The sequence below is a fragment of the Microbacterium sp. H1-D42 genome (genome assembly GCF_022637555.1).
Classification (GTDB): Bacteria; Actinomycetota; Actinomycetes; order Actinomycetales; family Microbacteriaceae; genus Microbacterium.
Map to the genome: position 1 here is coordinate 511,530 of NZ_CP093342.1, position 57,671 is coordinate 569,200.

Annotated in this window: 48 protein-coding genes (2 of these 48 cut by a window edge); 30 read left to right on the forward strand and 18 right to left on the reverse strand. The window is 69.1% G+C overall.

Annotated elements, in window-relative coordinates; all coding sequences use genetic code 11:
* On the forward strand, positions 1-86 hold the 3' end of the coding sequence (locus MNR00_RS02370; protein WP_241927579.1) for a YhgE/Pip domain-containing protein. 2,101 nt of this gene lie to the left of the window's left edge; only the last 86 of its 2,187 coding nucleotides appear in the window; its start codon lies off the left edge, out of view; the stop codon is at positions 84-86.
* Between the two features lie 9 nt (positions 87-95).
* On the opposite strand, the gene MNR00_RS02375 is transcribed toward MNR00_RS02370, so the two are convergent.
* The gene (locus MNR00_RS02375) at positions 96-785 is read right to left on the reverse strand and encodes a hypothetical protein (protein WP_241927580.1); all 690 of its coding nucleotides are present in this window, start codon (positions 783-785) and stop codon (positions 96-98) included.
* A 198-nt stretch (positions 786-983) separates the two neighbouring features.
* Here MNR00_RS02375 and MNR00_RS02380 point away from each other — a divergent pair, with 198 nt between their 5' ends.
* On the forward strand, positions 984-2,378 hold the full coding sequence (locus MNR00_RS02380) for a hypothetical protein (protein WP_241927581.1): 1,395 nt from the start codon (positions 984-986) through the stop codon (positions 2,376-2,378).
* Here the strand turns inward: MNR00_RS02380 and MNR00_RS02385 are convergent.
* From MNR00_RS02385 to MNR00_RS02395, 3 genes are read right to left on the reverse strand one after another with little or no spacing between them, the layout of a single operon-like run.
* Entirely contained in the window at positions 2,267-2,887 is a 621-nt protein-coding gene (locus MNR00_RS02385; RefSeq protein ID WP_241927582.1) for a tetratricopeptide repeat protein, read from the reverse strand. The two genes, MNR00_RS02380 and MNR00_RS02385, sit on opposite strands and share 112 nt — an antisense overlap.
* The gene (locus tag MNR00_RS02390) at positions 2,887-3,474 is read right to left on the reverse strand and encodes a DUF4352 domain-containing protein (protein WP_241927583.1); all 588 of its coding nucleotides are present in this window, start codon (positions 3,472-3,474) and stop codon (positions 2,887-2,889) included. The genes MNR00_RS02385 and MNR00_RS02390 overlap by 1 nt, the downstream gene beginning before the upstream one ends.
* Entirely contained in the window at positions 3,471-4,124 is a 654-nt protein-coding gene (locus tag MNR00_RS02395) for a hypothetical protein (protein ID WP_241927584.1), read from the reverse strand. Before MNR00_RS02395 ends, MNR00_RS02390 begins: the two co-directional genes overlap by 4 nt.
* Before the next feature lie 104 nt (positions 4,125-4,228).
* On the opposite strand from MNR00_RS02395, the gene MNR00_RS02400 reads away from it, so the two are divergent.
* The 7 genes from MNR00_RS02400 (at position 4,229) to rocD (ending at position 13,870) form a co-directional block, all read left to right on the forward strand.
* Complete coding sequence (locus tag MNR00_RS02400) at positions 4,229-7,924, forward strand: bifunctional proline dehydrogenase/L-glutamate gamma-semialdehyde dehydrogenase (protein ID WP_241927585.1); 3,696 nt, start codon at positions 4,229-4,231, stop codon at positions 7,922-7,924.
* Positions 7,925-8,236: 312 nt separating this feature from the next.
* Complete coding sequence (locus tag MNR00_RS02405) at positions 8,237-9,646, forward strand: HNH endonuclease signature motif containing protein (protein ID WP_241928741.1); 1,410 nt, start codon at positions 8,237-8,239, stop codon at positions 9,644-9,646.
* 121 nt (positions 9,647-9,767) lie between these two features.
* A complete protein-coding gene (locus tag MNR00_RS02410; protein WP_241927586.1) occupies positions 9,768-10,190 on the forward strand; it encodes a hypothetical protein in 423 nt (140 codons plus the stop codon).
* The gene (locus MNR00_RS02415) at positions 10,190-10,435 is read left to right on the forward strand and encodes a helix-turn-helix transcriptional regulator (protein ID WP_241927587.1); all 246 of its coding nucleotides are present in this window, start codon (positions 10,190-10,192) and stop codon (positions 10,433-10,435) included. Before MNR00_RS02410 ends, MNR00_RS02415 begins: the two co-directional genes overlap by 1 nt.
* A 1-nt stretch (position 10,436) precedes the next feature.
* Positions 10,437-11,447 carry an NAD(P)-dependent alcohol dehydrogenase gene (locus MNR00_RS02420; RefSeq protein WP_241927588.1) on the forward strand — a complete coding sequence of 337 codons (1,011 nt, stop codon included), beginning with the start codon at positions 10,437-10,439 and terminating at the stop codon, positions 11,445-11,447.
* Positions 11,448-11,766: 319 nt separating this feature from the next.
* Positions 11,767-12,651, forward strand: a complete 885-nt coding sequence (ddaH, locus tag MNR00_RS02425; RefSeq protein ID WP_241928742.1) for a dimethylargininase — start codon at positions 11,767-11,769, stop codon at positions 12,649-12,651.
* A gap of 1 nt (position 12,652) precedes the next feature.
* Positions 12,653-13,870: an ornithine--oxo-acid transaminase gene (gene rocD / locus MNR00_RS02430; RefSeq protein WP_241927589.1), complete on the forward strand. Its 1,218-nt coding sequence runs from the start codon at positions 12,653-12,655 to the stop codon at positions 13,868-13,870.
* A gap of 107 nt (positions 13,871-13,977) precedes the next feature.
* On the opposite strand, the gene MNR00_RS02435 is transcribed toward rocD, so the two are convergent.
* The 8 genes from MNR00_RS02435 to MNR00_RS02470 form a co-directional block, all read right to left on the reverse strand.
* The gene (locus MNR00_RS02435; protein ID WP_241927590.1) at positions 13,978-15,831 is read right to left on the reverse strand and encodes a BCCT family transporter; all 1,854 of its coding nucleotides are present in this window, start codon (positions 15,829-15,831) and stop codon (positions 13,978-13,980) included.
* 59 nt (positions 15,832-15,890) lie between these two features.
* On the reverse strand, positions 15,891-16,187 hold the full coding sequence (locus MNR00_RS02440; RefSeq protein WP_241927591.1) for a hypothetical protein: 297 nt from the start codon (positions 16,185-16,187) through the stop codon (positions 15,891-15,893).
* Between the two features lie 64 nt (positions 16,188-16,251).
* A complete protein-coding gene (locus MNR00_RS02445; RefSeq protein ID WP_241927592.1) occupies positions 16,252-16,761 on the reverse strand; it encodes a helix-turn-helix domain-containing protein in 510 nt (169 codons plus the stop codon).
* A 12-nt stretch (positions 16,762-16,773) separates the two neighbouring features.
* Positions 16,774-18,417, reverse strand: a complete 1,644-nt coding sequence (locus tag MNR00_RS02450; protein ID WP_241927593.1) for an ABC transporter permease — start codon at positions 18,415-18,417, stop codon at positions 16,774-16,776.
* Positions 18,414-19,415, reverse strand: a complete 1,002-nt coding sequence (locus MNR00_RS02455) for an ABC transporter ATP-binding protein (RefSeq protein ID WP_241927594.1) — start codon at positions 19,413-19,415, stop codon at positions 18,414-18,416. The genes MNR00_RS02450 and MNR00_RS02455 overlap by 4 nt, the downstream gene beginning before the upstream one ends.
* A 42-nt stretch (positions 19,416-19,457) precedes the next feature.
* On the reverse strand, positions 19,458-21,125 hold the full coding sequence (locus MNR00_RS02460; protein WP_241927595.1) for a molybdopterin-dependent oxidoreductase: 1,668 nt from the start codon (positions 21,123-21,125) through the stop codon (positions 19,458-19,460).
* Positions 21,126-21,265: 140 nt separating this feature from the next.
* Positions 21,266-22,600: an MFS transporter gene (locus MNR00_RS02465; protein WP_241928743.1), complete on the reverse strand. Its 1,335-nt coding sequence runs from the start codon at positions 22,598-22,600 to the stop codon at positions 21,266-21,268.
* Between the two features lie 5 nt (positions 22,601-22,605).
* Positions 22,606-23,037 carry a MarR family transcriptional regulator gene (locus MNR00_RS02470; RefSeq protein ID WP_241927596.1) on the reverse strand — a complete coding sequence of 144 codons (432 nt, stop codon included), beginning with the start codon at positions 23,035-23,037 and terminating at the stop codon, positions 22,606-22,608.
* Positions 23,038-23,136: 99 nt separating this feature from the next.
* Here MNR00_RS02470 and MNR00_RS02475 point away from each other — a divergent pair, with 99 nt between their 5' ends.
* The 10 genes from MNR00_RS02475 to MNR00_RS02520 all read left to right on the forward strand — a co-directional run bounded on the left by MNR00_RS02475 (position 23,137) and on the right by MNR00_RS02520 (position 34,232).
* Complete coding sequence (locus MNR00_RS02475; RefSeq protein WP_241927597.1) at positions 23,137-23,877, forward strand: copper homeostasis protein CutC; 741 nt, start codon at positions 23,137-23,139, stop codon at positions 23,875-23,877.
* 40 nt (positions 23,878-23,917) lie between these two features.
* The gene (locus MNR00_RS02480; protein WP_241927598.1) at positions 23,918-24,793 is read left to right on the forward strand and encodes an alpha/beta hydrolase; all 876 of its coding nucleotides are present in this window, start codon (positions 23,918-23,920) and stop codon (positions 24,791-24,793) included.
* A 22-nt stretch (positions 24,794-24,815) separates the two neighbouring features.
* Positions 24,816-25,865, forward strand: coding sequence for a lipoate--protein ligase family protein (locus tag MNR00_RS02485; RefSeq protein ID WP_241927599.1), 1,050 nt, complete (start codon positions 24,816-24,818; stop codon positions 25,863-25,865).
* A gap of 46 nt (positions 25,866-25,911) precedes the next feature.
* On the forward strand, positions 25,912-26,832 hold the full coding sequence (locus MNR00_RS02490) for a site-specific DNA-methyltransferase (RefSeq protein ID WP_241928744.1): 921 nt from the start codon (positions 25,912-25,914) through the stop codon (positions 26,830-26,832).
* Between the two features lie 49 nt (positions 26,833-26,881).
* Positions 26,882-27,775: a LysR family transcriptional regulator gene (locus tag MNR00_RS02495; protein ID WP_241927600.1), complete on the forward strand. Its 894-nt coding sequence runs from the start codon at positions 26,882-26,884 to the stop codon at positions 27,773-27,775.
* A 185-nt stretch (positions 27,776-27,960) separates the two neighbouring features.
* Positions 27,961-28,959 carry an LLM class flavin-dependent oxidoreductase gene (locus MNR00_RS02500; protein ID WP_241927601.1) on the forward strand — a complete coding sequence of 333 codons (999 nt, stop codon included), beginning with the start codon at positions 27,961-27,963 and terminating at the stop codon, positions 28,957-28,959.
* Positions 28,960-28,962: 3 nt separating this feature from the next.
* On the forward strand, positions 28,963-29,760 hold the full coding sequence (gene cofE, locus MNR00_RS02505) for a coenzyme F420-0:L-glutamate ligase (protein WP_241927602.1): 798 nt from the start codon (positions 28,963-28,965) through the stop codon (positions 29,758-29,760).
* Entirely contained in the window at positions 29,760-30,788 is a 1,029-nt protein-coding gene (gene fgd, locus MNR00_RS02510) for a glucose-6-phosphate dehydrogenase (coenzyme-F420) (RefSeq protein ID WP_241927603.1), read from the forward strand. The genes cofE and fgd overlap by 1 nt, the downstream gene beginning before the upstream one ends.
* Positions 30,789-31,055: 267 nt before the next feature.
* Positions 31,056-32,540 carry an HNH endonuclease signature motif containing protein gene (locus MNR00_RS02515; protein ID WP_241927604.1) on the forward strand — a complete coding sequence of 495 codons (1,485 nt, stop codon included), beginning with the start codon at positions 31,056-31,058 and terminating at the stop codon, positions 32,538-32,540.
* Between the two features lie 177 nt (positions 32,541-32,717).
* Positions 32,718-34,232: a cellulase family glycosylhydrolase gene (locus tag MNR00_RS02520; protein WP_241927605.1), complete on the forward strand. Its 1,515-nt coding sequence runs from the start codon at positions 32,718-32,720 to the stop codon at positions 34,230-34,232.
* Between the two features lie 88 nt (positions 34,233-34,320).
* Here MNR00_RS02520 and MNR00_RS02525 read toward each other — a convergent pair whose 3' ends face one another.
* Positions 34,321-36,621, reverse strand: a complete 2,301-nt coding sequence (locus MNR00_RS02525; protein ID WP_241927606.1) for an LLM class flavin-dependent oxidoreductase — start codon at positions 36,619-36,621, stop codon at positions 34,321-34,323.
* A gap of 8 nt (positions 36,622-36,629) precedes the next feature.
* Positions 36,630-37,526 carry an LLM class flavin-dependent oxidoreductase gene (locus tag MNR00_RS02530; RefSeq protein WP_241927607.1) on the reverse strand — a complete coding sequence of 299 codons (897 nt, stop codon included), beginning with the start codon at positions 37,524-37,526 and terminating at the stop codon, positions 36,630-36,632.
* A gap of 144 nt (positions 37,527-37,670) precedes the next feature.
* Here MNR00_RS02530 and MNR00_RS02535 point away from each other — a divergent pair, with 144 nt between their 5' ends.
* The 4 genes from MNR00_RS02535 to MNR00_RS02550 all read left to right on the forward strand — a co-directional run bounded on the left by MNR00_RS02535 (position 37,671) and on the right by MNR00_RS02550 (position 44,641).
* A complete protein-coding gene (locus tag MNR00_RS02535; protein WP_241927608.1) occupies positions 37,671-41,111 on the forward strand; it encodes a bifunctional proline dehydrogenase/L-glutamate gamma-semialdehyde dehydrogenase in 3,441 nt (1,146 codons plus the stop codon).
* A 113-nt stretch (positions 41,112-41,224) separates the two neighbouring features.
* On the forward strand, positions 41,225-42,361 hold the full coding sequence (locus MNR00_RS02540; protein ID WP_241927609.1) for an ROK family transcriptional regulator: 1,137 nt from the start codon (positions 41,225-41,227) through the stop codon (positions 42,359-42,361).
* 1 nt (position 42,362) lies between these two features.
* On the forward strand, positions 42,363-43,319 hold the full coding sequence (locus tag MNR00_RS02545) for a polysaccharide deacetylase family protein (protein ID WP_241927610.1): 957 nt from the start codon (positions 42,363-42,365) through the stop codon (positions 43,317-43,319).
* Positions 43,316-44,641 carry an MFS transporter gene (locus MNR00_RS02550; RefSeq protein WP_241927611.1) on the forward strand — a complete coding sequence of 442 codons (1,326 nt, stop codon included), beginning with the start codon at positions 43,316-43,318 and terminating at the stop codon, positions 44,639-44,641. The genes MNR00_RS02545 and MNR00_RS02550 overlap by 4 nt, the downstream gene beginning before the upstream one ends.
* 16 nt (positions 44,642-44,657) lie before the next feature.
* On the opposite strand, the gene MNR00_RS02555 is transcribed toward MNR00_RS02550, so the two are convergent.
* Positions 44,658-45,224: a TetR/AcrR family transcriptional regulator gene (locus MNR00_RS02555; protein WP_241927612.1), complete on the reverse strand. Its 567-nt coding sequence runs from the start codon at positions 45,222-45,224 to the stop codon at positions 44,658-44,660.
* Positions 45,225-45,364: 140 nt separating this feature from the next.
* Here MNR00_RS02555 and MNR00_RS02560 point away from each other — a divergent pair, with 140 nt between their 5' ends.
* From MNR00_RS02560 to MNR00_RS02575, 4 genes are read left to right on the forward strand one after another with little or no spacing between them, the layout of a single operon-like run.
* Positions 45,365-46,672, forward strand: a complete 1,308-nt coding sequence (locus MNR00_RS02560; protein WP_241927613.1) for an MFS transporter — start codon at positions 45,365-45,367, stop codon at positions 46,670-46,672.
* Positions 46,673-46,724: 52 nt separating this feature from the next.
* Positions 46,725-48,212, forward strand: a complete 1,488-nt coding sequence (locus MNR00_RS02565; RefSeq protein ID WP_241927614.1) for a carboxylesterase family protein — start codon at positions 46,725-46,727, stop codon at positions 48,210-48,212.
* Entirely contained in the window at positions 48,209-48,946 is a 738-nt protein-coding gene (locus MNR00_RS02570; RefSeq protein WP_241927615.1) for a phosphatase PAP2 family protein, read from the forward strand. The genes MNR00_RS02565 and MNR00_RS02570 overlap by 4 nt, the downstream gene beginning before the upstream one ends.
* A 54-nt stretch (positions 48,947-49,000) precedes the next feature.
* The gene (locus MNR00_RS02575) at positions 49,001-51,244 is read left to right on the forward strand and encodes a glycoside hydrolase family 3 C-terminal domain-containing protein (protein ID WP_241927616.1); all 2,244 of its coding nucleotides are present in this window, start codon (positions 49,001-49,003) and stop codon (positions 51,242-51,244) included.
* 172 nt (positions 51,245-51,416) lie between these two features.
* Here the strand turns inward: MNR00_RS02575 and MNR00_RS02580 are convergent, their stop codons facing one another.
* From MNR00_RS02580 to MNR00_RS02590, 3 genes are read right to left on the reverse strand one after another with little or no spacing between them, the layout of a single operon-like run.
* A complete protein-coding gene (locus MNR00_RS02580; RefSeq protein ID WP_241927617.1) occupies positions 51,417-51,890 on the reverse strand; it encodes a DUF3237 domain-containing protein in 474 nt (157 codons plus the stop codon).
* On the reverse strand, positions 51,887-53,182 hold the full coding sequence (locus MNR00_RS02585; protein WP_241927618.1) for a flavin-dependent oxidoreductase: 1,296 nt from the start codon (positions 53,180-53,182) through the stop codon (positions 51,887-51,889). The genes MNR00_RS02580 and MNR00_RS02585 overlap by 4 nt, the downstream gene beginning before the upstream one ends.
* A 29-nt stretch (positions 53,183-53,211) precedes the next feature.
* Complete coding sequence (locus MNR00_RS02590; RefSeq protein WP_241927619.1) at positions 53,212-53,883, reverse strand: TetR family transcriptional regulator; 672 nt, start codon at positions 53,881-53,883, stop codon at positions 53,212-53,214.
* Positions 53,884-54,036: 153 nt separating this feature from the next.
* On the opposite strand from MNR00_RS02590, the gene MNR00_RS02595 reads away from it, so the two are divergent.
* The 3 genes from MNR00_RS02595 to MNR00_RS02605 form a co-directional block, all read left to right on the forward strand.
* Positions 54,037-55,740, forward strand: coding sequence for an amidohydrolase (locus tag MNR00_RS02595; RefSeq protein WP_241927620.1), 1,704 nt, complete (start codon positions 54,037-54,039; stop codon positions 55,738-55,740).
* Positions 55,740-57,395, forward strand: coding sequence for an ABC transporter substrate-binding protein (locus tag MNR00_RS02600; RefSeq protein WP_241927621.1), 1,656 nt, complete (start codon positions 55,740-55,742; stop codon positions 57,393-57,395). The genes MNR00_RS02595 and MNR00_RS02600 overlap by 1 nt, the downstream gene beginning before the upstream one ends.
* Before the next feature lie 83 nt (positions 57,396-57,478).
* Positions 57,479-57,671 carry the 5' end (the start) of an ABC transporter permease gene (locus MNR00_RS02605; protein WP_241927622.1) on the forward strand. Its footprint extends 764 nt past the window's final position, so only the first 193 of its 957 coding nucleotides appear in the window; its start codon is at positions 57,479-57,481; the stop codon falls past the right edge of the window.

Consider the following 57,671-nt stretch of genomic DNA (forward strand, 5'->3'; position numbering starts at 1 on the left):
TGCTGATCGGCCTCGTGCTGCGCCTGCCGGTGCTCAAGATCAACAACGACCTGACCAGGGCGCTCGAGTCGACCAAACTGATGTGACGTCGGGTCTCACGCCAGCCGAAGCGCGGCGAGCGCGATCAGAACGAGGCCCGCACCTGCGCACAGCACGGCGAGGATCCCCCGATAGTCGTAGCGGAGGGCGCGGGTGTAGACGGCCGATATCCGGCCGGCGACGACAGGGTTGCGCGTCCACAGCCAGGCCAGGACCACGAAGGGGGCGACCAGTGCGATCAGGAAGACCAGGAACATCCCGCCCCGTATCGCGGCATGCTCGCTCGCCGCGGTGACGGTGCGAGTGACCAGGTACATCAGCGGCCAGGTGGTGAGTCCGACGACGGCGCAGCTGATGCCGATCCCGAAATAGCTGTACGCGGCGGCGCTGAGGTTCGGCCGCTTGTGCGGCTTGGGCTCGAGGACCGGACTGGCCAGGCGCCACCAGAGCACCAGCGCGGCGATCACGAGGAGTGCGATCCCGGAGTACAGGTCGACCCAGCGGTTGAGCGCTGCGTGATCGAGGTCGCCGCGCAGCGTGTCGATGTACGTCGTGGGATTCACGATGTGCAGAAGCGCGAACATCGCTGTCGCCCCGAATGCGAGACCGCCGAGCAGACAGGCGAGGCGCGCTGCGAATCTGCCCCCGCCCGCGAGCATGGCCGTGGTCGCGCCGTAGAGCATCGGATGCAGGCCCATCGCGAGCGCGGAGCCGACGATCGAGGTGAACACGACTGCCCACTTCATGACTTCCTGCACGGATCTCCCCGCAGCTGTGCCGCACGGCGATCGTCCCGGCGTTGTGCGCCGAGTCTAGCCGGTACGGCGCGCCGAGCCGACGACCATCCGAGCACAGCCGCCGCCGCCCTCCCGCCCACCAAGGCGCCGGCGCCGAGCACCTGGAACTGATCAGGCCGGCGGTGCCGATCACGGTACGTTAGTCGCGTGCGGGCGATCCTGATCTCGACCGGCCGGAGCCTGCTGAGGCACTGGCCGGTTCTTCTGGCGTGGTACCTCGGCGGACTGCTGGTGCACGCGCTGGTGATCGAGGTCGCGGGCTTCGTCGGTGCCTACTCCGCCACCCTCGGCTTCCTCGTCCTGCCCATCGCCGTGCTCGCGCGACTGGTCAGCATGGTCGCCATGTTCGTCGTGCTGCGCGAGAGCCTTGCAGAGCTCGGCGCGATCGCCCCGCTGCCGGACTCGCCACGCGAGCGGCGCCGCAGCTTCCTCTCGGCGCTGCTGGCCAGCATCCTCCCCTTCGTCGCCATCTACTGGGCGCAGGGGATGCTGCGCGAGGATGTCAACGCCTACCTCGCCCGCGCGATGCAGGAGTTCACCGATCGGGTCTGGCTGTCGCTGGATGACGCGCCGATCGACAACATCGACACCGGCATCAACGTGCCCATCTCGATCTGGACGATCGCCATCATCGTCGTCGCCTTCGCCGCCCGCTGGGTGTGGGCACGCTGGTCGTCGAGGCTGCCAGGGTGGCTTGCGTCGCTGGCGGTGTACTTCGAGATCGTCTGGGTGTTCTTCTCGGTGCTCGTCATCGGCGACATCACCGACAAGGTGCAGGGCTGGATCGACACGCGCACCGCCGTTGTCGCCTTCGAGCAGATGCGCACCGATCTGCTGGACGCCATCGCGCCGCTGGCGTGGTTGTGGGACGGCGTGCTGTGGCTCGTCGGACTGGCCGGCCCCATCCTGCTGGCGCCACTGGCCTGGCTGACCGTCGCCGGCGTCGTCTACGGGCAGGCGATCGTCGCCGAGCGGCTGACCGTCGAGATCGCGTTCGTCGAGCGGCTGCGCAAGCAGACCGAGGTCGTCCCCGCCGGCACCATGCGCCGCATGAAGGATCTCAGCGGCCAAGTCACCGGCCGCTTCGCACCGATCGGACGGGCGTTCGCGCTGATGTGGCGCGCCGGCCCCGTGCTGATCGCCTCATACGCGTTTCTCTACATCGGGGTGAAGACGCTCGAGACCTACCTGCAGTTCGGCATCACCCGACTCATCGGCCCGCACGACGTCGTGTTCTGGAGCATCGCGCTGCCGCTCGTGTCGATGCTGCCGCTGCTGATCATCGAGCCGTTGCGTATCGCTGTGGTCGCCGGCGCGTACGACGCGACGCTCGGGCAGCTGCGCAGGCAGCACGAGAAGGCGTCGGGTGCCAGTGAGGTGGGTGCCAGTGAGGTGGATGCCGAAGTGGATGCCAGTGGGCTGGCCGCCGGTCAGGACTCGACCGAGAACCTGATGAATCTGCCGTCGCCCGCTGGGTCGACGTCGAGCCAGAACGGACCCTCGACGTCGTCAGGCACGACGAACCCGACCACCAGCTTGTAGGGGCCCTCCGCCTGACTGTTGCAGGTCTCGGGCTCATCGCTGGAGTACGGCACGCCCACCTCGGCGCGCAGCGGCGTCCACTGCCGCCCGGTGCTCTGCTGCACCAGCACCGGGGCCGTGCAGCTGACGAAGCGGACGTCTGCGGGGTCGGTGCCCTCAGGGGTGATCGGCTCCTGCGGATCGACATCCACGATCGCGATGTGGAACGTCGTGCCATCCGGCAGGTTCATGCCAGAGGTGTCCTTCGCGATGCCGGTCTGGATCGGCCCGAAAGTCGTGCCGCTCATCCGCACTGTGCCGCCGGCATCGGCCGCGATCGCCGCGACAGGGCGCGCCCCATGGCCGTAGAACGCGTTCCAGCCGTCCCACCACAGGAACCCCGCCAGTGCAGGTGCCACGACCGCGATCACGGCGAGGGCGATGCCGTTGCGGCGCCACCAGCCGCGGGGGCGCGGAGTCTGCAATGCTGCGTCTTCGGCCGGGGCGGACGGCGGAGTGGGAATCGTCATCACTGCGTCGCCTCCGGACCCTTCGTCCAGTCCGTCGCACGCAGCGTGACCTGCGTCTCGATCGGCACCGCGTCGAGGTCGACCGGGATCTCGATCATCCCGTCGAGGTTCGGGAAGGCGACCGGTGAGAAGCGCAGCACGGCATCGCCCGCCAGCGCATCGGGTGGCAGCTCGAAGGCGAGGCTGCCGCTGCGCGGCACACCCGGCACCAGCTTCGCCTCTGAGAACGTCTGTCCGCGCTCGGTCGCACGGAACGTGCGCTCTCCGATCACGAGGTCGGCGAGACCGAGACGTGCGCCGACCTGCGTGTCGATCGCCTGGGCACTGATGTCCACGATCAGCCAGGTTCCCTCGGCTGTCCAGCCGTCAGCATCCGCCACCGATCGCGCCGCACGCACATCATCGACCGTGACGACGAGGTTGCGGGTCGAGGTCGGCGCACCGGCCTCGCCCGCCACGACGATGCCCGTCTGCGGGGCATTCTCGGGCAGTGCCACGGCGTTCAGAACCCACGCCCCGGCCAGCAGCGCTGCGGTGGTGCCCCATGTCACCACGTGCGTGCGCACTGCGCGCTTCGAGATCGTCATGGCACCTCCACCTCGTCGACCTCGGCGGTGACGTACGCGCCGATGACGGGGTCGCTCCAGTAGTCGCCCATCGTGATCGCCTGCCCGACACCGTGGGTCGAGTCTGGAAGGGTGATCCGCACCTCGTCGCCGTCCTGCACGTCTTCTGCTCCGACGACCCACGACGCCACGATGCGCACCGGAACATCGGGCTGCAGGTGGATGCCGTACGTGCCGTCGTCCGCGCGCGCGAGGCCGGGCGGCGTCGTCGTCACCCCTTCGATCGTGATGCCGTCGACGACGGGGGAGTCCGCGCCGCCCGACGCGGCCGTGCGCGGCGCGGTGAATTCGTTCGTGACGTCGAGGATGACCGTCAGGACGCGCTCACCCTTCTCCGCATCGGGATACACGCCGCTGCCGGCGCGCTCATCGCTGAGCTCCACGCCGATGACGGTCATCAGCAGGTCGGACCCGCTGAACGACTCGCCGACCGTCAGCTCGGGGATCTGCGGCTCGGACACGCCGTTCAACCCGCCGAAGGCGGCCGTGAGCGCAAGAGCGGCGCCGGTGCCTCCGGTGATCAGCCACGGGGTGGGGACGCGATCCAGCATCCGACGGCTCCACCCGAACGCACGGCGGCCCGCGGGCGCAGTGGGCGGCGTGGCTGTCACGAGATCAGCATAGGATGCCCCGGCACCGCTGCCGTGCCGTGCCGCCACCGATACGCGCGGCGGATCTCCTGCCAGGGGCGTAGGCGCGCACCTAGGGTGGAGTCATGGCAGCGCCCTCGTCATCTCCCGTCGAATCCGGCCTCGCCGACGCCGCTGTGCAGCTGGCCGCCCGCTGGGTGCACGAGGCCGCACAGGAAGACGTCGATCCGGCGGCGCAGCGGCTCGCCGGAGTGCTGCAGGACCCGGCTGGGCTGCCCTTCACCCTCGGCTTCGTCGACGGGGTGATGCGTCCCGAGAGCGCCTCCGCGGCAGCATCCAATCTGCACCGGGTCGCACCACTCGCACCGGAATTCCTGCCCTGGTACCTGCGCGGCGTCGTCCGGCTCGGCGGCGTCGTCGCCCCGGTGCTGCCAGTGCCGACCGTCCCGATCGCGCGGCGCGTGCTGCGCGAGATGGTCGGTCATCTCATCGTCGACGCGCGGCCGGACAAGCTGGGCCCTGCTCTGGAGAAGCTGCGCGCGTCGGGGTCGCGGCTGAACCTCAATCTGCTCGGTGAGGCCGTGCTCGGCGAAGCCGAGGCGAAGCGCCGGCTCGACGGCATCCACGATCTCATCCGCCGCGACGACGTCGACTACGTCTCGGTCAAGGTCTCGGCGATCATCAGCCGCATCTCGATGTGGGCGTTCGACGACGTGGTCGACCAGGTGGTGGAGCGGCTGATGCCGCTGTACGTCACCGCCGCCTCGAACGGCACCTTCATCAATCTCGACATGGAGGAGTACCGCGATCTCGATCTGACAATCGCGGTGTTCACGCGCCTCCTCGAGAATCCACAGCTGGTGGGGTCGCGGGCGGGCATCGTGCTGCAGACCTATCTGCCTGACGCACTGCCGGCGCTGCGGGAGCTGTCGGCGTGGGCGCGCGACCGCGTCGAGCACGGCGGGGCGCCCATCAAGGTGCGACTCGTGAAGGGCGCGAACCTCGCGATGGAGAAGGTGGATGCGGTGATGCACGGCTGGCCGCAGGCATCGTACAGCACGAAGCTCGACACCGACGCCAACTATCTGCGCTGCCTCGATTTCGCCTTCGAACCCCGGAACGCGGCAGCAGTGCACATCGGCGTCGCCGGGCACAACCTGTTCGACATCGCGTACGCGTGGTTGCTGGCGGGGCAGCGCGAGGTGCGCGACTGCGTCGAGTTCGAGATGCTGCTCGGCATGGCGCAGGGGCAGGTGGCAGCCGTCGCCCGAGAGGTCGGCGAGGTGCTGCTGTACGTGCCCGTCGTGAATCCGTCGGATTTCGACGTCGCCATCAGCTATCTGGTGCGCAGGCTCGACGAGAACGCGTCGCAGGCGAACTTCCTCTCCGCGGCCTTCCACCTCGCGGACGACCCTGCCCTGTTCGAGCGGGAGCGGCTGCGCTTCGTCGACTCCCTGGCGCGCATGGGCGATCGCACTCTGCAGACCGGATCCCGGCGCACGCAGGACCGGAACGCCCCCGCCCACGAGTCCGTGCGGCCGGCCGCGCGCCCTGTCGCCGCCGATGAGGATCTCACCGGCGTGGTGCTCGGCATCGCACGTGGCTCGTCAGGTGCAGACCTGGATGCCGAAGACGGCGAGTTCGGCGATGACGGCGATCCGTTCCTGCAGACCGCTGTGTACGCCCGGCAGGAACTGGCATCGGCCGCGTCCGCCGGTGCACCGGGCTTCGAGAACACCCCGGACAGCGACGCGGCGCTCGCCGCCAACCGGGAGTGGGCGCGCGGCATCCTCGATCGCGTCGCACAACCCGACACCTGCGTGCTCGGGCTCGAGACGGTGCGGGCAGGGCGGATCGACGACGAGCGGATGCTGGAGCAGACCATCTCGCGCGTGCGCGCCGCCGGAGCGCAATGGGGCTCGCGCCCGGCATCCGAACGCGCGGACATCCTGCTGCGCGCGACTGCCGCGCTCGCCGCACGCCGCGGCGATCTGATCGAGATCGCGGCCGTCGAGACGGGCAAGGTCTTCGCCGAGGCGGACATCGAGGTCAGCGAGGCCGTCGACTTCGCCAGGTACTACGCGAGTCGCGCCCGCGAACTCGACGCCGTGAGCGGTGCCGTCTTCGAGCCGGCGCAGGTGACCGTCGTCACCCCGCCGTGGAACTTCCCCCTGGCGATCCCCGCCGGGGGAGTGCTGGCCGCGCTCGCCGCCGGCTCCGGCGTCGTGTTCAAGCCGGCACATCAGGCGCGGCGCTGCGCCGCCGTCATCGCCGAGGCGCTGTGGCAGGCCGGCGTCCCGCGCGACGTGCTCGCACTCGTCGACCTCGGCGAGCGTGAACTCGGGCAGCAGCTCGTCTCACATGCCGCGGTGGACAGGGTCATCCTCACCGGAGGGTGGGACACGGCTGCGCTGTTCCGCTCGTGGCGCCCTGATCTGCCGCTGCTCGCTGAGACCAGCGGCAAGAACGCCATCATCATCACGCCGAGCGCCGACCTCGACCTCGCGGTCGCCGACCTCGTGCGCAGTGCGTTCGGGCATGCGGGCCAGAAGTGCTCCGCCGCGTCGCTGGTGATCCTCGTCGGGCAGGTCGGCCGCTCCAAGCGCTTCGCGCGGCAGCTCGTCGACGCCGTGAAGTCGATGCGGGTCGCGTGGCCGTCGGACGCCACGGCCGAGATCGGACCGGTGATCGAGAAGCCGCAGGGCAAGCTCGCGTGGGCGCTGAACACTCTCGAGAGCGGCGAGAAGTGGCTGATCCGGCCGCGCTCGATGGATGACAGCGGCCGGCTGTGGAGTCCAGGGGTGCGGGCCGGAGTGCGGGCCGGGTCGCGGACGCACCTGGAGGAGTTCTTCGGACCGATGATGGGAGTGATGCACGCGGCGACGTTGTCTGAGGCGATCGAACTGCAGAATGCCGTGGCCTACGGCCTGACCGCAGGGCTGCACACGCAGGACCCAGTGGACCTCGAGCTCTGGCTCGCAGAGGTGCAGGCGGGCAACCTGTACGTGAACCGTGGCATCACCGGCGCGATCGTGCAGCGTCAGCCGTTCGGCGGGTGGAAGCGCTCGTCGGTGGGGCCTGGGGCGAAAGCGGGCGGCCCGAACTACCTGATCGGGTTGGGATCGTGGCGCTCGCAGCCGCGCGGCAGGGTGTCGAGCACCCTGCACCTGCGTGGGCTCGACACGCGCATCTCGACGCTGATCGAGGCGGCGCAGCCGGCGCTGGACTTCGACGAGTTCGAGTGGCTGCGGCAGGCCGCACTGTCGGATGCTGTCGCGTGGGACCGCGAGTTCGGCCAGGTGCGCGACGTGTCGCAGCTGGGGGTGGAGCGCAACCTGTTCCGCTATCGACCCGTTCCTGTGATCGTGCGGGCGACCGCGGATGCCGGACTGCACGAGGTGCTGCGGGTGGTGCTCGCCGGCATCCGATCCGGCGCGCAGTTCGTGCTCTCGGTGCCGACGGGGCTGCCCGCCGGTGTGCGCGGGCAGCTCAGCGATCTGGAGGTGCTCGTCGCGGTGGAGAGCGACGGCGAGTGGATCGATCGGATGGCGCGCCGGGGCGACGCGGCGGTCGTCGAGGTGGAGGATTCGTCGCTGGCGGATGCTGGACGCGTGCGCCTGATCGGCGCACGGGACGGTGTCGCCGCGCTGCACGCGGATCTGGCCCGCGCGGTCGGCGGCGACCCTGACCTGGCCGTCTACGACAACGAGGTGACCTCGGCCGGACGGCTGGAGCTGCTGCCGTTCGTGCACGAGCAGGCGATCTCGATCACGGCGCACCGCTTCGGGGATCCCGACGACTGGAGCGCTGCCGTCATCTGACAGGGTCTGTGCTGGTCGTCGCGGTTCCGGTCGCAATTTCTCCCGTTGGGGGTGGGCGCAAGCGGGATATTCTGCGACCGGAACGGTGGTGACGGATGCCGCTTGATGGATGCTTGGTGTCGGTAGCCAAGGGTGTCGAGAGAATGTTCGGAAAGTTTCTCTGATCAGCCGGATTCTGCCCTGTCAATGTCGGTGGCCCCGTGTTCAATAGTGGGTATGAACAGCACCGAAGCTCTCCTGGATCGGGTCGTTGCCGACCTTGATCGGGTGCTCGGTGCGGACGCTCTTGCGGTTCTCACTGATGCCGAGCGGATGGTGGTGCTGAGGCGGGCTGGTGATGCGTTGCGGCGGGTGGAGGCTGTGGTCGTCGAGACCGTGGCGACCTCGGATCCGGTGGGGCTTCCGAATGGTGTTGGATGCCGGAGCATGAACGAACTGCTCCAGCGCACCCTGCGGGTGGATGCCCGCACGGCGGCGCAAGTGGTGCGGGCCAGCCGGGTCGTGCATCGTGAGGCCGAGCTGACGTCAGGGACGTGGTTGCCGGCACGGTGGCCGGCGCTGCGGCAGGCGATGCTGGACGGGGTGATCGGGGTGACCGGGCTGCTGGCGGCTACGGGGCCGGTCGAGGCGGCCGGTGACCGGATCGGTGCGGCGGATCGGTGGAGGGCCGATGCGGTGCTGGCGGAGGTGGTGCGCGGGTACGCGGCCACGGACGGGGCCACCGACGGCGCGGATGCAGATGATGGGGACACGGATGCCGACGGGACGGACGCTGAAGACGCGCGGGACAGGGTGCCCCCGGCGACGCCGGAGGACGTGAAGTCCATCGCGCATGCGATCGCACTGCGGCTGGACCCGGACGGCGCGGAGCCGACCGAGCAGCGGGCGATGACGCGTCGGTTCCTGTCGGTCGGACGGATGCGGGACGGGGTGTATCCACTGCGGGGGAACCTGCTGCCCGAAACGTACGCCCAGTTGCAGTTGCTGCTGGATGCGCAGTTGAACCCGAAGACCGACGGACCCCCGATCCCCGACGGTGTGAGGTTCCACCCCACCGACGACGAGGACGACCACCGCCCGGGCGGTGCGGGCTGCGACGGGGACGACGCCGGCGACGGGGACGCCTTCAACAGCGACCCGCGCAGCGTGCTGGACACCCGCACGCGGGGGCAGAAGCAGCACGACGCCCTCGCCGCAGCGCTCGGCATCGCCGCCCGGCACGCGGACATGCCGTCGTTGGGTGGTGCGGCGCCGACGCTGGTCGTGCACCTGGAGTCGTCAGATAGTTCCTGGGCCACCATCCCAGGCGTGGACGTACCCGTGAGTGCGGCCGTTGCCCGGCACGCGGGGTGCACCGGCACGATCCAGCGGGTGTTCACCGAACAGGGGCGGATCGTAGGAATGACGGTCACCGACCGGATCTTCACCGTCCACCAGCGCCGGGCGATCACCCTCCGCGACAGGGAATGCCTGATCCCCGGGTGTCACGTTCCCGCCACGTGGTGTGAGATCCACCACGTCGCCGAATGGGCGAACGGTGGACCGACCAGCACCGACAACGGCGTCCCGCTGTGCTGGTGGCACCACCGCTCCCTGGAGTACTCCGGGTGGGAGATCCGCATGAACCACGGACTCCCCGAAATCCGCGGACCCGCATGGTGGGACCCCGAACACCGCTGGCGCACCCCACGACTGTCGTTGCCTGAGTTCGCCTACACGTAGCGCGTTCCCGGGTGTGCGTGGGCTGGGCGCCGATGACCCTCGATGTAAAAGATTCTTGACACCGCACGCCATCAGGCGTAGCTTGCTTCGAGTAAAGAATCTTTGACACGAAGGAGCGGTCATGGTCTACAACGAGCGCGCGGCCTGGGCCGGGCTCATCGCCACCGTCCCCACGTTCGCGGTGTACGCCTGGCTGCTGCTGACGAGTCCGGACCCGGCAGCATCCTGGGTGCCGATCATGCTGTGGACCATCGGCGGCGGCATCGTGCTTACGATCCTCATCACGATCGTCTGGGGGATCGTCGCCGGCATACGTGACAAGGAGGGGGCGATGGCGACCGACATGCGCGACACCGACATCGCCCACCTGGGCGGCCGGGTCGAGCACGCCTTCCTGGTGATCGCCGGCCTCATCGTCATCGTGCTGTGCGCACTGAATGTCGACGTGTTCTGGATCGCGCAGACCATGTTCCTCGGCTTCGCGGTCTCGTCCCTCGTCGGCGGCATCGCCCGCGTCATCGCGTACCGTCGAGGCCTGATCTGATGGTCAAGCCCACCCTCGTCACCAACACCATCCGCGCGCATCGCGAGGCGGCCGGGCTGACCCAGGCCGACCTCGCCCGCAGCATCGGCGTCACGCGCCAGACGCTCCTCGCGATCGAGCAGGGCAAGTACTCGCCGACGCTCGAGCTGGCCTTCCAGATCGCCCGGGCCTTCGGGGTCGCGCTCGATGACCTCTTCCAATACCCCGATTCGCAGACAGAAGTTTCGCAGACAGTGGAGGGCTGAAATGACTCTCACGACCACCACCATGACCTCCTGGACGCAGGACCGCTACGGCCCGGCATCCGACATCGCACTCGTCGAGCGCGACGTGCCGACGCCCGGTCGGGGTGAGGTGCTGCTGAAGGTGCACGCCACCGCGCTCAATGCCGGCGACGTGCGCATCATGCTCGGCGATCCGCTGCTGGCACGCCCGGTGTTCGGGCTGACCCACCCGCGCAATCCGGTGCGCGGCATGGACATCGCCGGAACCGTCGTCGCCTTGGGTGACGGGGTGTCGGATGCTGGCATCGGCGACGAAGTCGTGGTGGAGCTGCCCGGCGGCGGAGGCCTTGCCCCGTTCGCCGTCGCACCCGCGAAGCGACTGGCGGCACGACCAGACGGCGTCGCCGCGGCAGTCGCGGCCAGTCTCCCCATCGCCGGCGGCACCGCCTGGCAGGCGCTCGACCGCGCCCGGGTGGGCGAAGGACATCGGTTGGAAGGGCAGAGGGTACTCGTCCTCGGCGCCTCCGGCGGGGTCGGCACCTTTGCGGTGCAGCTGGCCGGGCTCCGCGGCGCCGAGGTGCACGCCACCGCCGCGGCCCACAACGTCACTCTCATCGAGCGCCTCGGCGCCACCCGCGTGTTCGAGCGGAACATCGACCTCGCCACACTGCCCGCCGACGGGTACGACGCCGTGATCGACATCGTCGGCGGCACACCGCTGCGCACGCTGCGGCGCCTGATCCGCCCCGGCGGAACTGTCGTCCTCGTCGCGGGTGGCGGTGGGCACGTGCTGGGTCCGGTGCCGCGGATGCTGCGCGGAGCACTCCTCTCGATCGGATCGTCCCGGCGCATCCGTGCACTCGCCGCATCCGCAGACCCGCGGATCCTCGGGCAGCTGCTGCAGCTCGCCGCGCAGGGGGCGATCACCCCGGCGATCGAGCGCGAATACGCGTTCAAAGACGCGGCCGGTGCGCTCGCTCACGTCGAATCAGGGCACGCCGCAGGCAAGGTCGTCGTGCGCGCGGCATCCTGATCGACGAAGCGTCGGCGCTCGAGCCGCGGAGCCTTCCCGTTCCCGTCGCGATTTTTCCCGCTGGCGCCGGATGAAGGCGGGACAAAATGCGACCGGAACGCCGGCTGCGGGCATCCGAGCGGGAGGAATCGCGACCCGAACGATCGCAGCCGAGCGCGGGCATTCCTTGACCCGCCGCGCATCTTCAGCATCCGAAGATCGCGTGAGATAATGGAGCCTGGCGTGCTCGTGTGCATCTTCCCCGTCAATGTTGCGGGTCGAACTTCCGCTGGGCCCCTGGACAGCGTCCGCCGCACCTTCCTGAGGAGCACTCATGTCCATGCCTGAAACCGCGACCCGCCCCGACGACCACGCGACCGCGCCGACCCGCGTGGCTCACCACCGTCGCTACCTGATGTGCAAGCCCGAGCACTTCACGGTCAGCTACAAGATCAATCCGTGGATGGAGCCGGCCAACCCGACCGACACCGCCAAGGCCGTCGCGCAGTGGCAGAAGCTGTACGGCCTGTACCTCGAACTCGGTCACGAGGTCGAGCTGATCGAGCCGCTCGCCGGCTACCCCGACATGGTCTACACCGCGAACGGCGGCTTCGTCATCGGCGGCCGCGCCTACGTGCCCGAGTTCCGCTTCGAGGAGCGCCAGGGTGAGGCGCCCGCGTTCGCCGACTGGTTCCGCGCCAACGGCTTCGACACCGTGATGCCAGAAGAGGTCAACGAGGGCGAGGGCGACTTCCTGCTGGTCGGCGATGTGATCCTCGCCGGCACCGGCTTCCGCTCCACGGGCGACAGCCACCGCGAGGTGGGCGAGGTGTTCGGCCGCGAGGTCGTCTCACTGAACCTCGTCGATCCGCGCTTCTACCACCTCGACACCGCCATCGCCGTGCTCGACCCGGTGCAGGGCACCGAGAACGGCGGCCCCGAGCGCGCCAACATCGCCTACCTGCCGCACGCGTTCGACGAGGCTTCGCAGAAGGTGCTCGCCGAGCGGTTCCCCGACGCCATCCTCGTCAGCGACGACGACGGCGCCGTGTTCGGACTGAACTCGGCCAGCGATGGCTACAACGTCATCATCTCGCCGCGCGCCACAGGATTCGAGAAGCAGCTGCGCGAGCGCGGTTACAACCCGATCATGGTCGACCTGTCCGAGCTGCTGCTCGGCGGTGGCGGCATCAAGTGCTGCACGCTCGAACTGCGGGGTGCCTGACATGGACGGCACAGAGACGTACGCGGTTGCTGAGCGAGCGAAGCGAGACGAAGTACACGTCGCCGAGAACTACGCGCCGCTGCCCGTCGTCATCGCCGATGCCGAGGGCGTGTGGATGACGGATGCTGAGGGCAAGCGCTACCTCGACCTGCTGGCCGCCTACTCGGCCGTGAACTTCGGGCACCGGCATCCGGCGATCGTCGAGGCGCTCACCACGCAGCTCGGCCGCGTCACCCTCACCAGTCGCGCCTTCATGAACGACCAGCTCGAGCCGTTCGCCGCCGCGCTCGCACGCCTGTGCGGCAAGGAGCTCGTGCTGCCGATGAACACCGGCGCCGAGGCGGTCGAGACCGGCATCAAGGTGGCCCGCGCGTGGGGCTACCGCGTCAAGGGCATCTCTGCCGGCAAGGCCCGCATCGTCGTCGCCGCGGGCAACTTCCACGGCCGCACCACCACGATCGTCAGCTTCAGCGACGACGATCAGGCGCGCGATGACTTCGGTCCGTACACGCCGGGTTTCGACACGGTTCCGTACGGAGACGCGGATGCCATCGCGAACGCGATCACCGACGAGACCGCCGCGGTGCTGGTCGAGCCCATCCAGGGCGAGGCCGGTGTGATCATCCCTCCGGAGGGCTACCTGCGCCGGATCCGCGAGATCTGCGATGAGCGAGGCGTGCTGTTCATCGCCGACGAGATCCAAGCGGGCCTCGGCCGGGTCGGCGAGACCTTCGCCTGCGACCGCGAGGGCGTCGTGCCCGACCTGTATCTGCTGGGCAAGGCGCTCGGCGGCGGCATCCTGCCCGTCTCGGCGGTCGTCGGCAACCGCGATGTGCTCGGCGTCATCCGTCCGGGCGAGCACGGCTCGACGTTCGGCGGCAACCCGCTGGCCGCAGCCGTCGGCCTGAAGGTGGTCTCGATGCTGGAGACCGGCGAGTTCCAAGAGCGCGCTCGCGTGCTCGGCGCACACCTGGCATCCGCTCTCGAGCCTCTGATCGGCCACGGCGTGACCGCGGTGCGCATCGCGGGCCTGTGGGCGGGCGTCGACATCGACCCCGCCATCGGCACCGGCCGCGACGTCGCCGAGAAGCTGCGCGAGCGCGGCGTGCTCGTCAAGGACACCCACGGCCAGACGATCCGCATCGCCCCGCCGCTGGTGATCCGCGCCACTGAGCTCGACTGGGCGGTGGAGCAGTTGCGCCTGGTCCTGGCCGACTGACGCCAGGCGCTTCGCGCCATCCTGCTGAGGAACCACTTCCCGTCTGAGACATCACGTGTGTGCGTGTTTCTCAGACGGGAAGTGGTTTCTCGCAGTAGGGGGCGGGGTCAGTCGCGGAGGAACGGGCCGGAGTCCTGCTCCTGCACGTTCGGGTCGTCCAGGCCCGCCAGGTCGTCCTCATCGACCAGTTCATCGACATCAAGTGTCGACGGGGAGGCATCGACGCTGCTTTCCAGACCGAGGGCACCCGACGTGATGCGCACAGGTTCGGTCGGCGCCACCGGCAGGCCGAAGCGGCGCTGGATGCGGCGCATCCACCGCGGCTGCGAGCCCAGCACGCCGGTCTCATCGTGGGCTTCGACTTCGAGACCGTAGTAGTCGCCGATCCGATCGATGAACGCCGCCCGCTCGGCCTTCGCGTACGCGCGCCGTTCTCGAGTGAAGGCGACGACCGTCGACCAGCAGATCAGCAGCATCACCACGCTGAAGGGCAGCGCGATCGTGATCGCCGCGGTCTGCAGCGCCGTGAGTCCGCCCGCCAGCAGCAGGGAGATCGCCAGCAGGGCCGTTGCGACGACGAAGAACGTGCGGATCCAGCGCCGCGGCTCGGGCTTGCCGCCGGTGGCTATCATGCCCATCACCAGTGCGCCGGAATCCGCCGACGTGATGAAGAAGATGCCGAGCAGGAGCAGCGCGCCGACGCTCACGATGCCCGATCCGGGCACGTTCTGCAGCATGGCGAACAGAGCGCCCTGCAGGTCGACCTCGCCGTCCGGCCCGGTGAGCGTGCCGGGATCGGAGAGCTCCATCGCCAGCGCCGAGCCGCCGAGAACGGCGAACCACAGGATGCCGATCAGCGTGGGAACCAGGATCACGCCGATCACGAACTCGCGCACGGTGCGCCCCTTTGACACGCGGGCGATGAAGATGCCGACGAACGGCGCCCACGAGATCCACCAGCCCCAGTAGAAGGACGTCCATGACGCCTGCCACTGCTCGCCTGCTTCGCCCTGGAACGCACTGACGTTGAACGACAGCCCGACGAAATTCTGCACGTAATAGCCGATCGACTGCACGAAGTCGCGCAGCAGGAACTCGGTGGGCCCGACTGCGAGCAGATACAGCACCAGGATGCCCGCGAGGATGAGGTTGGCCGTGGACAGCCACTTCATGCCCTTGGTCACGCCGGACAGCACCGACATCAAGACGAAAACCGAGATGACGAGGATCAGGATCACCTGCGTCGTCTCGTCGGGATCTGCGATCCCCGCCGAATGCAGTCCTGCGCTCATCTGCAGCACACCAAGGCCCAATGAGGTCGCCACACCGAACAGCGTTCCCACCAGCGCGATCACGTCGATCGTGTGGCCCCAACCGCCCTCGACGCGCTTGCCGAGCAGCGGTTCGAGCGTCCAGCGGATCGACACAGGGCGCCGACGGCGGTGGATCGCGTAGGCGAGGGCGAGTCCGATCACCACATAGATCGACCAGGCGTGCACGCCCCAGTGCAGATATGTCTGGCCGAGTGCCGCCTGTGCCAGCTGCTCCGGCGTCCCGGTGACCCCGGGGCGCGGGTTGGTGAAGTGGCTGAGCGGCTCGCTGACACCGTAGAAGACGAGACCGATGCCCATGCCGGCCGCGAACAGCAGCGAGAACCAGCTGATCAGTGAGAACTCCGGCTCTTCATCATCGCGTCCGAGTTTGATGTCGCCGAAGCGGCTGAATCCCAGGAACAGACAGAACGCGACGAAGAACGCCGCGATCAGCACGTAGTACCAGTTGAAGGCGTTGACGATCGAGGTCTGGATCGTTCGGAACACTTCCTCTGCGACGTTCGGCAGAAGCAGGGTGAACAGCACGAACGCGATGATGATGCCCGCGGCAGGCCAGAACACCCATCGCAGCACCTGCGGCTCGCGCTGCTCGGCACTGGCCCTCGTCTTCGATCCCTGTCCGCTCATGCCCCCACCGTATCGGCGGCCGCGGCCTGTGGACAGGGGGCCTTCGGCGTGGCCGTGGCTCAGACGGGTGTGTCGTCAGGGTCGAATGCCTTCAGGGCGTCCTGTTCGACAGCGGTGTCGGCGGTCAGCTGCTCCTCGGTGACCTCTGAGCCGCCGAGCGGGGCATCCTCGTCGCCAGAGGGCTCGGTCTGGGCCGACCGCGGCGCCGGTTCTGATGGCCCCTTCGAGGGAGGCTTCAGAACGTCGCCCAGCTTTCGCGGCAATCCCGTACCCCGCGGATCCAGTCCAGGCACATGCGGGATCTGGTGGAATGACTGGCCGTCCGCGGCATCGTCTTCATCGCGTCGATCGTTCATGCCTCTGACCTTAAGGTGTGCGATGGTGCTGCGGCATGCCCTTGACATCGCCGTCGCGAAGGGTTCAGTCAGACAGCAGGCGCTCCGCGCGCAGCGTCTCCCACTCATCGATCAACTGCGGCATGCGACGCGACATGAAGCGGAAGAACTCCGCCATCTCCTCTGATCGCGCACGCGCGGCGTGGTCGTCTTCGTGGGCGGCGCCGATGTCTTCGATCAGCGCCGCCAGTCGGTCGTACACGGGGGAGTTCGTCGACATGGCGCCGTACCAGGCGTCCCCGATGATCTCGTACGTCACCAGGCGTCGATCCGGCCGCGAGATGCGGTGGATCATGTGCACGGTCTGCAGGTAGCGCACCGCACCGGAGACCGCCGCGGCACTCACGCCCAGCCGCTCACCGAGCTCGGCGGCGGTGTACCCACCGGCGGGGGCGGCGATCAGCGCCATCAGGACGCGGGCGGGCATGCGCGGGAACCCGACAGCCGTGATGACGGCCGCCGCGTCCTCGGCGGCGTCGACCCCGAGGTGCGTGGCATCTCCTGCCGGGGGCGCAGCGTCGTCAGCATCCGTCATCTTGTCATCCTCTCAGGCTGTCGGGTGCAGTTCCCGACGCCGCATCAGGACGAGGGATGCTGCCGCGCCGACCGCCGCCGCACCGGCGAGCCACCAGACGCCCTTCAGATCGACGCCGTCGGAGGCGAGCACGGGGGTCTGCGTGAACGGCGAGAGGTTCGTCAGCCAGTCCGGCAGCGAGAACAGCGGGCCGAACAGCCCGATGATCAGGGCCACCATCACCAGCATCCACCCCACGACGATCGTGGCTCTCGGCGCCAGCACGAACACGAGCGCCGTCAGCACCAGGAAGACGCACGCCGCTATGCCCTGGCCGATGCCGGCGACGACGGCATCCTGCATCAGCGACCCGTCGCTGTGCGCTGCGCCGAGGGCCGAGCCGGCGATCGCCGCCGCCACGATCAGCACGACGGCGCCGAACGCGACGACGAGATAGTCGGCCAGCCATCGCACCCGATCGACCGCGGTGGCGAGCACCGGCTCTGCGGTGCCGTGCACCTCTTCCTGTCGCGCGCGACAGACGGTCTGCACGGCGGCGCAGGCCGCCAGCACGCCGACCATCAGATAGAAGATCACGACCATTCCCGATTCGAGGCCCCCGCTCTTCGAGAGCGCCTCGAAGACCCTCTGCACGGCCTCCACCTTCGTGCCGATCTCGTTGATGACTGATGCCAGGCTGGTGGCGAGCAGACCGGTCAGGAAGCCGCCGATGGCCCAGCCGAGCACCGAACCGGACGTCATCCGCCAGACCAGCCCCATCGGCGAGCCGAGGGATGCCGGAGCCCAAGTGCGTCCGTGCCGCTGCGGCACGATGCCCTCGCCGAGATCTCGCACCGACTGCACCGCGAAGGCGACGGCGGTGAGCACGACGCCCACGCCGATGCCGAGCAGCGCTGGCCATACCGCGTCATCGGCGTACGGGCGGGTGTTCTCGGCCCAGCCGAACGGCGACAGCCAGGCCAGCCAGCTGCTCTCCATGCGCGTGAGGTCGGCGCTCGGGGTGCCGAGGGCGTTGCCGAGACCGCTCATCACATAGGTCGCGAGCAGGATCCAGACGGCGAGCGAGTTCGCGCCGCGCGAGGTGCGCACGAGCTGCGCTGCAAGCAGGCCGACCCCGAGGAAGCACAGGCCGACGGACGCGACGGCGAGTGCCGAGACCCACGAGCCCGGTGCCGGGTACCCGGCACCGATGAAGACCAGGCCGACCAGCACCGCGAGCACGATGTTCGCCAGCACGCCGTGCACGATTGTCGCCACGAGCGGCGTGACCCTGGCCGCGGGTGTGGCCGAGATCAGTTCAGCGCGCCCCTGCTCCTCTTCGGTGCGGGTGTGGCGCACTGCGAGGAACGTGCTCATGAATGCGGCGAGCATGGCGAGGAACGGAAGGATGAGGAACAGTGCGACCTGCGCCTCGCCCGAGCCGGACGGAAGCCCACGGAACATCAGGATCACCGGGTTGGCCATCACGGTTGCCAGCACGGTGATGCGGCCATCGAGGTCGCCGTACGATTCGACGACGCCCCCGACCGCCGACGCGGCGAGGGCCACAGTGCCGAGGATCCACAGTGGCAGCTGCACGCGGTCGCGACGCAGTCGCTGGCGCAGTAGGTGGAGCGCCCCCGACCCTGAGGTCGCGGTGGCGGCGATGGTGCTCATCGCCGGGCCTCCTGCTGCTTCCGTTCGCGCCGGGTGGCGGCATCCGCCTGGCCATCGCCCTTCTCGGGCGCGCCGGGGTCATCGCCGCGCTCGAGAACGGCGAGGTCATCTCCGTAATGCCGCAGGAACAGCTCCTCCAGGGAGGGCGGCTCGATGCGCAGGCCCTCGACGCTGCGCTGCGCGAGCTCTGGCAGCACACCCACGACCCGGTCGCTGTCGACCGTGAACCGCGCGCGGCCTTCGAGCACGACGCCGTCGTGCGCGTCCGGAATGCCGACGAGAGCGTCGTCGGACGCCGCATCGAACGAGATCTCGGTGCGGGTCAGATGCCGCAGATCCGCCAGCGTGCCGGTCTCGACGATGCGGCCGTTGCGGATGATCGACAGGCGGTCGCAGAGCTGCTCGACCTCGCTCATGATGTGGCTGGAGAGCAGCACGGTGGCACCCGCGTCGCGCACGCGGGTGATCTCGCGGCGGAACATCACCTCCATCAGGGGGTCGAGGCCGCTGGTGGGCTCGTCGAGGATGTACAGCGCGGCCGGCACGGCGAAAGCAGCGACCAGCGCGACCTTCTGCCGGTTGCCCTTGGAGTACGAGCGGCCCTTCTTCTGCGGATCGAACTGGAATGCCTCCATGATGCGCAGCTTCTCGGACCGGTACGCGGGGTCTTTGGTGTGCGCTCCGCGCAGGCGGGCGAGCAGATCGACCGCCTCGCCGCCGGAGAGATTCGGCCAGACGCTGACATCGCCTGGCACGTACGCGATGCGGCGGTGCAGGTCGGCAGCGCTGTGCCACGGCTCCTCGCCGAGCACAGATGCCTCTCCTGACGTCTTGCGGGCGAGACCCAGCAGGATGCGGATCGCGGTGGACTTTCCCGCGCCGTTCGGGCCGAGGAAGCCGTGCACCTGACCGGCACCCACCTCGAGGTCGAGTCCGTCGAGAGCATGCACGCGACCGTAGGTCTTGGTCAGACCGCGCGTGCTGATGATGGTGTTCATGAGAGGCGACGGTACACCCGTTTCACGAATTTGTGAAGAGTGTTAAGAGGCCGTGATTGAGACCGCATGCCAGCCGGTCGCGCCGTCCGGCGCGGGGGGAGCGGATGCCTCTGTCTGGGGCTTCCCGTCGGCACTGAGCGCACGGCAACGCAGCACATGCTCACCGGATTCAGCGCGCCAGGGTATCCGCCACTGCACCCAGGTGTCATCGGAGATCGCGGAGGCGAGCTCGGCGGATCGCCACGGGCCGTCGTCGACCTGCACCTCGACGCCGGCGACCCCGCTGCCCGGCTGCCAGGCGACGCCGGCGATCACCACGTCGCCGGCGCTCACGTTCGCGCCCGTGCGCGGCACATCGATGCGCGACTGCAGTTTGATCGGCCCTCGCGCTGACCAGCCGCGGTCGGTCCAGTACGCCCGAGCGCGGTCGAACCGGGTGACCTCGAGCTCTGTCACCCACTTGGTCGCCGACACGTAGCCGTACAGTCCAGGAACCACCATCCGCACCGGGAACCCGTGCTCGAGGGGCAGCGGCTCGCCGTTCATTCCGATCGCGAGCAGCGCGTCGCGGTCGTCGGTCAGCGCCTCAAGAGGGGTGCCGGCCGTGAAGCCGTCGACCGAGGTCGAGAGCACCATGTCGGCATCCGCGTCCGGCTGGGCCCTGGCCAGCAGCTCGCGGATCGGATACCCGAGCCACACCGCGTTGCCGACCAGGTCTCCGCCGACCGGGTTCGACACGCACGACAGCGTGACGGCCGTCTCCATCAGCGGCAGCGCGAGCAGCTCGTCCCAGGTCAGCTCCACCTCGTTCGCGACCATGCCGTGCACGCGCAGTCGCCACGTCGACGGGTCGACCGTCGGCACGATGAGCGCGGTGTCGATGCGGTAGAAGCCGTCGTTCGGCGTTACCAGCGGTGAGAGGCCGGGGACGTCGAGTTCTGCGCCGGCAGGGATGGCGGATGCCGGGGTCGCAGGCTTCGGCAGGCGGATCGCCGCGCGCGCCGCCGTCACGACCGTGGACCCGGCGCGGGCCAGTGAGCCGGCGAACGCCATGGCCACTCCGACGACCGCGGTGCCGCCGGCCCAGATCAGGAACCGGCGGCGGGTCGGACCCGTCGCTGCGCCCTCCGCTGTGCCCTCCGCTGTGCCCTCCGCTGCGATCGGGCCGGACGCGCGGGGCTCCGAGCTGGTGGGCACGCTCGCCACGGCTGCATCGATGCGGGCATCCGCTGCGGCTGGCGCCAACCCGATCAGCATCCGCACCGCGACAGCGGCGACGGCCCCGGCCAGGACGGACGGCAGCCAGGACAGCAGCCCTGCGTCCGGCCTGGTGAACGAGAGGATGCCGACGCCGGCGCCCATGACGAGGAGAACGATCACCCCGGCATGCCGCCAGCGGGCTTCGCAGAGACCGGCGACAGCCGCGACCGCAAGCAGGACGATGCCGATGCCGATCAGCAGGGCGGTCTTGTCATTCGTGCCGAACCAGGCGATCGCGGTGTCCTTGGCCCATGCGGGGGCGAGGTCGATGAGCGCACCGCCGACCACGGCGAAGGGGCTCGAGGTCGGCGCGATCAGTGCGGCGACGAGCTCGCCGACTCCCGCGCCGAGCAGCACTGCCGCGATGCCTGCGGCTACCGCGGCCAGGCGTGACGGCGAGGCCGCTCTGGAGGTCGTGGCGACCCTGCCATGCCGTGCCGTCTCGGTCATGCATCCAGGCTACGAGCCTCGCCGCTCGCCAGGGCCCTCAATCTCGTGAGAAACCACCTCTCGTTTGAGAAACCACGCCAGGGGCGATGTCTCAAACGGCAAGCGGTTTCTCAGCGGGGGGCGTGAAGCGGCGGGCGGGGTCAGCCGCGCTTGCGGCGTCGGGGCACGCGGATGGGGGAGGTCGCGGCGGCGCGGTCGTCGAAGGTCGTCGGCTCCATGGCCTGCACGACCGACAGCGGACGCGTCTCGTCGATCGTCATCAGGAAGAGCGCGCCGTCGCGGCGGCGCAGGCGGCCGGACCACAGCATCCACCCCACGCCGATGCCGAACGAGACGAGCCCTGCGATCCCGCCAACCACGATCGCGGTGCGCGCAGAGAATGCGTCGACGATCCACCCGGCGATCGGCGCGCCGATCGGGGTGGAGCCCATGATCACAGCCATGTACAACGCGAGCACGCGACCCCGCAGCGCGGGATCGGTCGTGGTCTGCACGTACCCGTTCGCCGTGGTCAGCATCGATACGGTCGAGAATCCGACGAAGATGAGCACGGCCGCGTAGCTCCAGTAGGTCGGCATGAGGGCCGACACGACGGATGCCACACCGAACCCGCCGGCAGAGATGACCAGCACGCGCACGCGCGCGCGATCGCGCCGGGCGGCCAGCAGGGCACCTGCCAGTGAGCCGATCGCCAGCACTGAGCTGAGCAAGCCATACCCGTCGGCGTCCTTGCCGAACTCCAGCGCCATCGTCGAGGCGAAGATCGGGAAGTTCATGCCGAATGCGCCGATCAAGAAGACCATCGCGAACACCACGACCAGATCGGGGCGCCCCCACACGTATCGGAATCCCTCGCCGAGGCCACCGGAGCGGTGGTCCTTGATGCGCGGCATCAGCTCGCGCACGCGGATCGCCAGCAGTGCGATGATCATCGCCAGGAAGGTGACGGCATTGGCGACGAACACCCAACCGGTGCCGAGGATGACGATGAGGATGCCGCCAACGGCAGGCCCCACCAGGCGCGCCATGTTGAATGCCGCCGAGTTCAGCGCGACGGCGTTCGAGGTGTCCTCAAGACTCACCATGTCGGACACGAAGGCCTGCCTGGCCGGTGCGTCGAAGGCGTTCGCGACGCCGAAGGCGGCGGCGAAGCAGAACATCAGGGGCAGGGTCATGACGCCGGTCAACAGCAGTGCCGCGACGCCGAGTGCGAGCATCATCAGCGCGGTCTGCGTGACCAGCAGCACCTTGCGGCGGTCGAAGCGGTCGGCCACCCAGCCGGTGAGACTGACGAGCACCAGCGGCGGCCCGAACTGCAGAGCCATCGTCACGCCCATCGCGGTGGCGTCGTTGTCCGTCAGCTCGGTGAGCACCACCCAGTCCTGTGCGGTGGCCTGCATCCAGCCGCCGATGTTGGAGATGACACCGCCGGCGAACCAGGTGCGGTAGTTGAAGTTGCGGAACGACCTGAACATGGCGCTCATGAGTCGGCCATCCTCTTCAGCAGCGCCGCGGCCTCGCGCAGCACCGCCAGATCGTGTCCGTCGAGGTCGACGTCGGTGATCATGTCGGAGAGTCGTTCATCTCGGCGCCGGATGGTCTCGGCGACGACGTTCTCACCCTGCTCGGTGAGCTCGACATGCACACGGCGGCGGTCGTGCTCGTCGGGGATGCGCACGACGAGGCCGAGCTCTGCGAGTCCGTTGATGGTCGCCGTCATCGTCGGCGCGGTGACGCGTTCATGCTCGGCGAGCCGCGATAGCGTGTGTCGGCCGTGGGCGCGAAGCGCGCCGAGGGCGGCGAGCTGCGCGTCGCTCATCTCGTCCACGGCACGGACGCTGCGCAGGCGCCTGGCGAGGCGGAAGACGGCGTAGCGGAGTTCGGATGCGGTGGCGGAGAAGTCGTCGGTCATTACTTAGATAGTCTAACTAAACTTTTCGAGTCTGTGGGTGGATGAAAATAAAGCCCACGAACCTTGACGCATCAGACGTTCAATATGAAAATCGTTTTCATGCCCCTCGCGTTAGAACTCGCCGTCCAGGACCCCGCAGGAATGCGCATCGCACGCGAGGTGGGGGCCGCGCGGGTCGAGCTGGCGCAGGCGCTGGCGCTGGGCGGGCTCACGCCCTCCAGGGCGACCATCGAGCTCACGCGCGAGGCGGCGGGGGAGTCCGGCCCCGAGGTGCACGTGCTCGTGCGCGCGCGCGCCGGCGACTTCATCTACACCGACGACGAGATCGCCCTGATGGCGGTGGACGTTCGCCATGCGCTCGACGCAGGCGCGCACGGCGTGGTTATCGGATGCCAGGATGCCGACGGCACCCTGAACCGCGACGGGCTCGCGCGGCTGGTGGATGCTGCCGAGGGCGCGCCCGTGACCCTGCACCGCGTGATCGACGTGACGCCCGACCTGTTCGACTCGCTGCGCATCGCCCAGGGCGTGGGCGTGCGACGCGTGCTCAGCTCGGGCGGGGCATCGACCGCCATCGAGGGGATCGAGGCGCTGCGCTCTCTGGTCGGCGAGGCGCACGGAGCAATCGAGATCATGGCCGGCAGCGGCATCACAGCATCCGATGTCGCGGCGATCGCCGACGCCGGCGTCGACGCCGTGCACTTCTCAGCCAAGCGCTCCGTCGTCTCCGACAGCGCCGTGCGGATGGGCTCCGCCGCAGACGGCGTGGGCGCATACGAGATCACCGACCGCGCCACCGCGCTGGCCGTCGTCGCGGCGCTGGCACCCGCGGTCGCCTGACGGCGCTCGCACGACCCGCGGTAATCCGTAGACTCGGGCCATGGTCGCAGCAAGGACAGCGGAGTTCGTCGATGCCCACGGGATCACGATCGTCTATGACGTGTATGAAGCAGTGGGTGCCGCACGAGGCGTGGTGCAGCTGCTGCACGGGGTGGGTGAGCATGCCGGTCGCTACGGCGCCCTCATCGACGCACTGACCAGGGATGGCTTTCACGTCTACGCCGACGATCATCGCGGGCACGGACGCACCGGCATCAGGCAGCACGGCGGTCCGGCGAAGCTCGGCCGCCTCGGTCACGGCGGAATCCGCGCGGCCGTGGATGCCTGCTGGCAGCTCACAGGCATCATCCGCGATGAGCGTCCTGATCTGCCACTGGTGCTGATCGGTCACTCGTGGGGCTCGTTCCTCTCGCAGAAGCTGCTGAACCAGCATCCGGAGGCGTACGACGCCGTCGTCCTCAGCGGATCGGCATACCTGACGCCGACTTCTCTCAATGCCGCACCGCTGAACGCGAAATGGGCGGGTCAGGACGCCGACGGGCTCGAGTGGCTCTCGCGCGACCCCGATGTGTGGCAGGCGTTCCACGATGACCCGCTGACGACCGAGGTGCCGTTGTTGAAGCTGTTCGGCCCGATCGAGGCGGCGCGACTGTACGGACGCCCGAAGCGCGATCTGAGTTCGAAGGGTGGCCACAGCGTGCCCGTGCTGCTGATGGTCGGTCGCGATGATCCGGTTGGCGGACCGCGCAGCGTGCACAAGCTCGCCGACGCGTACCGGAACCGCTCCGGGCTCACCGACGTCACCACTCTCGTGTACCCGGATGCTCGGCACGAGATCTTCAATGAGCTGCAGGCGGATGCGGTGCGTGCCGACCTGCTGGCCTGGCTGGACGCCCGGATCCCCGCGCGGATGTGACCCGGCGGCTTAAGCTGGTCAGGTGCATGGTGAGTACAAGGTTCCCGGTGGAAAGCTCGTCGTCGTCGACCTCGAGGTGCGAGACGGCCTGATCCGCGACTTCCGCCTCGCAGGCGACTTCTTCCTCGAGCCCGACACGGCGCTGGAGGCGATCAACGCCGCCGTCGAGGGGATGCCGGTCGAAGCCGACTCGACGACGATCGCCGCGGCGGTGCGCGCAGCCCTGCCGGATGGCGCGCAGCTGCTGGGGTTCTCACCCGAAGCCGTCGGCACTGTTGTGCGACGGGCGCTGGTGACAGCCCCCGGCTGGCGTGACTTCGACTGGGAGATCGTGCACGAGAAGGCGGTCTCGCCGCGACTGAACCTCGCCCTCGACGAGGTGCTCACCGCACGCGTCGGCGAAGGGCGCCGTCGGCCGACGCTGCGCATCTGGGAGTGGGACGAGTCCGCCGTCGTGATCGGCTCGTTCCAGTCGTACCGCAACGAGGTCGACCCCGAGGGTGCAGCCAGACACGGCTTCGATGTCGTGCGCCGCATCTCGGGCGGTGGCGCGATGATGATGGCCGCCGGTCAGATCATCACCTATTCGCTGTACGTGCCTGCAGCGCTCGTGCAGGGCATGACCTTCGCCGATTCGTATGCGTTCCTCGACGACTGGGTGCTGCAGGCGCTGCGTTCGATCGGCATCGACGCGACCTACCAGCCGCTCAACGACATCGCCTCGCCCACAGGCAAGATCGGCGGCGCGGCGCAGAAGCGCCTCGCCAACGGAGGAGTGCTGCACCACGCCACCATCTCGTACGACATCGACGGGAAGGTGATGACGGAGGTGCTGCGGATCGGACGCGAGAAGCTCAGCGACAAGGGCACCACCTCGGCCGCCAAGCGCGTCGACCCGCTCCGCACCCAGACCGGTATGGAGCGCTCCGAGATCATCGAGAAGTTCAAGGACACGTTCCGCTCGCTCACCGGCGCCGAGGACGGTGCGATCACCGCGGATGAGTACGCGGATGCCGAAGCGCTCGTCGAGTCGAAGTTCGCCACCGACGCGTGGCTGCACCGTGTCCCTTGAAGTACCGTGTGCCGTGACGCAGCCCGCACTGGGGGCCGTCACCGTCATCGAGGGCGACAACCTCGCGGCCGCGGCGACACTGGCATCCGATTCCTTCGCCCTCATCTACCTGGACCCGCCCTTCAACACCGGCCGCACGCAGGAGCGGCAGGTGGTCACCGCCCGGCGGCTCGCCGCAACTCCGGAGAACCCCGCGGAATCCGGGGTCGCGGCCGCTGAAGCCGCCGATTCGGGGGTGGATCTCCGGATTTCCGGCGAGCCCGCAGGTGAGCCCGAGCTCGAGCGAGAGATCCGACACGGCTTCCACGGCCACGCGTACGAGCGGGTGCGCGGCATGCTGCGCACGTACGATGACCGCTTCGACGACTACGGCGACTTCCTCATGCCGCGGCTGGAGGAAGCCTGGCGGCTGCTGGCCGACGACGGCACGCTGTACCTGCACCTCGACTACCGCGAGGCGCACTACGCGAAGGTGATGCTGGATGCCGTCTTCGGACGCGACTGCTTCCTGAACGAACTGATCTGGGCGTACGACTACGGTGCCAAGTCGCGACGCCGCTGGCCGACAAAGCACGACACGATCCTGGTCTACGTCAAGGCGCCAGGTGGCCACTACTTCGACTCGGATGCCGTGGACCGAGAGCCGTACATGGCCCCTGGACTGGTCACGCCCGAGAAGGCCGCCCGCGGCAAGCTGCCCACTGACGTCTGGTGGCACACGATCGTGCCGACCACCGGGCGTGAGAAGACCGGGTATCCGACGCAGAAGCCCGAGGGGGTGCTTCGTCGCATAGTGCAGGCCTCGAGCCGCCCCGGTGACCGGGTGCTGGACCTGTTCGCCGGCTCTGGGACGCTGGGAGCGGTGGCATCCGCACTCGGTCGTGACGCGGTGCTCGTCGATGACAACCCCGAGGCGATCCGCGTCATGCGCGAGCGGATGCCGCACGCCGACGTGCGCGCCGTCTGAAAGCCGACACCGTCTGAAAGCCGACACCGTCTGAAAGTAGGATGAGCACGTGTTCGAGCTGCGACGCCTGCGCCTGCTTCATGAGCTCTCAGTGCGCGGCACCATCGCCGAGGTGGCGGCCTCGCTGTCGTACAGCCCGTCGACCGTGTCGCAACAGCTCGCGCTGCTGGAGCGCGAAGCGGGGGTCGCGCTGCTCGAGCCGGACGGGCGCCGGGTGCGCTTGACGGCGGAGGGGCGGATGCTGGCAGAGCACGCCGCGCGGATGCTCGACCTCGACGAAGCCGCCCGTGCCGCGCTGGCAGCCCCTGGGGCGCTGGAGCCGGTTCGCCTGGCGGCCATGCCGACTGCCGCGGAGACGATCGTCCCTGCCGCTCTCACGCTGCTCGCCGCGCGCGCCCCGCAGCTGCGGGTGGAGCTCGAGGAGCTTCCGCCGGAGGAGAGCCTGTTCGAGCTGTCCGCCCGGCGGTTCGATCTGGTGATCGCCGAGCAGTACCCCGGCCACACCCGCGAGGTGCATGCCGGCCTGGAGCACCGCCTGCTCGGCGAGGACCCGATCCGCATCGTGCTGTCACCCGATGAGGCGCCAGCGCCCCTGGCATCCCTGCGCGACCGCGCCTGGGTGCTGGAGCCCGCGGGAACCGCCGCCAGGCAGTGGGCGGTGCAGCAGTGCCGCGCTGCAGGCTTCGAACCCGACGTGCGCTTCGAGGCCGATGACCTCACCGCGCACATCAGACTGATCACTGCAGGGCACGCCGTGGGCATGCTGCCCGACCTCATCTGGGGCGATGAGCCCAGTGGCATGAGCCTGGCCTCCCTGCCAGGCTCGCCGGTGCGAGAGGTGTTCACGGCCGTGCGCACCGCCGGCCGGGCATCCGAGAGTGTGACCCTGGTGCGCGACGCGCTCGCCGAGGCGTTTGCCTCGCACCGCAAGGTCGCGCCCTAGCATCCACTTCCCGACCCCGACCCCCCACACCAACCCAGGTACGGATGGCGGTCGAATCCACGCATGGCGGGAGACACGCCGCAGGATCTACCGCCATCCGTACAATCTCCCGCCATCCGTTCCCGGGTAGCGTTAGGGAAGGCCGAGATCGGTCCGGAACCGAGGTCGGGACGGAGGGGTGGCACATGGAGGTGCATTTCGTCGCGGCGCTGGAGCAGCTCGAGCCGTCGGATGCTGTTCGCCTGGCCGCTCTGGCCGAAGACAGCGGCTTCGCGGGAACAGTGCTGAGTGATCGTTTTCAGCCCTGGCTGCCGCAGCAGGGGCAGTCCGCCTTCGCGTGGACCGTCGCCGGTGCTGTCGGCCAGCGGATCTCGGGCACCGTCACGGTGTCGGCTGTGCCTGGATACCGCCAGCACCCGGCATCCGTCGCGCAGGCGAGCGCGACGCTCAGCGCGCTGCGCTCAGGCGGTGAACAGCGTGACTGGCACCGCCTGTTGCTCTCGGCCGGCGACGCGATCGACGAGCACGTCGTCGGCGGCTACTGGCCGGAGGCGCATGAGCGCGCCACGCGTCTGTTCGAGTCGGCCGAGATCATCCGAAAACTGTTCACCGCGTCGGCGAAGGGCAGCGATGTGCGGCACGCCGGCGCACACCACCGGCTGGAGACATCGCGCCTGTGGACGATGCCGACCACCCCGCCGAGCGTGCAGATCTGGGCAGGCGGCCCCGTCACCGCGCGGCGCGCCGGCCGTGAGGGCTTCGGCATCGTCGTGCAGGCAGCACCGGCGGACCGCCTGGTCGCGCTGCTGCGCGCGTTCCGCGAGGGTGCCCGCGAGGGCGGTCACGCGCCGGGGCGCGCGACCGTGCACGCCCAGCTGTCGTGGGCGCCGACCGACGAGGAGGCGCTCGCGAACGCCCTGACCGACTGGCCCATGGCAGGGCTGCGCTTTCCGCGAGGCGATATCCGCTCGCCGTTCGACGTCGCGCAGCTCGCCCGCGCGGTCTCGCCAGACGACATCCGCTCCCGCATCCCGGTCAGCGCGGATCCCACCGTGCACGCCGCCCACCTGCGCGCGCTCGCCGCACTCGGCTTCGACACCGTGCACGTGCACAACGTGAGCCGCGCTCAGGATGCCTGGCTCGAGATCTATGCGCGCGAGATCGCGCCAGAGATGGGGGCATGACAGATGCTGACCGTGTGGCCGCTGCCCGGCATCCCCGAGGTGCAGTCCGGCGACGACCTCGCAGCCCTGATCCTCGCCGCACTGCAGCCGACCCCGCTCGAGGACGGCGACGTGCTCGTCGTCACCTCGAAGATCGTCTCCAAGGCTGAGGGGCGCATCGTCGCGGCTGACGATCGCGAGGCGGCGATCACCGCCGAGACCGCGCGCATCGTCGCGACCAGGCCGCGCGCCGACGGCGGCGTCACCCGCATCGTGCAGAACAGGCTCGGCATCGTGGGCGCCGCGGCCGGAGTGGATGCCTCGAACACGGCATCCGGAACAGTGCTGCTGCTGCCGATCGACCCTGATGCCAGTGCCCGCGACCTGGCCGGGGCGCTGCGCGCGGCGACCGGAGCCGAGGTCGGAGTGATCATCAGCGACACGCTCGGACGCCCGTGGCGCGAGGGGCAGACCGACATCGCGATCGGAGCCGCAGGTGTGCACATCTTCGACCGCCTCGGCGGCCAGGTCGACAGCGCAGGGCGCCCGCTCATCGTGACGCTGCCGTGCATCGCCGATGAGCTCGCCGCCACCGGCGACCTGGTCAAGGGCAAGCTCAGTGGATGCCCGGTGGCTGTGGTCCGCGGAATGGGGCGCGTCGTGGGCGGGTTGGATCTGGCAGGGGCGGCGAGCATCGTGCGCGACGCCTCGAAGGACATGTTCCGGCTCGGCGCCGACGAGGCGTACCGAGCGGGGTTCGAGGACGGCCGAGCGGTGGCGGATGCTGACGCGCACGCCATCCGCGCTGAAGAGGAGATCTGATGCTGAAGCTGGGTTACAAGGCGTCCGCGGAGCAGTTCGGGCCGCGGGAGCTCGTGGATTTCGCGGTGATGGCGGAGGATTTCGGGTTCGAGTCCGTGGCGGTGAGTGATCATTTTCAGCCGTGGCGGTACACCGGCGGGCATGCCCCGTTCTCGATCGCGTGGGCGGCGGCGGTGGGGGAGCGCACGAGCCGGATCCGCATCGGGACGAGCGTGATGACGCCGACCTTCCGGTACAACCCGGCGGTGATCGCGCAGGCATTCGCGACACTGGGGATGCTGAACCCCGACCGGGTGTTCCTGGGTGTCGGGACGGGTGAGGCGCTGAACGAGATCGCGACGGGGTTCCGTGGGGCGGGGGCGCAGGACTGGCCGGAGTTCCGGGAGCGGTTCGCGCGGCTGCGGGAGTCGGTGCGACTGATGCGGGCGCTGTGGACCGGGGAGCGGGTCTCGTTCGAGGGGGACTACTACTCGACGCATGATGCGTCGATCTACGACGTGCCCGACGGGGGTGTGCCGATCTACATCGCGGCCGGGGGGCCGACGGTGGCGAAGTACGCCGGCCGTGCCGGGGACGGGGTGATCGTGACCTCGGGCAAGGGGCGCGAGCTGTATGAGGATCAGCTGGTTCCGGCGGTGAAGGAGGGGCTGGAGCTGTCGAAGCGGAAGCTGGCCGACATCGACCGGATGATCGAGATCAAGATCTCGTACGAGGAGACGGAGGATGCTGCGCTGGCGAACACGCGGTTCTGGGCGCCGCTGTCGCTGAGCAAAGAGCAGAAGCACGACATCACCGACCCGATCGAGATGGAGAAGGCCGCCGACGCCCTGCCCATCGAGCAGGTCGCGAAGCGGTGGATCGTCGGCGCCGACCCTGATGCCGTGGTCGCGCAGGTGAAGGACTACGTCGACTGGGGCTTCAACAACCTCGTCTTCCACGCCCCCGGCCACGACCAGGAGCGCTTCATGACCCTGTTCCAACGCGACCTCGCCCCCCGACTGCGAGCCCTGGAGGCCCCGGACGCCTGAGCGCGACGAACTCCGACTGACTTTGCTCGTCAGGAACTGCTGCGCGAGGTGAAGGCTCGCAACGCCAACCGCAACTGAGCGGGCCTCCCTCCGCCCGGTCGTTGAGTGAGCGAAGCGAGTCGAAACGGGCTGAGTGAGCGCAGCGACTCGAAGTCCCGGAACCCCAATCCCGTAGTTGTTCAGGGGCGTCAAGAATTCTTTCGGAATCTTTCTCTGATCAGCCGGATTCTGCCTGTCAATGTCGGTGGCCCCGTGTTGAATAGAGGTATGAACAGCACCGCAGCTCTCCTGGATCGGGTCGTCGCCGACCTCGATCAGGTGCTCGGTGCGGATGCGTTCGCGGCGCTGTCCGATGCGGAACGACTGGTGGTGCTGAGGCGGGCTGGTGATGCGTTGCGGCGGGTGGAGGCTGTGGTCGTCGAGACGGTGGCGTCCTCGGATCCGGTGGGGCTTGCGAATGGTGTCGGATGCCGGAGCATGAACGAACTGCTCCAGCGGACCCTGCGTGTGGATTCCCGTGCGGCGGCGCAGATCGTGAAGGCCAGCAGGGCCGTGCACCGCGAGACGGACCTCACCTCCGGAGCGCCGCTCCCGGCGCGGTGGCCGGCGCTGAGGCAGGCGATGCTCGACGGGGCGATCGGGGTCACAGGGCTGTTGGCGGCGACGGGGCCGGTCGAATCGGCCGGTGACCGGATCGGTGCCGCGGACCGGTGGAAGGCCGATGCGGTGCTGGCGGAGGTGGTGCGCGGATACGTGGCCACAGACGGCACGGACGGGGGCGCCGAAGACACGGATGCAGACGGCGGAGACACGGATGCGGACGGCACGCAGCCGGACCGGGTTCCGGCGGCGACGCCGGAGGATGTGAAGTCCATCGCGCATGCGATCGCTCTGCGGCTGGACCCTGATGGCGCGGAACCGACCGAGCAGCGGGCGATGACGCGTCGGTTCCTGTCGGTCGGGCGGATGCGGGACGGGGTGTATCCACTGCGGGGGAACCTGCTGCCCGAGACGTACGCCCAGTTGCAGTTGCTGCTGGATGCGCAGCTGAACCCGAAGACCGACGGCCCACCCGCCCCGGAAGGCGTCGCCTTCCGCCCGTCCGACGATGCGGGCAACGACCGCGCCGACGATGCCGGCGTTGACGGTGACGAGTTCAACAGTGACCCGCGCAGCGTGCTCGACACGCGCACGCGGGGGCAGAAGCAGCACGATGCTCTCACCGCAGCCCTGGGCATCGCCGCTCGGAATGCGGATATGCCGTCGTTGGGCGGTGCGGCTCCCACGCTAGTGGTGCACCTGGATTCCGCCGACAGCTCCTGGGCCACCATCCCCGGCGTCGAAGCCCCGGTCCACGCGGCCGTTGCCCGGCACGCGGGCTGCACCGGCACCATCCAGCGGGTGTTCACCGAGCAGGGCCGGATCGTGGGGATGACGGTCACCGACCGGATCTTCACCGTCTACCAGCGCCGCGCGATCACCCTGCGCGACAAGGAGTGTCTGATCCCCGGCTGTCACGTCCCGGCGTCGTGGTGTGAGATCCACCACGTCACCGAATGGGCCCGCGGCGGGCCGACCAGCACCGACAACGGCGTCCCGTTGTGCTGGTGGCACCACCGCTCGCTGGAGTATTCCGGGTGGGAGATCCGCATGAACCACGGACTCCCCGAAATCCGCGGCCCCGCATGGTGGGACCCCGAACACCGCTGGCGCACCCCACGCCTCTCCCTCCCCGACTTCGCGTACACGTAGCCGTTCCTGCCCGGGTTCGGCGGGCGCTGACGTCCTTTGCCGCTTCGACTCGCTGCGCTCGCTCAGCGCACCGCTCGTCGTTCCGACTGGGACGATCGACCCACATAGGCGTATGCTCGCAGGCAACCGCGTGCGTTCCCCCCGCGCACGCGGTTTCCCCCAGCGCAAAGGAGCGCCATGCCCACCGTCCTCAATCGTGTCGCCGCGGGGCTCGCCCTCGCCACCGCGGCCGTACTCACTTTCGCGCCGGCGGCGTCTGCCGCCCCGGCGCCGGCCGCGTCGGGCATCCACGTTGCAGGCAAACCCGACAAGCCCGCGAAGCCCGGCAAACCGGACAAGCCTGGCAAACCCGGCAAGCCGGCGAAACCAGGCAAGTCCGATGCAACCGTCACCACGCCCGACGGCCGCGTCTTCATCACCGACAAGCAGGGGCGTGCGCTGCAGCTGCGCGGATACAACGCCGCCAAGTACGTGCACGACCGACTGAACCCCGCCGACATCGAGACGATGGCCGATCAGGGATTCAACTTCCTGCGGCTGGTCGTGCAATGGCAGTACTTCGAGCCCGAGCAGGGACAGTACGACCAGTCGTACTTCGACTACGTCGACTCGGTGCTCGACGCCGCCGATCGCGAGGGCGTGCATGTCATGCTCGACATGCACCAGGACGTCTACGGGCCGGTGTTCGGCGCCTCCGGCGCCCCGGAGTGGGCGACCCGCACCGACGGTCTGCCGTTCGAGGATGACCCCGCGAACTGGTTCAACAACTACTTCCAGCCCGCGGTGATGCGCGCCTTCACACACCTGTACAACGACGCGGATCTGCAGCGCGCACAGCAGGACCTGTGGACAGAGGTCGCCGGCGCGTTCAACGAGCACGAGAGTCTGCTGGGCTACGACCTGTTCAACGAGCCGTTCGGCGAGTTCATCGAAGAGGACGGCGGCGATTGGGTGACAGCCTCCGCGCGCATCGAGTCGACGCAGATCAGCGACATGTACGACCGGCTCATCCCGGCGATCCGCAGCGTCGACGACGACTCGTGGATCTTCGTCGAGCCCACAGTGCTTGTCGGCTACGGCGTTCCGACGCAGCTGCGCTCGTTCGATGACCCGCGTGATGGCAAGGCGCGGCTCGGCTACGCCCCGCACTTCTACAACACCGGCGTGGAAGAGGGCGGCGACTGGACGCAGGACGACTTCGTGGTGAACTACGAAGCCGCGATCTCGGCGTACCCCACCGCGAACGGCATGCCGATGATCGTCGGCGAGTGGGGTGTGCCCAACTCGCGCACACCAGGCAACGCCGCCCTCGTGGCCGCGCAGGTCTCAGCCATGGAGCGCTTCGCCAGCGGCTGGGCGATCTGGTACTACTGCGCCAGTGACGGCGGCGGCTACTGCGCGATGAACGGCGACGGCGGGGCCGCCCCTGGCAACGAGCCCGCGTACGGTCCGTACGCGCGGGCGATCGAAGGAGTGCCGGGTGCGGAGCAGTTCGACGCCGCCACCGGCACGTACACCGTGACCTTCACAGCGGGTGCCGGCCAGAGTGAGATCTGGGTGCCGCAGTCCACCTACGCGAAGGGCGCCAAGGTGTCGATCACCGGAGGCAAGGCGCACTACAACGCGAAGAAGCAGCTGCTGCACATCACGGCGAAGCCCGGCGCGAAGGTGACGCTGACCCTCACCAGGTGAGCGTCGACACCCCTACGTATTGTCGACACCCCCACCTGCGGACGTCCGCACGTGGGGTGTCGGCAGCAGGTAGGGGTGTCGACGGGTCTCAGGCGGCCGGGCGCTCGGGATCTAGGTCGAAGTTGTCGTGGAAGACATTGTCGGGGTCGTACTGACGCTTCAGGGCGCGCAGGCGCTCGAGCGTCTCCGGCGGGAACGCGTCGTGCAGGCGGGCCGGATCCTGATCGGTCTCGAAGCTCAGATACAGTCCGGTGAAATGCCGGCGCATGGCATCCCAGATCGGGTCGATCCGGTCGGGCGATGACGACATCGCCAGCACCGAGAACTGCGCAGACCGGTGCGCGAACGCGGTGGCATCCGATGCCACATCCGTCGTCGCCCCGCCAAGGGCGCGGATCTGGAAGAACGAGGTCGCGCCGCGCGTGAGCAGCTGCTCGGCATCCGCCGCGAAGGCGGGCGTGATGTGTTCGAGCAGCCCGGACCGGCCGGTCGGCTCGCCGTAACCGGAATGCCCGGTGCGCGGGCCCGCCGTCACCAGAGAGTCGTACGTCATCAGCATCGCCTGCTGTCCGACGAGCGGTGCGACATCGGCCAGCCGCTGCAGGCGCTCGAGGACCGTGTCCGGATCGTCGGAATCGATCACGTTCATCGTCTGCGCGATCATGCCGCCGCCCTGCTGCCCGCCCATGATCAGGAAGCTCGTCGTGTCGCGCGGCGACGCCTCGACGGCGGCGCCCCAGCGCACCAGGAACCCGGCGATGTCGCCGGCGACGTCGTGCTGCAGCTGGCCGAAGCCGATGTCGCCGACGACGTCGGCCTCGAATTCGAACGCCGTGACGATGCCGAAGGCGAAGCCCGCGCCGCGCATTCCCCAGAACAGCTCCGGATGCTGATCCTCGCTCGCCCGGATCTGCGAGCCGTCTGCGAGCACGAGCTCGACCGCGCGCACGTGGTCGATGGTCAGCCCGTGCGCGCGGCTGAGGTATCCGACGCCACCTGCGGTCGCGAGTCCGCCGACGCCGACACCGCCGGAGTCGCCGGACGAGATCGCCCACCCGTGCGGGCGCAGCGCCGCCGCGACGTCGCCCCACCTGGCGCCGGGTTCGATGCGCACCCGGCGGGCCTGCTCATCGAGCACGGTGATCCCGTGCATCCGACTCAGGTCGATCACCACCCCGCCGTCGTTCGTCGAGCGACCACTGAAGCCGTGCCCGCCGCTGCGCACCGACAGCTCCACCGACTGCTGCCGTGCCCACGTGACCGCCGCCGACACGTCGGAGGCGCTGCGCGGACGCAGCACGATGCCCGGTGTGCCGCCCCGCAGATACGTCGACTTCGCCGCGCCGTAACCGACATCTCCTGGTTCGACGGCGACCTCGGCGAGGGATGCGGGCAGCTTGTCATAGGCGATGCCGGAACGTCGGCGGGCGCGCACCGACAGCGGCACGATCGGCCCGATATCGGTGCCGCGGGCGTCACGGTGCTCGGCGACCGCTTCGCGCACCGCTGGCACGACCCTGGTGGCGAAGGTCTCGAGGGCGGACTCGTCGTCGCCCGAGAGCAGCACGGTCGAGATGCCACCGTCGAGCATCAGCGGCACGAGCTGCTCGACCCACTGCTCCCACGGTCCGTCGAACAGCGACGAGCCGCCGCCGTCGCGGAAGCGCCCCGAGAGGTTGAGGATGCGCCGGACCTCGCGGGGGCTGCGCCCCATCGAGCGCGCCGCATCGTCGATCACCGCGTTGCCATCTGCCAGCATCCCGAGCCCAGCCGGCCCGCCTGGCAGTACCCAGCCGTCAGCCTCTCGGCCGATCAGGTCGAGCATCCGCGCCTTGCCGGCGCCGATGTGCAGCGGAATCCGGTGTGCCGGCGCGGGGCCGCGGTCTGCGCCGGTCACGCGATGGTGCTCGCCGCGCACGTGCAGCGGCGTCGACCGGCTGAGATCCCACACGCCGCGGAAGATCTCGATCGCCTCTTCCAGGGCAGTCACCGATTCGCCTGGTGACAGCCGCGAAGCGCCCATGGCGGTCATCGCGTCCCAGAACGCACCGGCGCCAAGGGCCAGCTCGACCCGCCCCTCGGACAGCAGGTCAAGGCTCGCGGCCGCGCGCGCGACCACGGCCGGCGGTCGCATCGGCACGTTCAGCACGTTGGGGGAGAGGCGGATGCGCTCTGTGGCACCCGCGATCCAGCTGAGCAGCGTCCACGTCTCGTGGAAGCGCGGCTGATAGGGGTGGTCCTGCACCGTGACCAGGTCGAGGCCGAGCTCTTCGCTGCGCTGGGCGAGGCGCACAGGGACGAGCGGGTCGCCGGCGGCGTCGCCAAAGGGTGCAGAGCCGTTGAGGGGCGTGATCGAGCTGCCGAAGAGCAGTGGCTGTCCGTAGTCCATGCTGGGACTCAGGCGCGCTCGGCGGCGACCAGCGCTCGGGCGGCCGGAGCGACCTCCTGGCCGTACAGCGCGATCGCGTTGGGGTCGTCACCGGCGAGGATGAACCCGGTCATGCCGTACTCCAGCGCGAGCACGGCGAGCTGCTCGGCCCATTGCGCAGGGGGTCCCACCAGCAGCTGCTGGCTCGTCTCGGCCGCGAAGCGTCCGTTGATGTTCACCAGTCGACGGATCGCACGCGGATCGCGACCTGCGCCGGCGGCGGCATCGTCGATGCGTGCGTTGGCGTCTGTCAGTTCGTCGAGGCTCTTCATGTAGCCCATCGACGGCAGCCAGCCGTCGGCCTTGCGACCGATCAGGCGCAGCATCCGTGGCTTGAGTGCGCCCAGCCAGATGCCGATATCGTGTGCCGGGGCGGGTCCGCGCTTCGCCCCGACGACCTGGTGGTGCTTGCCGTCGACGACGAGGCGCTCGGGGTTGCCGGCATCCCAGATGCCGCGGATGATGTCGATGCCCTCCTCGAGAGCGGTCACCGACTCGCCGGGGGTGAGGCGCTCGCCGCCCATGGCGACGATCGGGTCCCAGAACCCGCCGGCGCCCAGGCCCAGCTCCACACGTCCGCCGCTGAGCAGGTCGAGGCTGGCGGCGGCGCGCGCGAGCACGGCAGGCCCGCGCAGCGGCAGGTTGATCACATTGCCCGAGAGGTGGATGCGCGAGGTCTTCGCCGCCACGTAGCTCAGCAGCGTCCACGTGTCGAGGAACCCTGGCTGGTACGGATGATCCTGGAACGTCGCGAGGTCGAGACCGGCGGCCTCGGACGCCTGGGCGAGCTGCACCGCGTGCTGCGGCACCTGGTTCGTCGGGGTGATGAATGTGCCGAAGAGCAGGTCATGGCCGTAGTCCGTCATACCCCCAGTCAACAGCCCGAGACCGCGGAATCTTCCCGCGGCACGCACCCGACGCGCGACACCCATGAAAGATCGACAGACCTGAATGGTCATCATCGTAAACATTCGCTTTTCTTTATGAGTGTCAGGAGTCATCCTGAGACCATGACCACCCCTGTGCTCCCCGCCTCCGACACCCACGCCGAGCTGGCCGCGCTCGCCGACGATGCCGTCGCGCTCGTGCGCCGGTGGCTGATCGAAAGCCGCGACGTGCCGGTGGATGCTGCCGCGCAGCGTCTCGCCGGCGTGCTGCGCGATGAGAACGGCCTCGACTTCACGGTCGGCTTCGTCGACGGCGTCGTGCGCCCCGAAGACACGAAGGTCGCCGCCCGCAACCTGCGTGAGATCGTGCCGCTCACCCCGAAGTTCCTGCCGGCTCCGTTGCGCGGCGCCATCGCGCTCGGCGGCGCGTTCGCGCCGATCTTCCCCGGCATCGTCGTGCCGATCAGCCGCCGCGTGCTGCGCAGCATGGTGCGCCACCTCATCGTCGACGCGCGCGACGCCCAACTCGGGTCGGCGATCCGTCGCATCCGCTCCGCCGAGAACGTGCGTCTGAACGTCAACCTGCTCGGCGAGGCCATCCTCGGCCGGGAAGAGGCAGGGCGTCGCCTGGCCGGCACCCGCCGCCTGCTCGAGCGCGACGACGTCGACTACGTCTCGATCAAGGTGTCGTCCACGGTCGCCCCGCACAGCCCGTGGGCCTTCGACGAGGCGGTCACCGACGCCATCGAGGCGCTGCACCCGCTGTACGAGGTCGCCGCCAAGAAGCAGACCTTCATCAACCTCGACATGGAGGAGTACAAGGACCTCGACCTCACCATCGCGGTCTTCACCGGCATCCTCGACCGTCCGGAGTTCCAGAACCTCGAGGCCGGCATCGTGCTGCAGGCCTACCTGCCCGATGCTCTCGGCGCGATGATCCGTCTGCAGGAGTGGGCAGCCGCCCGCGTCGCCGCCGGTGGAGCGTCGATCAAGGTGCGCGTCGTGAAGGGCGCCAACCTGCCGATGGAGGTCGTGGACGCCGAGACGCACGGCTGGGAGCTCGCGACCTGGTCGAGCAAGCAGGAGTCGGATGCCTCGTACAAGGCCGTCCTGGACTACTCGCTCACCCCGGAGCGCGTGCAGAACGTGCGCATCGGCGTGGCCGGTCACAACCTGTTCGACATCGCCCTCGCCTGGCTGCTCGCCGAGCAGCGCGGCGCCACGAGCGGCATCGAGTTCGAGATGCTGCTCGGCATGGCCTCCGCACAGGCCGAGGTCGTCAAGCGCACCGTCGGCTCGCTGCTGCTGTACACGCCGGTCGTGCACCCCGACGAGTTCGACGTCGCGATCGCGTACCTGATCCGTCGCCTCGAAGAGGGTGCGAGCCAGGAGAACTTCATGTCGGCGGTCTTCGACCTCGACGCCGACCCCGCCCTGTTCGAGCGCGAGAAGCAGCGCTTCCTGGCATCCGTCACCTCGATGCCCACCGAGGTGCCTGGTCCGAACCGCGTGCAGAACCGCTCGGTCGCCGCCGCACCCGCACCGCTCGACGGATTCGCCAACACCCCCGACACCGACCCGTCGCTGGCGGCCAACCGTGCCTGGGGCGACGCGATCCGCGCACGCATGCAGGGCTCGACGCTCGGCGATGACACGGTCGCCGCGAACACCCTGAACGCGGCCGCGCAGGTCGCCGATCGGATCAAGAACGGTGTCGCCGCCGGTGAGGCCTGGCGTGCGCTTGGCGCCGCCGGTCGCGCCGAGATCCTGCACCGCGCCGGCGACGTGCTCGAGGCGCGCCGCGGCGAGCTGCTCGAGGTGATGGGCTCTGAAGCCGGCAAGGTCATCGAACAGGGCGACCCCGAGGTCTCCGAGGCGATCGACTTCGCGCACTACTACGCCGAGAGCGCCAAGAAGCTGGCAGATGTCGACGGCGCTGTCATGAGCGCCGTCGGACTGACCGTCGTCACCCCGCCGTGGAACTTCCCCGTCGCCATCCCCGCCGGTTCGGTGCTGTCGGCTCTGGCCACCGGCTCGCCGGTGATCATCAAGCCCGCACGCCAGGCCCGCCGCTCGGGCGCCGTTATGGTCGAGGCGCTGTGGGAGGCCGGCGTGCCGCGCGACGTGCTGCAGTACGTGCAGCTCGACGGACGCGAGCTCGGCACCCAGCTGGTCAGCGACCCGGCCGTGGGACGGGTGATCCTCACCGGTGGCTACGAGACCGCAGAGCTGTTCCGCGGCTTCCGCCAGGACCTGCCGCTGCTCGCCGAGACGAGCGGCAAGAACGCGCTCATCGTCACTCCGTCCGCCGACCTCGACCTCGCAGCCAAGGACGTGGTGTACTCGGCGTTCGGCCACGCCGGGCAGAAGTGCTCGGCAGCATCCCTCGTCGTGCTGGTCGGCTCGGTCGCGAAGTCCGAGCGCTTCCGCCGTCAGCTGCTCGACGCGGTCAGCGCGTACGAGGTCGGCGACCCCAGCATCGGGTCCACCCGCATCGGACCCCTGATCGCCCCCGCCGAGGGCAAGCTGCTGGGCGCCCTCACCCAGCTGCACCCCGGCCAGTCGTGGATGATCGAGCCCGAGAAGCTCGACGCCGACGGCCAGCTGTGGCGTCCTGGCATCCGCGAGGGCGTGCAGCCAGGCAGCGAGTTCCACCTCGTCGAGTACTTCGGCCCTGTGCTCGGCGTCATGACCGCCGAAACGCTCGACGAGGCCATCGACATCGTCAACACCATCGAGTACGGCCTGACCTCGGGTCTGCACTCGCTCGACGAGGCCGAGATCCAGCTGTGGCTCTCACGCATCGAGGCCGGCAACGTCTACGTCAACCGCGGCACCACCGGCGCGATCGTGCAGCGTCAGCCGTTCGGCGGATGGAAGAAGGCCGCCGTCGGCGCCGGCTCCAAGGCCGGCGGACCGAACTACCTCGTCGGGCTCTCGGAGTGGTCGGATGCCCCTGCGCTGACCACCCGCCCGCTCGACGAGCTCGGCCTGTCGGCCGCGAAGCTCGTCGATGGCGCTGATGCCGAGTGGCTGCGCGGCGCGCTGGCCACCGACATCGACGCCTGGGCTTCGGAGTTCGGCGTCGTCCGCGACGCCACCGGACTCGAGACCGAGCAGAACTCGCTGCGCTACCAGGCGATCCCGGCGGCGATCCGCTTCGAGGGCGACCGCGTCGCCGAGCTGATCCGCGTCGCCGCCGCCGGCGTGCGCGCAGGTTCCCGCGTGACCCTCAGCACGGCATCCGCCCTGCCGACCCCTGTGGTCACCTGGCTGGGTTCGCATGATGTCGTCGTCGTGACGGAGGATGCTGACGCGTGGGGCGTGCACGCACGGCGCCTCGCGGGTGCCGGCGGCCGGGTGCGCCTCGTCGGCGTGGATGCCGGTGCGACAGCATTCGCCGTGAACGGCTCCCCGAGCCTGGCGATCTACGCGAACCCGGTCGTCGCCGCCGGCCGCGTCGAGCTGCTGACGTTCCTGCGCGAGCAGGCCGTCTCGGTCACCGCGCACCGCTTCGGCACCCCGCACCGCTACGAGATTCCGCTGCTCGCACCAGTGCGCTGAGCCGCGCGAGAGCACCCTGCTGACGGGCCGGAGGCGACTATCCCCGGCCCGTCAGCCGCTCACAGGCTCTGCGCCTCATGGCATACTGAACGCCGACGAAGGCGAGGATGCACGTGGCGAGACCCCCAGCCCGCACCCCGAGCACACTGCGCACCCCGAACGCGAAGGCGATCCTGGAGGCGCTGGCACGACGAGGCCCGCTGACCAGGGCCCAGCTGATGCACCAGACGGGACTGTCGCGCGGCGCCGTCGCCCCGTCGCTGCGGTCGCTCGAGTCGCGGGATCTCATCGTCTCCGCCGGCACGGCTTCGCCCAGCGGCGAGCACGCGGCCAAGGGTCCTGCCGCCATGCGCGTGGCGCTCAACCCGCGTCTCGGCTTCGCCGTGGCAGTGCACCTCGACCATCACGACGCCCATGTCGCGCTCGTCGACGCCACCGGCGCGGTGCGCGCCGAGGCCCACGCCCCGCTGTCGGCGGCATACGACCGACTCGATGTCATCACGGCGCTGATCGAGGAGTGCACTGGCGGCGTCGCGCCGTTGCATGCCGCTGTCGTGGCCGCCCCAGGCATCGTCACCAGGGACGGCGAGATCCGCGACGACTCCGGCCCCGACGGCGGCGCGTTCCGTGCCGCGCTGGCCGAGCGGGTCGGATGCCCGGTGCGCATCGAGAACGACGTGAGCCTGGCAGCGCTCGCGGAGCTCGCCGGCGAACTCGGCACGCAGCACTCCAGCTTCGCCCTGCTGCTGCTGGACGGTGGACTCGGTGCGGCATTCGTCCTGGACGGCGTTCTGCGCCGCGGCGCCTCCGGCATGGCCGGTGAGGTGCAGTACCTGCCGCAGACGCCGCTGCCGCTCGGAGCACCGGTGGTCGGGGAGGTCGTCACCGCCGACCTTGCCAGCGGCGTCGGCCGCGACCCGTCTCTGCCGCTGCTCGCTCATCTCGAGGCCGCAGCGACCGGCGATCCTGCCGCGCACAGCATGATCTCCGAGATCGCCCGCCGTCTCACTGTCGTCGCCGGCACCGTCTCGCTCGTCATCGATCCAGGCATCTTCGTGCTCGCGGGGCTCGCCGCGCACCCGGTGATGTTCGACGCGATCCAGCATGCTGCGCAGGCGTGGGAGGAGCGGCTGCCGCTGCGCTTCACCACCTCGGCGTTCGGACGGGAGGCGCCGCTGGTCGGTGCCGTGCACGAGGCGACCGTCGAGCTGCAGGCCGCCCTCTTCTCACCCGACGACCGGAAGCACTGACATGCCAGCTTCACTCATCGAACGCCTTGGCCACCCTGCCGACACGCGTGCGATCATCCTCAACGCCGACGACTTCGGCATGTGCCGCGCGGCGAACACCGCGATCTCAGAACTGCTCGACGCGGGGCACCTCGACTCGACGACGATCATGATGCCGTGCTCGTGGGCAGCCGGAGCCGCGTCCTTCGCCGCGCGCCGTCACGACCTCGACGTCGGGGTGCACCTCGTGCTCACCAGCGAATGGGACAGGTACCGCTGGCGGCCGCTCACCGGCATCCTCTCCTCCCTCGTCGATGCGGACGGCTACTTCCCGCGCACGGTGCTCGAGGTGGAGCGGCAGGCCGACGAGGACGACGTCGTGGCCGAGCTGGGTCTGCAGGTCGAGGCGGCGATCGCCGCCGGCATCGACGTGACGCACCTCGACAACCACATGGGATCCGTGTACGGACTCGAAACAGGGCGGAACTTCCTTGGACCCGTCTTCGCCCTCGCAGCGAGCCACGGGCTGCCGTTCCGGCTGCCGCGGTACGCGCAGGGCTATGGTCTGGACCCTGCGCTGCAGCCCGTGCTCGATGAGGCGACGGCCGCCGCGGATGCCGCCGGCGTGGTCATCCCCGACCGCAGCTGGACGCACCCGTTCGAGCTGGTCGGAGACGGCACCGCTCAGCAGCAGACCTACGAGGACGTGCGCGACGACTTCATCGAGTTGCTTCGCGCGGTGCCGGCGGGGGTGACCGAGGTGTACCTGCACCCGATGTTCGATGGGCCTGGTCTGCGCGGCACTGTCGACTACGCGGCCGTCAAGCGCGGCTACGAGACGCGGCTGCTCACCGACCCCGTCGTCGCGCAGACGCTCGCCGACGAGGGCCTGATCAGGATCGGCTGGCGGGCGCTGCGCGACCTGCAGCGCGGGGCGGATGCTGCGCCGGTGGATGCTGTGGACGGCGCGCCCAGATGAGCCTGCTCTCCGGCATCCGGGACCGCCGTCTCGAGGCCGCACCCACGCGGGCGCAGACGATCGCGTTCGGGGCATCCGGTTTCCCGACCCAGCTGATGACGCAGACGTTCTCGGCGTTCGTCGTCTACTTCTACGTCGCTCACCTCGCGGCGCCGGCCGAATGGGTCGCCATCGCGATGATCGCGCACGGCGTGCTGAATGCCGTGCTCAACCCCGTCGTCGGCGCGCTCTCCGACCGGCTGCGCACTCCCTGGGGGCGGCGCATCCCGTGGATCGGCCTCGGCATCGTGCCGCTGGTGGTCGCTTTCGTGCTGGTGTGGATGCCACCGGAGCTGCCGACCGGCGGGCTGATCGCCTGGTTCCTGATCGTCGTCGCGGTCTACGACGTCGCGTTCGTGGTGGTCGTGCTGAACATCTCGGCGCTGTTCCCCGAGATCTTCCGCACGACCGAGGAGCGCGCCCGCGGCAACGTGCCGCGGCAGATCTTCGGCATCCTCGGCATGGTGCTCGGCACCGCGCTCGCGCCGATGCTGTACGACGCGCTCGGCTGGCCGGCGATGGCGCTGATCCTGGGCGTCGTGAGTCTGGGGATGCTGCTGTGGTCGTTCCAGGCCGGGATGGTCGAGCGCCGCGGCGCGGTCGCGACCGAGGCGCCGATGGCATGGGGCGCGCAGCTGCGGTACACCTTCACGAACCGCGCGTTCGTGCCATACGTGCTCGGATCGCTGATGGTGCAGACCTCGATCGCGATCATCATCGCCGCGATCCCGTTCTACGTGCGGTACTCGCTGCATGCTGCGGAGGGCGAGGCCAGCGTGCTGCTCGGCGCGATCTTCGCGGCCGCAATCCCCTCGATCATCGGGTGGAGCGCTTTCGTGCGGCGCACGAGCCCGCGCACTGCGCTGCTGGTGGCTGTCGCGATCTTCGGCCTGGCCGTGCTGGCCTTCCTGCTGCCGGCGACGGTGCTCGGCGCCGCGCTGGTGGGGCTCGGCGTCGGCGTCGGCGTCGGCGGACTGCTGCAGCTGCTCGAGATCGCGCTTTCGCAGATCATCGACGACGATGCCGCGCGCACCGGGCACCGCCGCGAGGGCGTGTACTTCGGCGTGAACGGCTTCGTCGTGCGCGGCGCAGTGGTGCTGCAGGCCATCGTGGCGGCGTGGGTGCTGAACGCGAGCGGGTTCGACGCGGCGCTCGGTGACGCGCAGCCGGATGCTGTCGACGGGGGCATCCGCATCATGCTGGCTGTGGTGCCCCTCGGGTTCACCGCGCTCGCGTGGCTGTGCTTCTGGTTCTACCCGATCCGCACCCGCGACGCGGCCTGAACGGGTAGACGCAGCGTCAGGGCCGCAGCAGGTTCAGGAACTGCTCGAGATCGGCGGCCATGTCGATGGTCGGGTCGAGCATCCAGGCGCTCTGCAGCCCGTCGGCGACAGCGTGAGCGGTGCGCATGACCCAGGCCGGGTCGAGATCGGCGCGGATCGTGCCGGCCTGCTGGGCGGCGACGATCTCGCCGCGGGCGATGGCTTCGAGCTGCGCCGTGCGCTGGCGGAAGAAGTCATGCGCCGGATGCTCTGGGTCGGCCGCATCGGCAGCGAGCCGCGCGTACAGATGCACCAGTCCAGGGACGGCGGCGTTGTGTCGGACGACGTCGACGAATGCAGAGATGAAGTCGCTCTCGGCGTACTCGCGGAGATCCCGCTGGTCTCGTGCTTCGAGGATGGCGACGAACATCTCCTCCTTCGAGCCGAAGTAGTGCAGCAGGCCTGCGGGACTCAGACCCGCCGTCTCGGCGATCTCGCGCACCGACGCCTTGCGATAGCCGTGCTCTGCGACGACGGCGAGCGCTGCCTCGAGGATCTCCTCGCGTTTCGCGACGCCTTTCGCGTACGCCCCCCGTTGTGCCATACGTCCCAGGCTACTCCTTGCCCGCAAAGCCGAACAACGTTCGGGTTCGCTTGATTCTGGGTCGACGATCTGTCACGATGTTGTCAAATACCGAATGCTGTTCGGTAACGACCCGACCCGCTCGATGAGGAGCACGCACCATGACCGCACCGTCACTTGATCCTGTCTCGGAGAACGCGCCAACTGGCGTCATCTCCTCGACCCCGCCCGCTGCGGGAGAGCCGGCGGCCAGCCCGCCCTCGAACCGGCGGCTGAAGCCCAGCCTGCTCGTGGCCGCGCTCACCCTGTTCGCCACCTACGGTGGCCTCATCGCCATCCTGCTGCCTTCGCAGATCGCCATGATCGACGAGGCGAACAAGGTCGGCAACCTGTTCATCGTCACGACGACCTCGTTCGTCTTCACGCTCTTCGCCCAGCCGCTTGCCGGTGCTCTCAGCGACCGCACCCGATCGCGCTACGGACGCCGAGCACCGTGGATGGTGATCGGCGCCCTCGTCGGCGGAATCTTCCTGTTCGGGATCGGCTCGCTGACCGACATCCTGTGGATCACCGTGTTCTGGGTCGTCATCCAGGTCGCACTGAACTTCCTGCAGGCGCCGCTGACCACCATCACCGCTGACCGCTTCCCGCGCTCCCAGCGCGGTGGTGCGAGTGCGATGATCGGCCTCGGCACGCAGCTCGGCATGACCGTGGGCGTGATGCTCGCTGCCGCACTCGGTGCGCAGATCGGCATCGGCTACTCGGTGTTCGGCGCCGCGGTCATCGTCGTGACCATCCTGTTCGTGCTCCTGAACCGTGACTGGTCCTCCAAGGAATCCGTCGTCGAGCCCTTCAGCTGGGGCGGCTTCTTCAAGGGCTTCTGGGTCAACCCGCGCAAGCACCCCGACTTCTTCTGGGCTTTCACTGCCCGATTCCTGCTGATCCTCGGCTACTTCGTCGTCGCGGCCTACCAGCTCTACCTGCTCACCGATTACATCGGCATGACCCTCGCCGAGGGTCAGGGCGCGGTCGTCACACTGACGCTCGTCGCTCTCGTGCCGACGATCATCGCCATCATCCTGTCGGGTTGGTGGAGCGACAAGATCGGTCGCCGCAAGGTGTTCATCTACGTCGCATCCGTCGTCATGGTCATCGGCTTCCTGATGCCGATCCTCATGCCGAACATGACCGGAATGATCGCCATGAGCGTGATCAACGGCATCGGCTTCGGTCTGTACATGTCGGTCGACGCGGCTCTGATGACCGAGGTGCTGCCCAGTGAGGGAACCGCCGCTGGCAAGGACCTCGGCATCCTCAACGTCGCCACGAACATCCCGCAGGCGCTGAGCTCGGGAGTCGCGGCACTCATCATCACGTTCCTTGGCGGCTACCAGATGCTCTTCGTGTTCGCGATGGTCTTCGTCGTGCTCGCGGCGATCGCCATCGCACCGATCAAGGGCGTGCGCTGATCCGCGCAGAATGACCATCGGGAACTGAGCAGGACAAGGTAGGAAGAGAAGCATGACGAAGACCGAGAAGACCACCGACTACGTCGAGGTGACCACGACCGCGGGTCGTGTGCGCGGCAGCTGGCGCCCGACCACCGGTGGCCACGGCAACCCGCAGTCGGCGGCGTTTCTCGGCATCCCGTTCGCCGAGGCGCCGGTGGGTGAACTGCGGTTCGCCGCACCGGTGCCGAAGGCGCCGTGGGAGGGCGTGCGCGACGCGCTCGAGTTCGCCGCCACCGCGCAGCGGGGTGACCCCGGCGTCACGCTGATCCCCGAGCCGAGCGTCGAGGGGGAGAGCACGCTGAACGTCAACGTGTTCTCGCCCTCGCCGCAGCGGGCATCCGACGCCGGCCTGCCGGTGCTGGTGTGGATCCACGGCGGAGGGTACTTCGCCGGTTCTCCTGCCAGCCCCTGGTACGACGGACGCAACTTCAACCGCGACGACGTCGTGACGGTGACGCTCTCGTACCGGCTCGGCTTCGACGGCTTCGGCTGGATCGACGGCGCTCCCTCCAACCGGGGCGTGCGCGACTGGCTGCTCGCCCTGGAATGGGTGCAGCAGAACATTGCCGAATTCGGAGGCGACCCCGCACGGGTCACCATCGCCGGACAATCCGCCGGTGGCGGTGCGGTGCTCACGCTGCTCGGCATGGAGCAGGCACAGCACCTGTTCCACGGTGTGTACGCCGTCTCGGGTGCGCTCGCCGATGTCACCCCTGAGCGGTCGGAGGAGTTCGGGCGCAAGCTCGCAGCTTCGGCCGGTGTGCAGCCGACCATGGCCGGCTTCCGCTCGCTGTCCGAGGAGCGCGTGCTCGAGCTGCAGAAGAAGGCGACCGAGCTCGATCCTGCTGCCATGGAGAAGATGCTCGATGAGGGACTCGGTCTGGGGCCGACCATCGACGGCGATCTGATCCCGCGGTCGACACGCGAGTCTCTTCGCGCCGGGGTCGGCGCCGACAAGCCGCTGGTCATGGGCACCACCGATGATGAGTTCTCGATGGCGATGGGCGATGCGGCCAAGGTGCTGCGCTGGGTGCCGAAGGGCATGCTGCTCGGCAAGTTCGGCGTCGCGAAGGACCGTCGCAAGGCCTACCTCGCCGCGAACGCCGACGTCGTCGCCAAGGGCAAGGCGCGCCTCGCCGGCCGTGTGCTCACCGACCGGATGTTCCGCACCTCGGTGCTCAACATCGCCGGCGACCGCGGCGCCGCACCCACCTGGCTGTACCGCTTCTCTTGGCCGTCCGGCACCTTCGGCTTCGCCGAGCACTGCCTCGACGTGCCGTTCTTCTTCGACTGCCTCGACGGCCCGGCCATGGTGCCGCTCGCAGGGCCCAACCCGCCGCAGGAACTCGCTGACGAGGTGCACGGCGCGGCGGTGGCATTCATCAACAGCGGCGACCCCGGCTGGCCGCAGCTGGACGCCACCGGCGTCGCCCGAGTCTTCGACGTCCCGACGCGCGACATGGTCGACGCGTACGCGTCCGTCAAGGCGCTGCTGTGAGTGGCGTGCAGACCCCACCGCGCAATCGCACCCTGCTGTGGGTGGGTCTCGGTCTGCTGCTGATCCTCGTGCTGCAGGGAGCTGCGATCCTCGCAGCCCCCGAAGCCCCTTGGACCCAGGCGCTCGATGACGCCTGGCGGGCAGCCGTCGGCGCCGGACCGGATGATGCCGTGGCCACAGGTCCGATCGCCATGCTGTTCCAGGAGATCGGCGCGATCCCAGGGTTCGCGCTGATGATGCTGATCCTGCCCGCCGCCCTCGCGATCGTGGGGCGGTGGCGCTCGATGCTCTTCGTCATCGCCGCACAGCTCGCAGGCCCTGGACTCGTCTCGCAGCTGGCGAAGAACATCGTCGACCGTCCCCGTCCGGCAGAGGACGCTGCGGCAGGACTGTTCGGCCCACTCGTCATGGTCGATCACGGTTCGTTCCCCTCGGGGCACTCCATGAGCATGGGCGTGATCATCGTCACGATCTTCGCGCTGATCCCGCCGACCCGCCGCACCTGGCGCATCGTCTGGGCCGTCATCTCGGTGCTGCTCACGATGGGGATGATCTGGCAGCGCACCCTGATCAACGCCCACTGGTTCAGCGACACCGTCGTCGGCATCCTCGCCGGCATGGGCGTCGCCCTCGTGCTGTGGTGGGCGTTCTGGCCCTGGCTGAACCGCGACTACGGGCGCCGCCCGTGGTTCCTGAAGCCGGTGCAGGCACCGGCGACAGCATCCGCCGCCTGACAGACGCGACCACCGCAAAACCGCACCACATTCGATTCACCCAGGAAAGAGCTCATGACCGAGAAGATCGCCGAAACCCTCGCAGCCCTCACCACCGAGCAGAAGGCGTCGCTGACCAGCGGCGCGGACTTCTGGACGACGAAGGCGGTCGGTGACGTCCCCTCGGTCATGCTCACAGACGGACCGCACGGGCTGCGCAAGCAGGCCGGCGACAGTGACCACCTCGGACTGAACGACAGCGTGCCGGCCACCTGCTTCCCGCCCGCGGCGGCGATCGGCTCGACGTTCGATCCCGCGCTCGCCGAGCGCATCGGCACCGCGCTGGGTGTGGAGTCCGCGATCGAGGACGTCGCCGTCATCCTCGGCCCCGGCATCAACCTGAAGCGCTCGCCGCTGTGCGGACGCAACTTCGAGTACATGTCGGAGGACCCGATCCTCTCCGGCGTCATGGGCGCAGGGCTCGTCCGCGGCATCCAGTCGCAGGGGGTCGGCGCATCGCTGAAGCACTTCGCGGCGAACAACCAGGAGGACGACCGCATGCGCGTGTCGGCCGACATCGACCCGCGTCCGCTGCGCGAGCTCTACCTGCGCAGCTTCGAGCGGGTCGTCAAGGACGCCCAGCCGTGGACCGTGATGTGCTCGTACAACCGCATCAACGGCGTGTACGCCTCGGAGGACCCGTGGCTGCTCACGCAGGTGCTGCGCGACGACTGGGGCTTCGAGGGTCTCGTCGTCTCGGACTGGGGCGCCGTCAACGACCGCGTCGCTGGCCTCGTCGCCGGGCTCGATCTCGAGATGCCGGGTGGCGGCGGAGAGACGGATGCTGAGATCGTCGCAGCTGTCTCGTCGGGCGCCCTGGCTGAGAGCGTGCTCGATGTGGCCGCCGGCCGCGCGGTCGATCTGGTGCGCAAGGCGCAGGCGCGCCCCTCCGTGACCGGACCGCTCGACGTCGACGCGCACCACGCGCTGGCCCGCGAGGCCGCAGCGCGCTCGATCGTGCTGCTCAAGAACGACGGCGTCCTGCCGCTGGCAACAGATGCGAAACTCGCCGTGATCGGCGAGTTCGCCCGCACGCCGCGCTTCCAGGGCGGCGGTTCGTCGCACATCAACCCGACCCGCGTCGACACCGCACTCGACGCCTTCCGCGAGATCGCGGGGGAGCGGGTCGCGTTCGCGGCCGGTTTCGCCTTCGACGGTGCGGATGCGCAGGCGCTCCGCGCAGAGGCTGCGGCCGTGGCATCCGCTGCCGACGTCGCGGTCGTCTTCCTCGGCCTCACCGAAGCGGAGGAGTCGGAGGGCTTCGACCGCACGCACATCGACCTGCCCGTCGTGCAGCTCGAGCTGTTGGATGCTGTCATCGCTGCCAACCCGAACGTCGTCGTCGTGCTCTCGAACGGCGCCGTCGTCGCGCTGCCGTTCGCCGACCGCGTGCCGGCGATCGCCGAGGCGTGGCTGCTCGGCCAGGCCGGCGGATCGGCGACGGTCGACGTGCTCACCGGTGCCGTGAACCCGTCGGCGCGTCTGGCCGAGACCATCCCGCGGCGCCTCGAGGACACCCCGGCGTACGGCTCGTTCCCCGGCTCGTTCGGGCACGTCCGCTACGGCGAGGGGCTGTTCGTCGGCTACCGCTGGTACGACCAGCGCAACATGGCCGTCACCTACCCGTTCGGGCACGGACTGTCGTACACGTCGTTCGAGTACGGCGCGCCCGTGGCATCCGTTCTTGAGACCGGTGATGTCAGCGTGCGCGTGCCCGTGACCAACACCGGCGACCGCGACGGCCGCGAGGTCGTGCAGGTCTACGTCGGACGCGCCGAGTCCGCCGTCGAGCGGGCTCCGCGCGAGTTGAAGGCCTTCGCGTCGGTCGAGATCGCCGCCGGGGCTTCGGAGGACGTCAAGCTCACGGTGCGCCGGGAGGACCTGGCGTACTGGGACATCCGCGTCGACCGCTGGATCGTCGAGGGCGGTGCGTACCTCGTCGAGATCGGCGCCTCGAGCCGCGATCTGCGGGGCAGTGCGAGCGTCGATGTCGCCGGCGACGAGGTGCGGATGCCCTTGACGATGAACTCGTCGGTGGGCGAGCTGCTCGCGCACCCGGTAGTCGGGCCGATCGTCCAGGCGCAGCTGGCGGGCGTGCAGGAGCTCTCGGACGGTGCGGCGGATGCCGGCATCATGAGCGACGACAACATGGCGAAGATGATGGCGTCGTTCCCGATCGGACGCCTGGCCGGCTTCCCCGGCATGGGCGTCAACCGCGCGCAGGTCGCGCAGCTGATCGCCCTCGGCAACGCCGACTGACCCCCCCAGCCACTTCGCGCAGCTTCCCCCCCGGCTTCGCGAAGTCGCCCGTGCGCTTCGCGAACTCGCTTCGCGAACCGCTTCTCGTTCCCGTATGAGTTTCTGTCGCCTATCGCGCGATATGGCGACAAAAACTCATACGGGAGCGAAGGGTGGTCAGCTGATTCGGGGGTCAGCCGATCCGGTACGTGCGGTAGCTGACGGTCGCTGCCTGACGGCGGGCGGATGCCAGGAACATCGAGCGCTGCAGATGAGCCAGCCTCGGGGCCGATGTCTCGATGTCGACCGTGGTGCGGAAGACGTACGCGGCGGGATCGACGTCCTCGCCCCGGCCCAGGCGCTCCAGCACCTCAGGTGACCCGGCGCGCAGCCCGGCGGCGTGCAGCAGCACCAGCTCTCCCGCGGACGTGCGCGCCGAGTAGCGTGCGTCGATGCGGATCGTGCCGTCGGCGTCGATCAGCTGCCAGTCGGCGCCGCCCGGCAGGATCTCGGCTTCGATCTCGCCGGTCACTTCGCCGCCGAGGATCGGCACGACGCGTCGGATGCCAGCGCTCGTGGCGCCATGGTCCTCTGGCCGCCCCAGCTGCACGGCGACATCGAACGCGAACGTCAGCGTCGGCACCGGCAGGGAGTCGAAGTCGCTCATGATCCCGCGACGTCCGCCCCTGTTTCGGGCGTGCCCTGCCGCGTGGCGCTCAGGGACGCACGGTCGTTGAGCGTCGAGGGGTGGAAGCCGGCGGCGCGCTTGTAGCCGGTGGCGACCTCTTCCAGCTCGGCAGCCGGGATCACGTCGTGGATGTCGGCGAAGCCCTCTGGGGCGCGCTCTCGTGCCAGCTGCATCACCCGCTCTGGACCCGTGGCGCGGGTGGATGCCAGCAGCGCCGTCATCGCGGGGCGTCGAGCTTGTTCGTATGCCGCCAGAGCGCTGTCGACGTCGGGGGACGTGGCGAGGTGAAACGCCAGCGTGCGGGCATCCAGGATCGCCTGCGACCCGCCGTTGGATCCGTTCGGGTACATCGCGTGCGCGGCGTCGCCGAGCAGTGTCGTGCGGCCGAACGTCCACTGCGGCAGGGGGTCGCGGTCGACCATCGGGTACTCGAGGATCTCGTCGGCCGCGGCGATCACCGCCGGGACGTCGAGCCAGTCGTACCGCCAGTCGTCGAACAGCTCGGCGATCGGGGCCGGGTCCACGGTGCGGTTCCAGTCGGCATCCGCCGAGCCGACCCCGCGCCGCTCGGCGATGAAGTTCACGCGGATCGCACCCTCGTCAGCATCCGACTCCGCCCTGGCGAGCGGGTACGCGACGAACTTCTGCTCGGCATCGCCGGCCATGATCATCGTCTGCCCGTCGAGGAACTGCGGCACAGTGGCGACGCCGCGCCACAGCGTCAGGCCGCTCCACGGTGGGGGCCCCTCGTCGGGGTAGCGCAGTGCGCGTAGAGCGGAGTGGATGCCGTCGGCACCGATCACCAGGTCGGCCTCGACCTCGACGGAATCGCCGTCCGCGGTCTCGAAGCGGGCGATCTCGGTGCCGGCGTCGGCGGAGTGCACGTCGACCAGCCGGCTTCCGAGCCGGATCACCTCGCCGAGGCGCTCGGTGACGGCATCCGCCAGCGCAAGCTGCAGTCGGCCGCGATGCACCGACAGCTGCGGCCAGCGGTAACCGGCGTCCACGCCGCGCGGCTCGCTCCAGATCAGTTGTCCGTGGCGGTTCATGTAGCTGAGCGCGCGCGGGGCGACGCCCAGCTCGTGCATCCGATCGCCAAGACCCAGTTCCGTCAGTTCGCGGATCGCGTGCGGCAGCAGGTTCAGCCCGACGCCGAGGCCGCGGATCTCGCGGCTGCGCTCGTGGATCTCGATGTCGTCGAATCCGGCGGCGTGCAGGCTGAGCGCGGCGGCAAGGCCGCCGATGCCCGCGCCGACGATGATGATCTTCATTGATCGTCTCCAGGTGGTGGCAGGAAGGGTCAGGGTGCTGCGGTGCGCGCCGCGGATTCGATGATCACATCGACTCCCATCAGGAAGAGCTCGTCGTCCTGCAGGTCGGCGAGAGCGACGCTGTTGGCGGCGATCAGGGGGTACGCACGCGGATCGGCCAGCAGTGGTGAATCGAACCAGGCGTTGTTGTTGCCGTCGTTGTCGCCATCGTGACGCTCAGCGTGTCCGCGGGCGATGCCGGCGGACACGCTGAGCACGTGCGTGGCCATCAGTGCGTAGTGACGCACGAGCTCGCCGTCGCGGAGGCCTGCGCGGTGGAATGCATCGAGCATGAACTCGATGACGGCGAGCTCACCCGGGCCGTGCGTCGTGATCGACATCGCCTCGACGGCGATCGCCGGATGCCGGGTGAACCACGAAAGCGTCGCCTTGGCGAGTGTGCGCAGCCGGTCGGCCCACTCCTCGACGGGCACGTCGACGTCGGCGGCTGCCCTGGCGTTCAGCTCGTCGAGCAGGGCGGCCATCAGTGCGTCCTTGCTGCGGAAGTGCCGGTAGATCGCGGTCGGGTCGGCGCCCAGCTGGTGGCCGAGTTCCCGCACCGAGATCGATGAGACGCCGGCCCGCGCGGCGAGCTCGAGCCCAGCCTCGATGATCCCTGCGCGGTCGAGTCGGACACGGGAGGACCCTCGTTCGGTTTCCACTGCGTTGGCCTTCATCTCACCCCTTCGGTCGCTTCCATCGTGCCATGTGAGTCTGCGCCTTGATCACATTGCTGTCAACACTGTTGACAGCAATGTGGACTGTCCCATACGTTTATGCGATCCACCACTTCGACGAGGAAGGAAACAAGACGAATGACCCAAGTCGTCTTCCAGGGCGGAGCGATCTTCACCGGCTCAGGTGAACCGCTGCAGGGCCACGCGGTCGTGGTCACCGACGGGCGCATCACCGCCCTCGTCAGTGAGACCGAGATCGATGCGCACATCGGCCCCGATGCCGAGCGAGTGGATCTGGACGGCGCGCTGCTGGCGCCTGGGTTCCAGGACGCGCACATCCATGCCGTCGGCGGCGGCATCGAGCTGCTGCAGTGCAACCTCAGCGATTCCGAGTCCGCCGAAGACGCCGTCGCCATGGTGCGCGCCTATGCCGAGGCGAACCCCGACGAGGAGTGGATCCTCGGCGGCGGCTGGTCGATGGACCACTACCCTGGTGGCGCGCCGGTGCGCACCCTGCTCGACGAGGCGGTCCCAGGGCGCCTGGTGCTGCTTGTCAGTCGCGACCACCACAGCGCCTGGGCCTCCACCGCCGCGATCGAGCTGGCGGGGATCACCGCGTCGACCGCCGACCCTGAGGACGGACGCGTCGAGCGCGAGGCAGACGGGTACCCGGCAGGCACCTTCCACGAAGGAGCGGCCGACCTGTTCGAGGAGGTCCGCCCCAAGACCGACTCCGAGCTCATCTACCGCGGGCTGCTGCGCGCGCAGGAAGAGCTCGTCCCCCTTGGCATCACCGGCTGGCAGGACGCCATGGTCGGTCAGGGCGCAGCGGCGATCGCCGATCCCCTTCCCGCCTACGAGCGCGCACTCGCCGAAGGCGCTCTGCAGGTGCACGTCACCGGTGCCCAGTGGTGGACCCGCACCGGCGGCATCGAGCAGGTCGAGCACATGACCGCGGAGCGCGCCCGCGTCGCAGCGCTCGAGCCCGCAGGGCGATTGAGTGTCGGCACCACCAAGATCATGGTCGACGGCGTCGCCGAGAACCAGACCGCCGCCATGCTCACGCCGTACCGGGACGGTCACGGCCACGACACCCACAATCACGGGCTGAGCTTCATCGATCCCGAGCGGCTGCGCGAGTACGTCACGGCTCTCGACGCCGCCGGAATGCAGGTGCACATGCACGCGCTCGGCGACCGTGCCGTGCGCGAAGCGTTGGATGCCCTCGCCGTCGCCCGCGAGCACAATGGGGCAACCGACGGCCGCCACCACCTCGCGCACCTGCAGATCGTGGCCGAAGAGGACATCCCGCGCTTCACCGATCTCGATGCCGTCGCCAACCTCCAGGCGCTCTGGGCCACGCACGAGGACCAGCTCGACGAGCTCACCCTGCCGTTCCTGCAGGACGGCCAGGAGGCCAGGCAGTACCCGTTCGGCGACTTCGTGCGCGCAGGCGCGCGGCTGGCCGCAGGCAGCGACTGGCCGGTGTCCAGCGCAGCCCCGCTCGACGCGATCCACATCGCCGTCAATCGCACGTACCCCGGCTCCACGCAGGAGCCGCTCGGCGGTGCTCACCAGCGTCTCGACCTCGCCACCGCCATGGCGGCGTATACGTCGGGCAGCGCATGGGTGAACCACCGCGATCACGACACCGGCAGCATCCGCGAGGGCTACCTCGCAGACCTCGTCGTGATCTCCCCAGATCCGTTCCAGCTCCCGGCATCCGACCTCTACCAGTCCGAGATCTCCTCGACCTGGATCGGCGGAGCCCGCGTCTACGAACGCACCGCAGCAGTACCCGCACCAGCAGTATCCGTATCCGTTGACAACAGGGAGTCCTGATGAACTCTTCACGCACGTCCCGGGTCGTCGCCCTCGGCGCGACTGCCCTGCTCACAGTGGGCCTCGCCGCCTGCACGCCTGCCGCCGATGATGGCGGCGGGGGTGGTGGCGACGACAGCAAGTCACTGCAGTGGGAGCTGACGACCAAGACCGATGCGCCCAGCGGCGACATCGACTCGTTCAGCTTCGCGCTGTATGCCGAGCCGTACTCGCTCGACTACGCCTACGCATTCGACTATCCCGACAACCAGGTGCTCGCGAACGTCTGCGAGTCGCTGCTGCTGCTCAACCCGGACTTCACGCTGACCCCCGGTCTTGCCGAGTCGTTCGAGCAGCCCGATGACATGACGTGGGTCTACAACCTGCGTGAGGGCGTCACCTTCCACGACGGCACCCCGCTGACCGCCGCTGACGCGGTCGCATCGATGAGCCGGCACATCAACCCCGAGGTCGGATCGTCGTGGTTCTCGGCCTACCAGAACGTCGCATCGATCGAGCAGACCGGCGACCTGCAGGTGACCGTGCACATGACCACCCCCGACTCGCAGTTCAACCTGGGCATGGGCGGGTCGGCCGGCGTCATCGAATCGGCCGCCACCCTCGCTGCGGCGGGTGCCGACTACGGCAACTCCACCGGCGGTGTGAACTGCACCGGTCCATTCTCGCTCAGCGAATGGAAGTCCGGCGAGTCGATCACCCTCACCCGCTACGACGACTACTGGAACAAGGACAAGGCCGCCAAGTCAGGCGAGGTCAAGTTCGTGTTCATGAGCGACAGCAACGCGCGCGTCAACGCACTGAAGTCCGGTGATGTCGATGGCTCGTGGATGCTGCCGATCGAAGCTGTCGACCAACTGCGCGCCTCCGGCAAGGGCGACGTGCTCTTCGGACCCGGCACCGCCGTGAGCCAGCTCGTGATCAGCAACCTCGATGGCCCGCTCGGTGACGTGCGCGTCCGCAAGGCGCTGATGCTTGCGCTGGACCGCGAGGGCGTCCTTCAGGCCGCCGCCCGCGGTGTCGGCGAGGTCACCGACGTGCACACCACGAAGTCGGTGTGGGGCATGGCATCGGATGCTGACCGCAAGGCCGCGTTCGAGGACATCACGCACTACGACCAGAACCTCGAAGAGGCCAAGAAGCTCATCGCCGAGGCCGGTGTAGAGGGTGAGGAGATCACCTTCGTCACCGCCCCGATCGGCAACGACTTCGCGGTCATCTCGCAGGCCGCCGCGGCCGCCGCGCAGTCCATCGGTCTGAAGATGAAGATCGAGTCGGTCAGCCCGGGTGCATACACGGCGCTGTTCTCGGACCCGAGCGCGCGTGAGGGCGTCGACATGTTCTACACGGTCTGGTACCTCTCCAGCCCGGACGCCCTCGAGATGTACTCGGTGCTGCGCACCGGCGACTTCAGCAACTACGGCAACTGGTCGAACCCCGAGTTCGACGAGACCGTGAACAAGGCCGTCACCACGATGGACCCTGCTGAGCGCGGCGCGCTGACAGCCAAGGCGCAGCAGATCGCGAACGCCGAGCTGCCCTGGCTGCCCCTCTACGAGGGACCGATCTCGCTGTTCATGGGTGAGCGCATCACGGGCGTACAGCCCTCGATGATGTTCCTCTACTTCCCGTGGGCAGCGCAGCTCGGCGCCCGCTGACCGATCTCGGATGCCGCGGCGAACTCCCTGCGCCGCGGCATCCGAACCGCTTCTTCTCACGTCTTCCACGGAGGTCACCGGTTATGAAGACCGCCCGACGCGTCGCTGGAAAGCTCGCAGGACTGCTGCTGACGCTCTTCCTGGCATCCCTGCTCGTCTTCTTCTCACGCTTCGTCGTCCCCGGCGACCCGATCAGCTTCCTGCTCCGAGGGCGCAAGCCCTCGCCCGAGGCGGTGGCCGAGATCACCGCCCAGTACGGGCTGGATCTGCCACCGT

Coding starts and splice junctions, on each gene's coding strand:
- MNR00_RS02460 (WP_241927595.1), bottom strand. CDS start 21,125: ATGACCGAGACGGCACGGCATGGCAGGGTCGCCACGACCTCCAGAGCG.
- MNR00_RS02400 (WP_241927585.1), top strand. CDS start 4,229: ATGGCAGCGCCCTCGTCATCTCCCGTCGAATCCGGCCTCGCCGACGCC.
- MNR00_RS02445 (WP_241927592.1), bottom strand. CDS start 16,761: ATGACGGATGCTGACGACGCTGCGCCCCCGGCAGGAGATGCCACGCAC.
- MNR00_RS02520 (WP_241927605.1), top strand. CDS start 32,718: ATGCCCACCGTCCTCAATCGTGTCGCCGCGGGGCTCGCCCTCGCCACC.
- MNR00_RS02440 (WP_241927591.1), bottom strand. CDS start 16,187: ATGAACGATCGACGCGATGAAGACGATGCCGCGGACGGCCAGTCATTC.
- MNR00_RS02465 (WP_241928743.1), bottom strand. CDS start 22,600: ATGTTCAGGTCGTTCCGCAACTTCAACTACCGCACCTGGTTCGCCGGC.
- MNR00_RS02375 (WP_241927580.1), bottom strand. CDS start 785: ATGAAGTGGGCAGTCGTGTTCACCTCGATCGTCGGCTCCGCGCTCGCG.
- MNR00_RS02450 (WP_241927593.1), bottom strand. CDS start 18,417: ATGAGCACCATCGCCGCCACCGCGACCTCAGGGTCGGGGGCGCTCCAC.
- MNR00_RS02410 (WP_241927586.1), top strand. CDS start 9,768: ATGGTCTACAACGAGCGCGCGGCCTGGGCCGGGCTCATCGCCACCGTC.
- MNR00_RS02475 (WP_241927597.1), top strand. CDS start 23,137: ATGCCCCTCGCGTTAGAACTCGCCGTCCAGGACCCCGCAGGAATGCGC.
- MNR00_RS02580 (WP_241927617.1), bottom strand. CDS start 51,890: ATGAGCGACTTCGACTCCCTGCCGGTGCCGACGCTGACGTTCGCGTTC.
- MNR00_RS02545 (WP_241927610.1), top strand. CDS start 42,363: ATGCCAGCTTCACTCATCGAACGCCTTGGCCACCCTGCCGACACGCGT.
- MNR00_RS02535 (WP_241927608.1), top strand. CDS start 37,671: ATGACCACCCCTGTGCTCCCCGCCTCCGACACCCACGCCGAGCTGGCC.
- MNR00_RS02405 (WP_241928741.1), top strand. CDS start 8,237: ATGGTGGTGCTGAGGCGGGCTGGTGATGCGTTGCGGCGGGTGGAGGCT.
- cofE (WP_241927602.1), top strand. CDS start 28,963: ATGCTGACCGTGTGGCCGCTGCCCGGCATCCCCGAGGTGCAGTCCGGC.
- MNR00_RS02585 (WP_241927618.1), bottom strand. CDS start 53,182: ATGAAGATCATCATCGTCGGCGCGGGCATCGGCGGCCTTGCCGCCGCG.
- MNR00_RS02500 (WP_241927601.1), top strand. CDS start 27,961: ATGGAGGTGCATTTCGTCGCGGCGCTGGAGCAGCTCGAGCCGTCGGAT.
- MNR00_RS02525 (WP_241927606.1), bottom strand. CDS start 36,621: ATGGACTACGGACAGCCACTGCTCTTCGGCAGCTCGATCACGCCCCTC.
- MNR00_RS02565 (WP_241927614.1), top strand. CDS start 46,725: ATGACGAAGACCGAGAAGACCACCGACTACGTCGAGGTGACCACGACC.
- MNR00_RS02600 (WP_241927621.1), top strand. CDS start 55,740: ATGAACTCTTCACGCACGTCCCGGGTCGTCGCCCTCGGCGCGACTGCC.
- MNR00_RS02550 (WP_241927611.1), top strand. CDS start 43,316: ATGAGCCTGCTCTCCGGCATCCGGGACCGCCGTCTCGAGGCCGCACCC.
- ddaH (WP_241928742.1), top strand. CDS start 11,767: ATGCCTGAAACCGCGACCCGCCCCGACGACCACGCGACCGCGCCGACC.
- MNR00_RS02385 (WP_241927582.1), bottom strand. CDS start 2,887: ATGACGATTCCCACTCCGCCGTCCGCCCCGGCCGAAGACGCAGCATTG.
- MNR00_RS02420 (WP_241927588.1), top strand. CDS start 10,437: ATGACTCTCACGACCACCACCATGACCTCCTGGACGCAGGACCGCTAC.
- MNR00_RS02555 (WP_241927612.1), bottom strand. CDS start 45,224: ATGGCACAACGGGGGGCGTACGCGAAAGGCGTCGCGAAACGCGAGGAG.
- MNR00_RS02415 (WP_241927587.1), top strand. CDS start 10,190: ATGGTCAAGCCCACCCTCGTCACCAACACCATCCGCGCGCATCGCGAG.
- rocD (WP_241927589.1), top strand. CDS start 12,653: ATGGACGGCACAGAGACGTACGCGGTTGCTGAGCGAGCGAAGCGAGAC.
- MNR00_RS02575 (WP_241927616.1), top strand. CDS start 49,001: ATGACCGAGAAGATCGCCGAAACCCTCGCAGCCCTCACCACCGAGCAG.
- MNR00_RS02470 (WP_241927596.1), bottom strand. CDS start 23,037: ATGACCGACGACTTCTCCGCCACCGCATCCGAACTCCGCTACGCCGTC.
- MNR00_RS02390 (WP_241927583.1), bottom strand. CDS start 3,474: ATGACGATCTCGAAGCGCGCAGTGCGCACGCACGTGGTGACATGGGGC.
- MNR00_RS02595 (WP_241927620.1), top strand. CDS start 54,037: ATGACCCAAGTCGTCTTCCAGGGCGGAGCGATCTTCACCGGCTCAGGT.
- MNR00_RS02560 (WP_241927613.1), top strand. CDS start 45,365: ATGACCGCACCGTCACTTGATCCTGTCTCGGAGAACGCGCCAACTGGC.
- MNR00_RS02455 (WP_241927594.1), bottom strand. CDS start 19,415: ATGAACACCATCATCAGCACGCGCGGTCTGACCAAGACCTACGGTCGC.
- MNR00_RS02515 (WP_241927604.1), top strand. CDS start 31,056: ATGAACAGCACCGCAGCTCTCCTGGATCGGGTCGTCGCCGACCTCGAT.
- MNR00_RS02530 (WP_241927607.1), bottom strand. CDS start 37,526: ATGACGGACTACGGCCATGACCTGCTCTTCGGCACATTCATCACCCCG.
- MNR00_RS02480 (WP_241927598.1), top strand. CDS start 23,918: ATGGTCGCAGCAAGGACAGCGGAGTTCGTCGATGCCCACGGGATCACG.
- fgd (WP_241927603.1), top strand. CDS start 29,760: ATGCTGAAGCTGGGTTACAAGGCGTCCGCGGAGCAGTTCGGGCCGCGG.
- MNR00_RS02435 (WP_241927590.1), bottom strand. CDS start 15,831: ATGAGCGGACAGGGATCGAAGACGAGGGCCAGTGCCGAGCAGCGCGAG.